Genomic DNA, 57,258 nt, shown 5'->3' with positions numbered 1-57,258 from the left:
CCACACCGGCAGCTACCTCGACGCGGGCGAGCCGATCGCGACGGCCTCCCGACGCACCGTGGAGCGGGCGGCCTCGAAGATCGCCGAGCGGCTCGGCCGTCCCGGGACCACGGTGCTGGATCTCGGGTCCGGCTACGGTGGCGCGACCCGCTACCTGGTCGAGCGGTTCGGGTGCCGGGTGGTCGCGCTCAACATCAGCGAGTCGCAGAACGAGCGCCACCGGGCGGCCAATGCGCAGCAGGGGCTCGACCGGTCGATCGAGGTCGTCACCGGCTCCTTCCAGGACATCCCCTTCCCCGACGGCCACTTCGACGTCGTCTGGTCGCAGGAGGCCTTCTGCCACAGCCCCGACCGCGACCGGCTGCTCGGCGAGGTGGCCCGGGTGCTGCGGCCCGGGGGAGAAGTGGTCTTCACCGATGTGATGGCCGCCGACGGCGTCGCACCCGAGTCGCTGCGGTCGGTGATCGCGCGCCTGGAGGTCACCGGCCTGGCCACGCCCGGGTACTACCTGAAGCAGTTCGCCGAAGCCGGGCCGATCCGGGTCGACTTCGACGACCACAGCGAGCAACTGCTCACCCACTACGTCCGGTTGGTGGAGGAGACCAGGCGAAGCGCCGACCAGCTGCGCGAACTCGTCGGACCGGCCTACCTGGAGGGCCTGCTGGAGAACCTGCCGCTGTGGGTGGCGGCCTGCCGGCAGGGCCGGCTGAGCTGGGGGATCTTCCACGGCCGCGACGACCGGTGAAGGGCGGGACCGGCCGTCGGCGGCCGGTCACCAGCGCGGGTCTCCGTCGAGCCCTTCTATCGGTCTGAAAATCGGACTATCGTTAGTTGACGAGAGCTATCGAAGTACTCCGGACAGCGGCCACGGCCGACCCCTCTCCAGGAGGCAGCGATGACGGTCGGAGCGGCGCACGGTGGCAGGACCGGGCGCACGGGACCCTCCCGGTGGACCGCGGGCCCTGACCACCCCCATTACAAGTGGGTCGCACTCTCCAACACGACCCTCGGCACGCTGATCGCCACCGTCAACGCCTCGATCGTCCTCATCTCGCTGCCCGCGATCTTCAACGGCATCGGCCTGGACCCGCTGAAGCCCGGCAACGTCAGCTACCTGCTGTGGATGCTGATGGGCTACATGCTGATCACCGCCGTCCTGGTCGTCACCCTCGGCCGGCTGGGCGACATCCGCGGGCGGGTACGGATCTACAACGCGGGCTTCCTGATCTTCACGCTCACCTCGGTGGCCCTCGCGCTCGACCCGCTGCACGGCGGTGCCGGCGCGCTGTGGCTGATCGGCTGGCGGGTGGTGCAGGCCGTGGGAGGCTCGATGCTGATGGCCAACTCCGCGGCGATCATCACCGACGCCTTCCCGGCCGAGAGGCGCGGCATGGCGCTGGGGGTGAACGTCGTCGCGGGCATCGCCGGTTCGTTCATCGGCCTGGTCCTGGGCGGGTTGCTCGCCCAGGTCGCCTGGCGGTCGATCTTCTGGGTCAACGTGCCGATCGGCCTGCTCGGCACCGTCTGGGCGTACCGCTCGCTGCACGACACCGGGGTGCGGCGCCCGGCCCGGATCGACTGGTGGGGCAACGCCACCTTCGCCGTCGGCCTCACCGCGCTGCTGGCCGCGATCACCTACGGCATTCAGCCGTACGGCGGTCACACCATGGGCTGGACCAACCCGTGGGTGCTGGCCGGGCTGGGCGGCGGAGTGGCCCTGCTGGCCGTCTTCTGCCTGGTCGAGTCACGGGTGGCCGAGCCGATGTTCCCGCTGCGGCTCTTCCGCGACCCGGTCTTCGCCGGCGGGAACGCGGCCACCCTGCTGGGCTCGATCGCCCGGGGCGGCCTGCAGTTCATGCTGATCATCTGGCTGCAGGGCATCTGGCTGCCGCTGCACGGCTACGACTATGCCGACACCCCGCTCTGGGCCGGCATCTACCTGACCCCGCTGACCTTCGGCTTCCTGGCCGCCGGGCCGATCTCGGGCTACCTCTCGGACCGTGCCGGTGCGCGGCTGTTCGCCTCCGGCGGGCTGCTGGTGATGGCGGCCTCCTTCGGCGGGCTCCTCCTGCTGCCGACCGACTTCAGCTACCTGTGGTTCGCCCTCCTGGTGTTCGTCAACGGCCTGGGAGGCGGCCTGTTCGCTGCTCCGAACACCTCGCTGATCATGTCCAGCGTGCCCGCCGAGGCCCGCGGCGCCGCCTCGGGGATGCGCGCCACCTTCCAGAACGCCGGGATGGTGCTCTCGATCGGCGTCTTCTTCTCGCTGATGGTGGCGGGCCTGTCCGGCTCGCTGCCGCACACGCTCAGCGCCGGGCTCACCGCACAGGGCGTGCCCGCGGGCGACGCGCACGCCATCGCCGCGCTGCCGCCGGTCGGCACGCTCTTCGCGGCCTTCCTCGGGTACAACCCCGTCCAGCACCTGCTCGGCCCGCACGTGCTCGGTCAGCTGCCGGCGGCCAACGCGCAGACGCTGACCGGCCGGCAGTTCTTCCCGCAGCTGATCTCGGGGCCCTTCCACGACGGCCTGCTGGTGGTCTTCTGGCTGGCGATCGCGATGGCCCTGGTCGCGGCGGCCGCCTCGCTGATGCGGGAGCGGCGCAAGCCCGCGGGCACCGGGCCGCGCGCGGGCGCGCCGTCCGCGGGCACCGGTGCACCATGACCGGGGCCGGGGACGAAGGCGGAGCCGGGGCCGAAGGCGCGCTGTCCGAGGAGGCCGTCGTGCGGCTGCGCCTGGTCATCGCGCGGCTCAACCGGCAGATGTCCCAGGCCGCGAGCGGCAAGGACCTCACCTTCGCCCAGCTCTCGGCGCTGGCCCGGGTCGAGCAGCACGGACCGCTGCGCCTGGGCGAACTCGCGGCACGCGAACGGGTGGCCGTCCCGTCCATGGTCCGCACCATCGCCCCGCTGGCCGACGACGGACTGATCGCCAAGACCCCCGACCCGCTGGACGGCCGCTCCCACCTGCTCACGCTCACCCCGGCCGGCGAGGCGGCGCTGACCCGGATCCGGCAGGAGCGATCGGCCCTGCTGGCCCGTCGCAGCGGGCGGCTCACCCCGCGGCAGTGCCGGGAGCTGGAGGCGGCGCTCCCGCTGCTGGAACTGCTGCTCGACGACTCCGAGACCGGCCCACCGCACAGGTGACCGCCCGCGATGCTCCGTCAGGCGTCGCCCTGGGCCCGTCGCCAGTGCCGCGTCAGGCAGCCTTCGCGACGGGGTGAAGGTTGCCTGACGCGGCACTAGCATGAGAGCCGCCGAACGAACGGCAGGAACCGTGCCCGCTTCCCCCCGGGACGGGCCCGCCCCACAGGTGACCCGCCGCCGGCCGGCGGCGGGTGCACCCCGGAGGGAAGAGCGAACCGTGAGCACTGCTCCCGCCACTGGATCCTCGCGCTACCTGGTGCTGGCGGCGATGATCTTCGCCGTCGCGATGACCTTCATCGACCAGACCATCGTGTCGATCGCCGTCCCGAACATCCAGCACGAGTTGAAGCTGACGAGCACCGGGGTGCAGTGGGCGGTCAACTCCTACCTGCTCACCCTGGCGGCCTTCTTCGCCTTCGGCGGCCGGCTCGCCGACACCGTCGGTCACCGCAAGATGGTGGTGCTCGGGGTGCTGATCTTCGCGGGCGCCTCGGCCTGCTGCGGCTTCACCCCCACCGGGAGCCTGGCCGAGGCGTGGCTGGTCGCCTTCCGCGCCGTCCAGGGCTTCGGTGGCGCCATCATGTTCCCGGCGGCGCTGGCGATCGTGGTGCAGAACTTCGCGCTGCGCGAGCGCGGGCGGGCGCTGGCCCTGTTCTTCGGCATCGCGGGCGGGCTGACGGCGATCGGACCGGTGCTCGGCGGCTATCTGACCGAATGGACCTGGCGGGCCATCTTCTGGGTGAACCTGCCGGTGGCGGCGATCGCCCTGCTGCTGATCGCGATCTCCAAGCCGGTCACGGAGAGCCGGCCGGCGCCCATGGACTACCGGGGCCTGGCCCTGATCGCCAGCGGTGTCGCGCTGAGCGTCTTCGGGTTCCAGCAGTCGCAGGTCTGGGGCTGGTCGAACCCCGCGATCGGGCTCTGCATCGCGGCCGGTGTCCTGCTGCTGGTCGTCTTCGCGCTCGTCGAGAAGCGCACCGCCTCACCGCTGATCCAGGTGGACATCTTCCGCATCCGCGCGTTCTCCGTGCAGAACCTGGTGCTGGGCATCTCGATGCTGGTCTTCGTCCCGGTGTTCTTCTTCTCCAGTGAGTACGCGCAGATCGCGCTGGGCGACTCCTCCTCGAACGCCGGCATCTTCCTGCTCTACTTCTTCATCGGCTTCGTGATCGCCTCGCAGATCGGTGGCCGGATGCTGGACCGGGACGGCGCGAAGCGGCCGGTGGTGATCGGCTGCGTCCTGGCCGCGGTCGGGTTCTACCTGTGGGCGGGCGACGCCACCACGCTGCGCTTCAGCGCGCAGCAGTGGGACATCGTGCTGGCCGGCGCGGGCATGGGCTTCATGCTGACCCCGGCCAGCACGGACGCGGTCAACCGCGCCTCGCGGCTGTCCTACGGCGAGGCGACCGGCATCACCCAGACGGTCCGCAACTACGCCGCGAGTCTGGGACTGGCCGTGCTGGGCACCGTCCTGGTCACCGAACTGCGCTCGCGGCTGACCGACTCCCTGGTCGCCCAGGGCGTGCCGCACGCGCAGGCGGTCTCCACCGCCGCCCACCTCTCCCAGGTCCAGGCGCAGAGCGGCGGGAGCGGGAGCGGGGGTGCCGCGAACATCCCGCAGTTCTTCCGGGTCGACTTCGCCCATGCCACCCAGACGGTCTTCTACTGGATGGCGGTCATCATGGCCGTGGCCGCCGTGGTGGCGATCGTCGGCCTGCGTGCGGGCGTGCAGGCCGAGACCGCCGCCGAGCAGCAGGCGGACCTGTCGGCCGGGCGCGAGCCGGACAAATCCTAGGCCGGGGCAGGGCCCGGTCGACGACCCGATGGCCGGCAGCCGCGTGTCCGGATGTGTGGCTGTGATGGCCGGCTGGACATGGCAGGGCTCCGGCGGCCGGGGGAAGCTGGGAGTGTCGCCGAGGCGACGTGATGGGTTGGCGACTACCTGGGACGGGTGCCATGGATGCGTTGTCCGTCGGTCCGGTGAGCGTGCCGGACACCAAGCTCGCCCGTGAGGCGACCGAACTGGTGCGGGAGGCGACGAGTGATCTGATCTACCACCACTCGCGCCGGGTGTACTGCTTCGGAGCCCTGCAGGGCCACAACAGGGACCTGAGCTACGATCCCGAACTGCTGTACATCGCCGCGATGTTCCACGACCTCGGGCTCGGCGAGCGGTTCCGCACCGACGGGCGGCGGTTCGAGGTGGACGGCGCGGACGAGGCGCGCCGGTTCCTCCAGGGGCACGGGGTCCCCGAGGACAGCGTGCGCCGGGTGTGGACCGCGATCGCGCTGCACACCACGCCCGGGATCCCGCAGTTCATGGAGCCCGAGGTCGCGCTGGTGACTGCCGGCGTCGAGTACGACGTGCTGGGCATCGGCTACACGGACATCGGCGAGGCCGACCGCGCGGCCGTCACCGCGCTGCACCCGCGGCCGGGCTTCAAGGAGCAGATCCTCGCGGCCTTCACCGAAGGAGTGCGGCACAAGCCGGAGACCACCTTCGGCAACGTCAAGGCGGACGTGCTGGCGCACCGGGTGCCCGGCTTCGAGCGCGGCGACTTCGTGCGCACCATCCTCGACTCGCCGTGGCCGGAGTGAGCGGCGGGCGGGACGGCTTCACCCGATCGGCGGCCCGGCACCGGCCGGGCCGCCGGTGACCGGGGGCCGATGACTCAGGAGGCTGCCGCGCTCACGCCTCCCGGCCGCCGGGCAGCGGCAGTTGGCGCGGCACCTCGGCGGTCTCGTCGCCGGCCTTGCGGGCGTGCAGCACGCTGGCGTCCAGCGGCAGCGGCGACCGGTCCACCAGGGTGAGCCCCGCCTCGGCGAGCAGCCGGGCGTAGTGGTCGGTGCGGCGTTCGCGGCCTCCGACGTTGCACATCATGTGCAGGTCCCACGGGACGGCCAGTGAGGGCGAGTCGTCGGCGGGCAGCACGCGCTCGACGATGAGCAGGTCGGCGTGGGCCGGCATCGCACGGGCGAGGTGGCGCAGGATCTCGCGGCAGCGGTCGTCGTCCCAGTCGTGCAGCACCCGGGAGAGGAGGTACAGGTCGCCGCCCGCCGGTACGTCGGCGAAGTCGCCGACCAGGTACTCGCACCGCTCGCCGCAGCCGGCCGCCGCCAGGGAGCGGCGAGCGGCCTCGACCACGTGCGGGCGTTCGAGCAGCACACCGTTCAGACGCGGGTGCGCGGTCAGCAGGCGGGCGAGCAGTTCGCCGTTGCCGCCCGCGACGTCGACCACGGTCCCGGGAGCGGGCGCCGCGCTAGCGGCCGTGACCACCGGGTGGGTGGTCAGCGGCTCGAACATCCGCGAACTCGCGGCCATGGACTGGTCGAAGAGCGGGGCGAGTTCGGGGTCGCGGGCGAAGTGGTCGAAGTGGTTCTCGCCGAAGAGGTGGTCGAAGGCCGTCTCCCCGGTGCGCACGGTGTGCGCGAGGTGGGCGAAGGACCGGTAGAACGGCCCGCCGTACATCAGGGCCAGCGGGCGCATCGAACCGGCGGAGTCCGCGCGGAGCAGCGCGCCCAGCTCGGTGAGCCGGAAGCCGTCGTGGTCCGCGGTCACCGCCCCCAGCATGGTGAGGTAGCGCAGCAGGCGCGCCAGGCTCTCCGGGTCGGCGCCGACCTCCCGGGCCAGCGCCTCGGCGCCGGTCGCGGTGCGGGTGTCCAAGGCGTCGGGGACCCGCAGTTCGGCGAAGACGGCCAGCGCCTGGGTCGCCCACGCCCCGGTCAGCAGGCGAAGAAGCGTTTCGGCGGGCTGGGTCGCGCGGAACTCCGCCAGATGGGAGGCGAGGACGTCGCGGTGGTCGCCGTGCAGGTAGAGCTCGACCCGCCGGTACCCGGCCTTCGAGTCGGCGGGTGCGGTGAAGTAGAGCACCGTGCCGTCCTCGTGCCGGTTGTAGCCGCCGCCGTCGGGGCGCGCGCCGTGCCGCGCCAGGATCGCGCACAGGCCGCGGAGCACCAGCGGATCCGGCTGCTCGATGTCGAAGGCGAGGTGCGCCTCGTGCTGCCACCGGCGCTCCTGCTCGGCGATCGGGGTCAGCGGCGATCCCGGCGGCACGGTCAGCGTGAAGATCTCGACCGTGCGCTGCACCCCGTCCAGGCCGAGCACCGGGGGCCGCAGGATGTGGACGTCGAGCTCGGCGGCGTCGCGCCGGTGCCGGGCGGCCAGCCGCTCCCGGACGACGACGCTGGGCTGCGGTTGCACCGCCGGATCCAGTCCGCAGTCGGCCAGTCGGGTGCGCAGCTCCTGCGGGTCGGCGGGGAAGAGGAGCAGGGCCGCGTGCGAGAAGCGGCAGCGCTCCACCAGGGCCCGCAGCTCCGGGCCGTCGAGTCCGGGCAGCAGGAGCGGCAGCAGCGTGGCGGTGTCCTGCTCCCGGACGAAGTCCACGGCCGAAGTTAAGCGCGCCGCGTCACCGGGGATCGTCGTCGGCTCGCTCGGGATCGTCGTCACCATCGTGGGGGATCCTCAATTCATTGGCGGGGTAGCATAGTTCGCATGCGGTAGCTGGGTGGCAGGGCTCTCATGGGTCGACGGTTCCCACCTGCCGGTGGTTCAGCCGCCGACGGTTCTCACACGCCGACGTACTGTTCGGCGAACCAGTCCTGCTGGCTGCGCGAGGTGCGCAGGGAGGCGAGGCGGGAGCGCCGCAGGGAGTTGTCGAACGACGCCGCCTCGTGCGCCTCGGGTGCGGTGTGCAGCAGCCGGATCATCCAGTGCGAGAACTCCTGCGCGCGCCAGATGTGGGCCAGGCAGCGTGCCGAGTAGTGGGCGAGCCCTGCGCAGTCGCCGTGGCGGAGGGCGTCGATCAGGGCGTCGGCCAGGAGTTCGGCCTCCAGCACGGCGAGGTTCGCCCCCTTGGCGGCGGAGGGGCTGAGCAGGCTGGCGGCGTCCCCCGCGAGGAACAGCGCACCGTGGCACAGCGGTTCGAGGACGTCGGACTCCAGGTCGACGACGGTGCGCTGGATGATCGGGCCCTGGTGCAGCGGGCCGTAGTCCGCGCTGCGCAGGCGTATCGCCAGCTCGTCCCAGATCCGCTCCTCGGGCCACGCGTCGGCCGAACTCCCGCGCTCGCACTGCAGGTAGTAGCGCGTGACCTCGGAGGTGCGGGCCATGTGTCCGGCGAATCCGCGCTCGTGCACCGCATAGCCCACCGCGTCCAGGCTCGGCGGCGCCTCGGCGAGCAGGCCGAGCCAGGAGACCTGGTGGTCGCGGTGGTAGCGGCGGACCGCCCCGGGCGGCAGCGACCGCCGCGCGGCACCGTGCCGCCCGTCGCAGCCGGCCACGTACCTGGCCCGCCACGTCACCGGCCGGCCGTCGGCCGTGCGGGCCGTGACGGTGGGCCGTGTGCTGCCCGCGTCCTGCACGGCCAGCGCCTCGGTCCCGAAGCACACCCGTCCGCCGTCGGCCAGGTACCGGGTCAGCAGATCCGTCACCAGGTCCTGTTGCGGATAGACGGTGTGCGGCTCCTGGCGGCCGAGGCCGCCGTAGTCGAGCCGGAACCGGCCGTCCTCGGTGCGGAACTCGCAACTGGCGTGCTCCCGGCCGCGTAAGCGCAGCCCCTCGGCCAGCCCGTGCCGCTCCAGGACCCGCACCGTGTTCGCCGCCAGGAACCCCGCGCGCGCCCGCGCCGCGAGGTGCGCGCGGTCGGCCCGTTCCAGGACGACGCAGTCGACTCCGCCTGCCCGCAGCAGGTTTGCGAGCACCAGCCCGGCCGGTCCGGCACCCAGGATCACCACGTCGGCCGTGTGCTCGGCCGCTGCACTGCTTCGACTTTCTGTCATAGCAGTCGATCGTAAGCGCTGATAAATGCACGAAATGCCGAGATTCACCCGTATGGATGTGACATGGTCGGAATGGTCGGTCAGGATCGAACTGGGCTTCCCGGGACGGAGGTTAGCCCGGGCGGCTGCTGTTGATCTCAGCCGGGGCAGCTGGCAGGCTCACGTCCCATGATCGACCAGTCCGCACGCCGGCCAGGCAGACGTTCAGGACAGTGCGGCGTGCTGGGGCCGGGTGGCGACCACGAGGACGGTCGTGGTGCGGGAGGTGAGGGCCCGGGTGAACTCGCGTTCCAGGTCCTCGGTGGTGTCGATGTCGACGGCGTGGCAGCCGAAGCCGCGTGCCACGGAGGCGATGTCGATGCCGGGCAGGTCGAGGCCGGGCACCCCGGGGGTCTCCTCCAGCTCTGCGAAGGACTTGAGGATGGAGTACTCCTTGTTCCGCATGACCACGTAGACGATCGGCAGTTCGTGCTGGGCGGCGGTCCAGACGGCCTGGACGGAGTACTGGAACGAGCCGTCGCCGATGAGGCCGACGACGGGCCGGGAGACGCCGTTGGCCCGGTCGCCCAGAGCCACGCCCACCGCCGCCGGAGTGGCCCAGCCGATGCCGCCGCTCGCGGTGGCGAAGAAGGAGCCGGGCCTGGTGGTCGGCAGCCACTCCAGCTGCTGGGCCATCGTGGAGGTCGACTCGTTCACGATCACGGCGTCCGGCGGCCTGACCCTGCTGAGCGCGGCGTAGACCTCCGGCGGGGTGAGCGGCCGGCTCGGGGTCGGCGGCAGCGTCCGGGGCCGCGCCATCGGCTCGGGGGCGGTGCGCGCGGATCCGTCGGCGACCAGGTCCACGAGCCGGTCGATCGCGATCTTCGGGTCGCCCAGCAGGCTGTCGCCCATCCGCGCCGCCGCGGCGACCTCGGGGTCGGCGGTGATGTGCAGCAGCCGGGTGCCGGCCGGGAGGTACTCGCCGGGGACGTACGGGTAGTAGCGGAAGACCTCGGCACCGATCACGACGACCAGGTCGTGCTCGGCCAGCCGGTCGCCGACGGCCTTGATGGAGATGCCCAGGGGGCCGCGGAAGAGCGGGTGGTCCTCGGGGAAGGAGGCGCGGTCCAGCAGCGGGGCCCCGTAGACGGCGGCCCGCAGCCGCTCCGCCAGGGCCACCGCCGACTCCCAGCCGCCGCTGCGGTCCACCTCCGGTCCGAAGACCAGGGCGGGGCGGCGGCTGGCCGAGATCCGGTCGGCGAACAGCCGCAGGCGCTGCTCGTCGGGGGTGACCCGGTCGCTCACGGTGCGCAGCCGGGCGGGGCCGGCCAGCGGCTGGTTCCAGTCGTCGAGGGGGATCGACAGGTGGACCGGCCCCGCCGGCGGCTGCAGGGCCGTCGCGTAGGCCCGCATGAACGCGTCGGGTACGTCCTGGGCCCGTGCGGGCTCGTAGGACCACTTCACCCACGGCCTGGGCAGCGTGGTGGCCTCGCGGTTGCACAGGTAGGGATCGCCGATGACCATCTCGCGGTGCTGCTGACCGGAGGTGACGATCAGTGGGGTGTTGGCGTGGTAGGCGGTGACCAGGTTGCCCATCGCGTTGCCCAGGCCCGCCGAGGAGTGCACGTTGACCAGCGCCGGGCGGCCGGTGACCTGGGCGAAGGCGTCGGCCATCGCGACGACCGAGGCCTCCTGGAGGGCCAGCACATAGCGGAAGTCGGCGGGGAACTCCTGGAGGAAGGTCTGTTCCGTCGAACCGGGGTTGCCGAAGACGGTGGTCAGTCCGAGGGTGCGCAGCAGGTCGTAGGTCACGCTGCGGACGGTCGACTTCGAAGCCACTGGTTCCATCGCTTCTCCCATCGTGAGGTCGATGGCCCAAGGGTCCCGCGCGGTGCTCCCGGTCCGCCAGAGGGCCCGCCGTGGGCGGACGGGCGGGATCGGGCATGCGGGTGAAGTAAGGAAGAAATAAGTCATATAAGCGGATCAGATGGAAACGACTGAAGCTCCCGGCCCGGCGTCCGGCCCGGCTCCAGTTGAAGGAAGAAGACCCATGCCATGCCTCGCGCGCGTCCGCCGCTCAGCCGCCCGCCGGGCGCTCGTGACCACGCCGGGCGGGCGACTGGGGGCCGCGGCGCTGCCGACGCTGGTCTGCCTGTGCGCGGCCCTGCTGGCCCCGGCCCAGGAACCGGCCGGCGCCGCGCCACCGGCTCCGGACTGCGCGCGGCTCGCTTGCGTGGCGCTGACCTTCGACGACGGGCCGTCGGCCGCGACCGGCGCCCTGCTCGACGACCTCGCCGCCGCCCACACCAAGGCGACCTTCTTCCTGGTCGGCCAGGAGGCCGCCTACCGGCCCCAGTTGGTCAAGCGCGAGGTTGCCGAGGGCCACGCACTCGGCAACCACACCTACACGCACCCCTACCTCGGGGCGCTGACACCCGATCAGGTGCACGACCAACTGGCCGCCACTGAGAAGACGATCGCCGACATCACCGGCACCCGTCCCACCCTGGTGCGCCCGCCCTACGGCAACCAGAGCGCGCAGGTCGCGGCCTACGGCCACCCCCTGATGCTCTGGGACCTGGACAGCCTCGACTGGTACCACCACGATCCCGCCCAGGTGCTCAGCCGCGCCGAGGCCGGGGTGCGCGCCGGGTCGGTCGTGCTGATGCACGACACCGACAACCAGCGCGACACCCTGGCCGCCGTCCCGCAGCTCATCCGCAACCTGCGCCGGGCCGGCTACACCCCGGTCACCGTCCCGGAGCTCTTCGGATCGACCGAGCTCAAGCCCGGCATGTCCTACCGCAACCGGGACAGCGCGGCCCGCCCCGCCGCGCAGCCCCGCCCCTGGGCCGACCCGCTGCCCAGCGCCGCCCAGGACACCGACACCGCGATCGCCGGCAGCGTGCTGCTGCGCTACCACAGCGCCGCCGCCACCGGCCCGGCGGAACTCGCGCAGACGGTGGACGGCCTGCGGACCGGCGAGTGCCGCAACGTCGTGGCACCGCTGGACGCCCGGGCGGGCGCGCCCGCGTTCGCGCTGCGCGACGACACCGGGCACGGCATCCAGCTCTACGACCGGGCCGACTGCGCCCACCGGGTGGCCGAGAACACGCTGACCCCGGGCAGCGAGCAGGACGACGAGGTGCGCAGCTTCAAGGTCGGCTGATCCAAGGTCGGCTGACCGGTGCGGGGGCGGTCGTGAAGCGGCTGTCGGGCGGTCGTCGGACGGCTGTCGGGCGCTGTCAGAACAGGCGCATGGCAGCCACCGCCGCGGGCTCCTCCAGGTCGAGCAGCGTGCGCTTGCGGCCGATCCCGCCCGCGAAGCCGGTGAGCGAGCCGTTCGCCCCGACGACCCGGTGGCACGGGATGACGATGCTCACCGGGTTGTGCCCCACGGCCTGTCCCACGCGCTGCGCCATCAGCCTGTTCCCGAGCTGCTGGGCGATGGCGCCGTAGGTCGTCGTCGCGCCGTACGGGATCTGCGTGAGGATCTGCCACACCTGCTGCGAGAAGTCGTCACCGTGCGGGTGCACCGGGACCTCGAAGTCGCGCCGCTCACCGGCGAGATACTCCCGCATCTCGTCGGCGGCCCGGGCGATGACCGGGTCCTCGCGCTCGCCGACCCGCGCACCGATCCGGTCGGCGGCCGGCGGGTACCGGTGGCCCTCGAAGTAGATTCCGGTCAGGGCCGTTCCGTCCGAGACCATCAGGAGCTCGCCCAGACTCGTGCTCACCATGGCGTGCTGGTAGGCCACCACTGTCCCTCCTCTGTCCGGTCCCATTCTCCGCGAGTTCCAGGATGCCTCGTTCCACCGCGGAGGACTGGCGGAAATCGGACCTCGTCGGGACGTCCCAGCCGGTACTGCGTTGCTGTGCGGAGAAGGCAGGATTCGAACCTGCGTGGGCGTACACCCGACCGGACCTCGCGGTCCAGGTCCCCGATAAGCCGCTCCGGGCACCTCTCCCCGTGCCCCCTCGGCCGGCTCCCGCCGCCCCCTGGGCACACGACCACTGTGCCGTGACCCGCTGACCGCGCGCTGACCCAGGGCTGACGCGGGTGCGCAGTTCCCCGGTCGCCCGTGCCGGGGCCGCCGGCCATGGGGGTGCCGACGGCCCCGGCTGCCCTTCTTACAGGCGCCGCCAGAGGGCCGGGACGGCGGAGGGTTCCCAGCCCGTGGCGGAGGTGTGCGCCTGCAGGCACTGGTAGGTCGCGCCGCCGTAGGTCACCAGGTCGCCCGGGCGGTAGGCGGTGTCCGCTGCCCAGGGCCGGTCGGCGGGGGCCGCAGGGCTGGCGGGGGTGCCGGGATCAGCGGGGCGTGCAGGGCGTGCGGGGTCGGTGCTCATGGTCGGTCGGTGCTCCCTGGACTCGGGGACGGGCGGGGTGGCACAGGGAGTGGCTGGGGCATGACAAGCAAGGTAGGCGGGCACCGCCGCCCCGGCGATGGACCGGACTCGGAGAAGAGGGTGATTTCACGGTCACTCGTGCACCGCGCGCGCCGCTCTGCGGAACGCCCCCGGGCTCATCCCGCTCTCGCGCCGGAAGAATCTGCTGAAGTACGAGGGGTCGCCGAAGCCGATCCGCTCGGCGATCTGACGTATCGTCAAATCACTTCCGAGCAGCAGCCGTTTCGCCTCCAGCGTCTGCTGAGCGCGGACCAGCCGGCCGGGCGTTCGGCCGGTGCTCTGCCTCACCGCCTCGTGCAGGTGCCCCGCCGAGACGCCCAACTCCCGGGCCAGCGCCCCGACCGACCCTCCCCGGGCCCCGGGCTGCGCGATCAGCCGGGTGAAGCGTGCCGTCAACTCCACCGCCCAGTCGGCTGGTGTGCCGCCCGGGGTATGGGCGCCCGGCAGCCGCTGCGCGTGGAGCAGCAGGATGTGCAGATAGCAGGAGAGCGCGCCCACGAAGCCGGGCTCGGCGCGCTGGTACTCCTCGTCCATCGCGGCCAGCAGCGCCTCGAAGCCGTCCTGGCGGTCGCGGCACAGCTGGAGCCGGCGCCGGTCGGCGAGGGCGCGCAGCGCCGCGCCGTCCTGCGGGTGGGTGAGCAGGAAGTCCTCGTTGAAGATCAGCACCCAGCCGGCCACGTCCTCCGCCTCCCAGTGGTGCACCTGTCCGGGAGCGATCACGTACAGCTGCGGCGGGGTCAGCGGGATCCGTTCCAGATCGACGACGTGCGTCCCGCGGCCGGCGGCGACGAGCGCGATCTCGTAGAAGCTGTGCCGGTGCGGGGAGGTTGCGCGGGACAGTGGCCCGATGCTCTCGAACGAGCCGATCGCGAAGGGGAGCACGGAGGGCTCCGCGGCTTGCAACTCATGGAGCTCCATGGGGAGTCGGGGCTCTGCCGGGTTCTTGCGGCAGCGCGGCGCGGTTGGGGCGGGGGAGTGCGGTGGGGGTTGGTCGGCCATGATTCAGTGCTGCCCGGTGCGCGGGCGGACATGCCGGTGCGTCGGCCCGGGCACCGGGCACGGGCCGTGCGGCGGTCACCGGCTCCCGGTCAGGCTTCGCGGCGCCAGGTGGCTTCGAGCCGGGTCGTACCGTCCTCGCGGGTGACGGCCCGCCAGTGGGCCCGCAGGGCCGTCCGCTCGACGGGCGTGCGTCGCGGTGCGCCCACGGCCTGGAGCACGGAGCTGTCCAGCGGGCTGGCCGCCAGCCGGTCCAGCACCGAGGAGAAGGCGGCGCGCAGGGCGTGGCCGCGGCGGCCGATGTCGGGGACCACGGAGTGGAACGCAGCGGAGACGGACATGCGGCTCACCTCCAGAGGGGCCTGCGGACCTGCAGGTCGAGCCAGTCTGCAGCAGCCGCACGGCGGTTGGTCCGCGGTTGACGTGGTTCTGACGCGTTGCTGACGGGATGGGTACGCCCGGTGCGCGGACGCGGCGGTGGGCACCACGGGCACGGCGGCGGTCACCGGCTCCTCGATGATGGCCGAAAGCGGAGCGTGCCGACGGGGACACGGGGCGCATACTTTCCCTGAGCAGTGACTCACCTGACTGGGACAACTCCCCTGGAAGGATGCGCCATGCCCGAGTCCTCCGGTTCCACGACCCTGAGCCCGCTGGAGATCTTCGAACGCTTCCGGGCGAACGTCCTGGCCGGCGAGGTCGGCCTCACCGAGGACCTCCTCGCCGAGGATGTCGTCATCGAACTGCCCCTGTCCCCGCCCGAGAGCCCGCGGTACTTCAAGGACCGCGCGCAGTACACCGCCTTCACCACCGCCACCCGGGCCGCGCTGCCGGTGCGGTTCGACGAGTTCCGGACCATCGCCGTCCACCAGAGCGCCGATCCGGAAGTGATCGTCGCGGAATACGAGTTGAGCGGGACCCTGTCGACCACCGGCAAGAGCGAGACGGCCGCGTTCGTGGTCGTGCTGACGGCCCGCGACGGTCGGGTGGTGCAGTGGCGCGAGTACCAGGACGTCTCCGCCCTGGTTCGTGCGCTCGGCCCGCAGGAGGGCTGACCGCCACTCGGCCTGTCCGGCGCAGCATCACCAGCACGGCAGAGCGCCGGCCCGCGTCACGTCACGCGGGCCGGCGCTCTGCTGCGCGCGGAGCCCGTTCAACGCGCATAGACAGGGCCTACCGGCCTTGTGTCCCCTGCCGGTTGGCGCAGGTGGGTGCCGGGACCGCGCTGCCCGGGGCGGTGCGCTGACTGTCGGTCAGGGCGGCTTCTTGGGGATCACGTCCTTTGTCCCTTTTCTTCCCTGTGTCGGACTATCTGGGTGAAGCGACGCTATGGGAGGAACATCCTGATCATCCCGTTGGGGATGATTCGGTGGGGCACTCGGTGGGGTGTGGTGGCGCCTCAGGGTGCGTCTGCGAATGATCGGTGTGGATGGCGTGGTCGCCCGTGGTGATGGGGTGGGTTTTCCGGTGCTCCGGTTGGTGTTCGTGGGGATTATGGGGCTGATGGTGTGGGTGGGATTGATGGTGGACTGCCGATCGGAGTGGCGGCGGCACCCCCGCCGTTCGGCGGGTTGCGGCCCGTGGGGTGCAAGGTGTTACGGAGGGGGTTCCGGGCGGTCGGGGCGGCCAATTTGCAGAGATGATGAACCGTCAAGAAGCAGCCACACGGGCAGAGTTACCTGAACCTGCCGTCACCGCGGCGAAGCGAGTGGAATATTACGCTCCGGTAACCGCCGAGGTAGTCGAGCGGCCGGGTGGTGTGTGCCCGGACGGTTGCGCGGCCGGCTTGTGGTTCGGCGGCCGCACAGGGCGGTCCGGTGTGCTGGTTCGTGCGCCCGATGCCGTCGCGATGGTGTCGGAATATCGCCGCAATCGCCTCCGCGCACCCCTTTCCCTTTTCCCGGGACATGGAATGCGATATGCGTTCTCCCCTCGCACGGCGCCCAGTTGATGGTGTGTGAGGTGTGCAGGGGCTGTCGGGATCCGCTGGATGTTGATCTTGACGGCCCCTGATCGCTGTGCCAGAGTCGGCGACGTCGCGTCAGGGGGAGCTTCGCTGGTCCGCGAGACGCACACCCGCTGTCTGTTTCACCGCTTCCGTCTCTCTGAGTTTTTCGCAACTCGCTGTCACAGGCTTCTGGTTTACCTCTGCTTTATCTCCGCATTGCCTTCTGCTGCCCGCTTCCGCCTGCCCGCCTGCCGCCAGGCCGCTGTCCGCTGCCCGCGTCGGCGCGCTGTGCGCTGCTTGCCGGGAGGCCGTGCGTGCTGGGGCAGTGGGCTCTGCTGCACCTTCCCGTGTTTCCACCACTTCTCAAGGAGCCCGAGAACCGTCATGGGCAAGATCGCCGTACTCACCAACGACCTCCAGGCCGACGTCGTCCACAAGACCCCCGAGCGCACCGCGGCCATGGCCGAGGCGCAGCCGCGGTTCACCGCCTTCCTCGACGAGATGCGCCGTCGCGGCCACGCGATCTACCACCTGCAGCTGGTGAACCTGGCCGACGACCCCAACGTCGAGCGCGACCTCGACGGCACCCTGCCGCTGCAGCGCGGCTCGCAGGGCGCGGCGATCCTCGCCGACTTCCTCGCCGACGAGGACCAGGTCGTCGAGAAGAACAAGGACAGCGGCTTCTACGAGACCGAGCTGCACGACCGCCTGCAGGCGGCCGGCATCGACACCGTCCTGGTCACCGGGCTGCAGACGCAGATCTGCGTGCAGACCACCGCCGCCGACGCCTTCTTCCGCGGCTACAACGTCTGGGTCCCCTCGGACTGCGTGGTCTCCGGCAACGCCGAGGACCGCGACCGCGCCCTGGAGTGGCTCGGCGGCTACTGCGCCACGGTGGCCGACTCCAAGGAGATCTTCGACGTCCTCGACACCGAGGGCGAGCTGCCCCGCAAGGTCGTCAAGATCCTTCCCTGAGGCGCCCCGTGCCTGCCCGGGGCCTGTCCGACAAGCCCCGGCCGAGGCACCCGCACCCCAGCCGTTGCCCCACCCGACGCCCTCGAAGGAACAGCAGATGACAAGCCAGGTGACCGACCTCGGCGAGGTCGTTCTCGACCACGGCAGTGGAGCGCAGCTCAGCCACGAGCTGATCTCCCTGATCGTCGACACGCTCGGCGACGTGTACATCGGTGAGATGGAGGACAGCGCCATGCTGCCCATCTCGTCCGGGCAGATCGCGATGACCACCGACTCGTTCGTCGTGGACCCGCCGTTCTTCGGCAACGGCGACATCGGCAAGATCGCCGTCTGCGGCACCGTCAACGACCTCGCCGTGGTCGGTGCCCGGCCGCTCTACCTGACGCTCGGGATGATCCTGGAGACCGGGCTGCCGATCGCCCGGCTCGTCCAGGTGCTCACCTCGATCCGCGAGACGGCGCGCGAGGCCGGCGTGCAGATCGTCTGCGGCGACACCAAGGTCGTCCGCAAGGGCGAGGCGGACCAGATCTACCTCAACACCGCGGGCGTGGGCGTCTTCGAGCGCACCCCGCTGCGGATGCGCGACGTGCGCCCCGGCGACCGGGTGATCCTCAGCGGTCCGATCGGCAACCACACCGTGCACCTGCTCTCGATCCGCGAGGGTCTGGGCTTCGAGCAGCGCGTGCTCAGCGACTGCGCGCCGCTGAACGGGATGCTCGACGAGCTGCTCGGCACGGTCGGCGAGGGGCGGGTGCACTCGGTGCGCGACGTCACCCGCGGCGGCCTGGCGGCCGTGCTGCACGAGTACGCGGCCTCCAGCGGGCGCACCATCCGGATCGACCAGGAGCTGCTGCCGATCCAGTTCGAGACCGTGATGGCCACCGACATGCTGGGCGTCAACCCGATCCACGCGGCGAACGAGGGCTGCGTCTGCCTGTTCGTCGCCCCCGAGGCCGAGCAGGAGGTGCTCGCGGCGCTGCGGGCGCACCGCTACGGCGCCGACGCCGTGGTGATCGGCGAGGTCACCGAGGAGGCCGAGCCCGTGGTGCTGATGCGCGGCGCCGACGGCCGGGAGTCGGTGGTCGAAGAGCTCCAGGGCGCCGAACTGCCCCGGCTCTGCTGAGGACGGGCGACGGACGATGAAGAACAGCGAACCGCCGCTGCGGCGGCTGATCCGGGTCACCGGCGTGGTGCAGGGGGTGGGCTTCCGCCCGTTCGTCTACAAGCTCGCGCTGACGCACGAGTTGGCGGGCTGGGTGCTCAACGACCCCGAGGGCGTGCTCACCGAGGTGAGCGGGCCGGCCCCGGCCGTGCACCGCTTCACCGCGGAGCTGCGCACCCAGGCGCCGCCGCAGGCCCGCGTCCACGAGGTGCGGGTGGAGCGGGAGGACGGCGCGGGCGGGTACGGCGCGGCGGACTTCGAGATCCGTGAGAGCACGCACGGGGGCCGCAAGGTCACCGTGGTGCCGGCCGACGCCCACGTCTGCGCCGACTGCCTGGCCGAGCTGCGCGACCCGGCCGACCGGCGGTACCGCTACCCCTTCATCAACTGCACCAACTGCGGCCCGCGGTACTCCATCGTGCGGGCCCTGCCCTACGACCGGGCGACCACCACGATGGCCGCGTTCACCATGTGCGGCCCGTGCGCGGCGGAGTACCGCGATCCGCTGGACCGGCGCTACCACGCGCAGCCCAACGCCTGCCCGCAGTGCGGGCCGCGGCTGCTGCTGGCCGGTCCGGCGGGCGAGGCGGCCGAGGGCGAGCAGGCGCTGGCGCTGGCCGCCGCCGCGCTCGCCGCCGGCCGGATCGTGGCGGTCAAGAGCGTCGGCGGCTTCCACCTGGCCGCCAACGCCCGTGACGCCGCGGCGGTGGCACTGCTGCGCGCGCGCAAGCGGCGTGACTCCAAGCCGTTCGCGGTGCTCGCCCGGGACCCGGAGACCGTCCGGCGGATCGCCGAAGTGCGCCCGCCCGAGGCCGAGTTGCTGGACTCGGCGGCCCGGCCGATCGTGCTGCTGCGCAAGCTGGCCGGTGCGCTGCCCGAGGAGATCGCGCCGCGCAACCCCAACCTCGGCGTGATGCTGCCCTCCGCTCCCCAGCACCACCTGCTGGTGGACCACGAGGGCCTGGAGACGCTGGTGATGACCAGCGGCAACATCTCCGGCTACCCGATCGTGCACCGCAACGAGGACGCGCTCGCACAGCTCTTCGAGGTCGCCGACCTCGTCCTGTACAACGACCGGGACATCGAGATCCGGGTCGACGACTCGCTGGTGCGCTACTCCGAGCACCCCGGACTCGCCGAGCCGGTGGTCTCCTTCCTGCGTCGGGCCCGCGGTTACGCGCCCTACCCGGTGGAGGTGGGGCGCGAGTTGGCGCCGCTGGTCGCGTATGGCGCCGAGCTGAAGACCACCGTCGCGCTCAGCGGCGGCAGCCGGGTCTACCTCAGCCAGCACATCGGCGACCTGAAGAACGACGAGACCTTCGAGTCGCACCGGGAGACGGTCCGGCACCTCGCCGCGCTGCACGAGCTGACGCCCCGTCATGCCGCCGTCGACCTGCACCCGCAGTTCCGGGCCACCCGGTTCGCGCTCAAGGAGCAGGGGCAGGCGTTCGAGACGGTGACGCAGGTCCAGCACCACCACGCGCACATGGCCTCCTGCATGGCCGAGCACCGGCTGGACGGCGAGACCATCGGCGTGCTCTTCGACGGCGCCGGCTACGGCGAGGACGGCACCACCTGGGGCGGGGAGGTGCTGCTCGGCGACTTCCTCGCGGTGCGGCGCCTGGCGCACCTGCGCACCGTGCCGCTGCTGGGCGGCGACCGGGCGGTCAAGGAGCCGATCCGGACCGGCTTCGCGCTCGCCCTGGACGCCTTCGGCGACGGCGAGGCGGCGCTGGCGGCCTTCCCGGTGCTGGGCGAACTGGACGAGCAGCAGCGCCACGTCTACGCCACCATGGCGCAGCGCGGCATCAACTCGCCGCTCGCCTCCAGCATGGGCCGGCTCTTCGACGGTGTCGCGGCGCTGCTCGCGGTCACCACCCGGGCGGAGTACGAGGCGCAGGGGCCGATCGAGCTGGAGGGCCTGCTGGGCCGCGACCTCGCGATGGCCGCGCCGGGCGAGCGGTACCGGTTCGGCGCGAGCGAGCGCGAGGGTGTCACCGAACTCGACCCGCGCCCGGTGGTGCGGGCGCTCGCCGCCGACCTGGCGGCCGGGGTGGCGCCTGCGGAGCTCAGCCGGCGCTTCCACTCCGCGGTGGTCGACCTGGTGGTCGCCCGGTGCCTGGCGGCCGGTTCGGCCACGCGCCAGGTGGTGCTCTCCGGCGGGGTGTTCCTGAACGAGTTCCTGCTGGTGAACTGCCTGGTCGAGCTGAGCCGGGCGGGCTTCGCCGCCTACTGCCAGCAGCAGGTGCCCACCAATGACGGCGGCATCGCGCTGGGCCAGATCATGGTGGCCGACGCCCGGCTCCGAGGCGGGCAGCAGTGAGCGCGGCGCCGGAGCACATCGTGGTGCTGCACCGCTGGCGCGACCAGTACGCCCGCTACGAGGACTACCTCGACCACGGCGCCGCGCACATCAGCTATGTCACCACCGAGCTGGCCCGCTCCTCGGTGCCGGCGCAGGCCGCCGCTGTGGCCGTGGTGGCGGCCACCGACCAGGTGGACGCGGTGCGGGCGGCGATGGCCGGGCTGGCCGGGCGGTTCGGGCCCGTCGGCCGGCTGGTGGCGCTGAACGAGGGCGACCTGGACACGGCGGCGCTGCTGCGCACCGAGCTCGGCCTGCCCGGCCAGCAGAGCGCCGACCTGGAGCGGTTCCGGGACAAGCTCGCCATGGTGGTGGCCGCCGAGCGCGGCGGGGTGCCGGTGCCCGCCTACGCGGACGCGCCCGACGCCGGCGCCGTGCGGGCCTTCGCCGCCCGCAACGGCTGGCCGGTGGTGGTCAAGCCGCGGCGCGGCACCGCCAGCCGGGGCGTGTCCGTGCTGCACGGCGAGGGCGACGCGCACAGCGCGCCGGGCCTGGGCCAGGAGCCGTACCTGGTCCAGCGCTTCGTGGCCGACCCGGTCCTGCACATCGACGGCCTGTGGACCGGCGAGCGGCTGGGGCCCTGGCGGGCCTCGCGCTACGTCAACAGCTGCCGGGAGTTCACCGACGGGGCCTTCCTCGGCTCGGTGGAGCTGGACGGCCCCGAACTGCTCGCCGCCGTCGAGCAGTTCACCGCCGAGGTCGGTGCGGCACTGGGCGGCGGCGAGCCCTGGGTGTTCCACCTGGAGGCGTTCGCCGGCACCGACGGACGGGGCGCGCCGCGGCTCACCTTCCTGGAGGCCGGCGCCCGGGTCGGCGGTGGGGAGATCCCCTTCGTGTGGCGCGAGGTGCACGGGATCGACCTGATGGCCGCCGCCGTGGACATCCAGCTCGGCCGCACCCCGGCCGCACCGGTCGTGCCGGGCGGCCGCACCGCGGGCTGGCTGCTGCTGCCGCTGCCGGTGGCGCCGCCCTGCACGGTGGTGGAGGCCGCGGCGCCGGTGGGTGAGCCCGGCCCGTACGCGAGCCGGCTGCCGCAGCCGGGCACGACGATCCCCAAGGTCGGCGGCTATGAGCACGTGGCCGCCCGGTTCCGCTTCCGCGGCACCAGCAGCCGTGAGGTGGAGGACGCCATCGTCCGGGCCGCCGGCACGGTCCGGGTGCGCTGCCGGGCGGTCACCGGCTGACCGGCCGAGCGCCGCGGGCAGGCCCTCGGGGCCCGTCCGGCGGGGGACGCACGACGACGTGCCCGACCGGCCGTACGACCGGTCAGGGCCGTGGCACCAGCACGACGAACGACGAAACGAAGCGGAGGGCGCCAGATGCGTGACCGGGACCGACTGATAGTGGTGGGCAGCAGACTGCGGACCTACCGCGAGTACGCGATGGCTTCGCTGGCCGGCGCCTACGACCTCGCGCTGGTCTCCGCCGCCCCGCTGACCTGGGAGCGGGAGTACGTCGGCGACTACCGCGGCGCCGACACCACCGATCCGGTCGCACTGCGCGCCGCCGTCGAGGACCTGCTCGCCGCCGCCACCGCCGACGGCTTCCCGCGCACCGGGATCTACACCTGGGACGAGCTGTCGCTGGTCGCCACCGCCGAGGTGGCCGGGCAGCTGGGCCTGCCCCACATGTCGCCGGCCGCCGCGCGCGCCTGCCGGGACAAGTTCACCACCCGCACCCTGCTGGACGCGGCCGGCCTGCCCGGCGTCCGGCACCGCCTGGTGCACAGCGCCGCCGAGGCCGCCGCGGCGGCCGAGGAGATCGGCTTCCCGCTGGTCCTCAAGCCCCGCGCGCTGGCGGGCAGCCTGGGGGTGACCGTGGTCCGCGAGCCGGGCGACTTCGCGCCCGCCTACGCGCTGGCCGCGGCCAGCGTGATGGGCCCGCTGGACGCCTCCGGCGGGGTGCTCGTCGAGGAGTTCCTGGACGGCCCCGAGATCAGCGTCGACAGCCTCGTGGCGGACGGCCGGGCGCAGCCGCTCTTCGTGGCGCGCAAGCGGCTGGGCTTCGACCCGTTCTGCGAGGAGGTCGGTCACCTGGTCGGCCCCTGGCGCCACGAGCCGTGGGCGGGCGCGGTCGAGGAGCTGGTGGTCGGCGCCCACCGGGCGCTCGGCATCGAACAGGGCACCACCCACACCGAGCTGCGGCTCACCGCACGCGGCCCGCGCCTGATCGAGCTGAACGGGCGCCTGGGCGGCGACCTGATCCCGCGGGTCGGCACCCTCGCCACCGGGATCGACCTGGCGCTGCTGGGCGCGGCGCTCGCCTTCGGCGAGCGGCCCGAGCAGGCCGTGCCCGCCGAGCAGTGGGCCGAGATCCGCTTCCTCTACCCGCCGCACGACGGCACCCTCGCCTCGCTCGACCTCGGCGCCGCCGCCCAGCAGCCCGGCGTGGTCGAGGTGATCGCGCTGGCCGAGCCCGGCACCGAGCTGCTGCTGCCGCCCAGGGCGCTCACCCCACGCACCGCCGCCGTGCTCGCGCTGGCCGAGGACCCGTCGGGCTGCGCCGCGGCGCTGGACGCGGCCGAGGCCGAGGTCCGCCCGGTGCTCGGCGGCTCCCCGCTGGACGGGCTCGGCGCGCTGCTGGAGAACCCGGTCACCCGTCGCTACCTGGCCGCCGAGCGGGCGCCGGCCGACATGACCGTCCCCGGGGTGCGCAACGACTGGATCCGCTACGGCGCGGGCGGCGGCCAGTCGCTCAACCGGCCGGTGCTGCTGGACGCGGCCGACCGCCGGCGTCTGACGTCCGACCTCAACGGGCTGTTCGAGCTGCTCACCACGATCCCCGAGCGGCTGTTCGCCGGTGACAAGCGGGCCTTCGCCAAGGCGGTGGGCATGACGCCCACCCAGATCGACCTGGTGATGCGCGGGGCCGGCCGCACGCTGCCCGCGATGTCGCGCGCCGACATGTACCGCGAGCCGGCGGGCTTCAAGCTGATGGAGCTCAACACCGGCAGCTCGCTCGGTGGTTGGCAGATGGGCGAGTTCGCCCGCACGGTCCGCGAGAACGAGGCCTTCCGCACCTTCGCGGCGGCCGAGCGCCTGGTGCACCCGGACCCGATCGCCCGGATCGCCGAGGTGCTGCGCGAGCAGGCCGAGGCGGCCGGCTTCGCGCTGCCCGAGCGCCCGGTGCTGGCCCTGACCGAGTGGCCCGACGGCTACGCCAAGACCAAGCCCTGGCTGGACTTCGTGGTCCCGGACTGGCTGCGCAACGGCTTCGACACCGTCGTCTGCCACCTGGGCGAGTTCGAGTACCGCAACGGCGTGCCGCACATCCACGGCCGCAAGGTCGACGTGGTCTACCGGATCTTCCTGCCCGGCGAGATGGCCGACGAGCAGCGCAGCTACGATCTGGTCGACCCGCTGCTGGCGGCCGTCGAGCGCGGGGAGACCTTCCTGTTCGCGGGCCTGGACTGCGAGTTGTACGGCAACAAGGGCAGCCTGGCGATGCTCAGCGACGAGCGCAATCGCCCGGCCCTGTCGGCGGCCGAGCACGAGCTGGTGGACCGGATCCTGCCGTGGACCCGGTTCCTGCGCGAGGAGCGGGTCGAGCGGGCCGGCGAGCGGATCGACCTGCTGCCCTTCGCGCTGGCCAACAAGGACCGCCTCGCCCTCAAGCCCACCCTGCTGTACGGCGGCGTCGGCGTCATCCCCGGCTGGTCGGTGGGCCAGGAGGAGTGGGAGGCGCACCTGCGCGGGGCCGTCGACGGGCCCTACGTGGTGCAGGAGCGGGTGCTGCCGGTGGCCGAGCGGTTCGTGCGCGACGACGGGCGCGGCTTCGAGCAGATGGTGGTCGCCTACGGCGTCCTGATGGTCGGCTCGGACTACGCCGGGATGCTGGTGCGCGGCACCCCCGATCCGCAGGTCGGCATCGTCAGCATGTCCAACGGCGCGCAGATCGGCTGCTGCTTCCACGTCGAGGACCGCCCCGGGAGCCAGGCGTGAACCGTCCGCGTTTCGGCGGTCTGTGGCAGGACCGGGACTTCCTCAGGCTCTGGGCAGGGGAGAGCGTCTCGCTGCTCGGCGCCCAGGTCACCCAGCTGGCCCTGCCGCTGGCCGCGGTCTACCAGCTGCACGCCAGCTCCACCCAGCTCGGCCTGCTGAACGCCGCCAACTACGCGCCGTTCCTGGGCCTGACCCTGTTCATCGGGGTCTGGGCGGACCGCCGCCGGCGCCGCCCGCTGATGATCGGCGCCAACCTGGGCCGGGCGGTGCTGGTGGGCACCGTGCCGCTGTGCGCGGCGCTGGGCGCGCTGAACATCTGGTACCTGTACCTGGCCGCGCTCGCCATCGGCGTGCTCACCGTGGTGTTCGACGTCTCCTACCAGTCCTACCTGCCCTCGCTGATCGACCACGACCACCTGGTGGAGGGCAACAGCAAGCTCTCCGCGAGCAGTTCGGTCGCGCAGATCGGCGGCCCCGCGCTGGGCGGCCTGCTGATCAGCTGGATGAGCGCGCCGATCGCGCTGCTGGTCAACTGCGTCTCCTACCTGGTCTCGGTCGGCTCGCTCAGCACGATCCGCCGCGCCGAGCCGCTGCCCGAGCAGCCCGCCGAGCGCGTCTCCACCGCCCGCAGCATCGCCGAGGGCCTGCGGATGGTGCTGCGCAACGCCTCGATCCGGGCGATCGCGCTGGAGGCGGGCACCTACAACCTGTGCTGGATGTCGCTGCAGACCGTCTTCGTGCTGTACGCGGCCCGCCACCTCGGGATGAGCCCGGGGACCATCGGCCTGGTGCTCGGCGCGGGCGCGATCGGCTCGCTGCTCGGCGCGCTCGGTGCCGGGTGGCTCAAGGAGCGGCTCGGTCTGGGGCGGGCGGTGATGCTGGAGCTCGCGCTGTGCTGCTGCGCGCCGGTGCTGATCCCGCTGGCCCCGGGCCGGGGAGCGCTCTCCTACGCGCTCTACATCACGGCGTTCGCGCTGTGCGGCCTGGGCTCCACCATGTCGACCATCCACGTGGTGAGCCTGCGTCAGGTCATCACCCCGCCGCACCTGCTGGGCCGGGTCAACGCGGGCTGCCGCTTCATCGCCTGGGGGCCGCTGCCGCTCGGTGCGCTGATCGGCGGCTGGCTCGGTGACGAGGTCGGGCTGCGGCCCACGCTGTGGATCACCGCCGCCACCTTCGTGCTGGCGCTGCTCTGGGTGGCGTTCTCGCCGGTGCGGGGGCTCAAGGACTTCCCGACCGACCTGCCGCACCAGCGCACGAGCGCGTCCGGGTCCGCGTCCGCATCCGGGTCCGAGGACGTCGACGTTGAGGCCGCTGCCGCTGCCGCTGCGCCCAGCCCGTCCTGACCACGGCCTGTCCGGCGGACGCCCCTCGTGGCGTCCGCACCCCACCCAAGAGGAGAACAGCCTTGAGCCGCACCGCATCCGCTGCGCTCTACCAGCCCGCGGGCACCGCCGAGGGCCTGGAAAGCGTGCGCAGCCTGGTCAACACCGCGCTGGACATCCTGAGCGAGGTCGCCGCCGCGCGCAGCGGACCGGTCGCGCCCGGCGGCCCCGCCGCCGCGCGGGCCGCGGCCGCGGCGGCGCTCACCGCCCCGCTGCTGCCCGAGGAGCGCACGGCACCCGAGCAGGCGCTGGCCGAGCTGGTGCGGCCCTTCGCCCAGTGGTCGGTGGACATCACCCACCCGGCCGCCGTGGCCCGGATGCAGCCGCCGCCCACCGACGTGGCCGCCGCCGCCGAGCTGGTGGGCGCCGTCCTCAACCAGTCCCTGCACGCCTGGGAGAGCGGACCGTTCGCCCTGGAGCTGGACCGCTGGGTGATCGCCCAGCTCGCCGAGCTGGTCGGCTACGACCCGGTGACGGCCGGCGGCACCCTCACCTCCGGCGGCAGCGTCTCCAACCTGATGGCCATGACCATGGCCCGTGACACCGTGCTGGCCGACAAGATCGGCCGGCACGCCTTCCAGGAGGGCCTGCTGCGCCTGGGCGTGCAGCCGGTCGTGCTGGCCCCGCAGGGCGTGCACTTCTCGATCGAGCGCGCGGTGCGCCTGCTGGGCATCGGCGAGGAGAACATCCGCACCGTCCCGATCGACGCGCACGGCCGGATGATCCCCGCCGAGGCCGAGCGGATCCTGGCCGAACTGCCCGAGCACGAGGTCGCCGTGGCGCTGGTGGCCGTCGCCGGCTCCACCGACCTGGGCATCGTCGACCCGCTGCCGGAGCTGGCCGCCATCGCCCGCGCGCACGGCCTCTGGCTGCACGCGGACGCCGCCTACGGGGCCGGCGCGCTCTTCTCGCCGCGGCTGCGCCCGATGCTGCGGGGCATCGAGGAGGCCGACTCGGTCACCATGGACCTGCACAAGTTCGGCTGGACCCCGGCCTCCTCGGCCGCGCTGCTGGTGCGCCGGGCCGAGACCATGGTCTCGTTCGGCCTGCAGCCCACCACCTGCCTGAGCGCCGACGACGACACCTGCGCCGGCTACATCGGCTCGCAGAACACCTCGCTGCAGACCACCCGCCGGGTCGACGCGCTGAAGATCGCCGTCTCCATGCGCACCCTGGGCCGGGAGGCCGTGGCGCAGATGGTGGACACCTGCCACGACCTGGCCCGGCACGCCGCCGCCCGGATCAGCGCCGAGCCCCGCCTGGAGCTGGGCACCGAGCCGCCGCTGACCGCCGTGCTCTTCCGCTACCTGCCCGGCCACGGCCTGGACGCCGACGCGTTCAACGGCCTGCTGCGCCGCCGGGTGATGGAGGACGGCCGTGCGCTGCTCGCCCGCACCCACATCGCGCAGCCGGACGGCGGCAGCCGGGTCTTCCTCAAGCTGATGCTGCTCAACCCGCAGACCGGCACCGAGCAGCTGGACCAGCTGCTCGACGACCTGCTCGCGCTGGCCGCCGAGCTGGAGGCCACTCCCTGAGGCATGACCGGCCCTGGAGCCGCCTTTTCCACCGCACAACCACGCCCGGGAAGAGAGATTCGGTGAGATCCGAGGTGTACCGCCCGTTTGCGCCGGCCGCCGGGCACGAGGCGGCGGACGACCCCGTCCGCGAGTCGATGCGGCGGCTGCCCGCCGCGTTCGCCCTGCCGCTGACCCTGCTGACGGGCCGTCCGCTCGCCGACCAGCCCCGCACCGCGTACACCCCGACCAGGCACCTGGTCAACGCCTCGGTGTCGGTCACCGCGGGCCTGGCCGCCGGCGCGCTCGCGCTGGCGGCCGGGCGCTGGTGGCTGCTGCTGGTGCCGGTGGGCTGGGCGATGACCCTGCACGGCGCCCGCAACCTGCGCATGATGGTCTACCACCAGTGCGCCCACCTCAACATGTGGGGCCACAAGCGCCGCGACGTGCTGCTCGGCCGCACGATCGCCGCGCTGCTGGTGATCCAGGACTTCGGCCGCTACAGCACCGAGCACGTCTCCGACCACCATGCCGTGCACCACATGACGCTGCGCGATCCCACCGTGCAGGCGTTCCTGGTCAGCCTAGGACTGCGCCCGGGGATGAGCCGGCGCGAGATGTGGCGCCGCACGCTGCTCAAGACCGTCTCCCCGGTCTTCCACGCGCGCTTCCTGACCGCCAGGATCCGCTCCTACTTCCACTCCGCCGAGCCGGCCTGGCGCACCGGCACCGCCCTCGGGTGGGTCGCGGTGGCGGGGCTGGCGACCCTGCTGCACCTGTGGGTCCTCCTGCTGGTCGCCTGGGTCGTCCCGATGACCGTGCTCTACCAGGTCAGCAACACCTTCCGGCTCTGCGTCAAGCACACCTTCCCCGCCCCCGACGAGCCGGTGCGCCGCGGCCGGGACTACTTCGCCGCCCTGACCAACGCGATCTTCATCGGCGAGGCGGCCCCGCCGCCCGGCCTGCCGCCGGTGCGCCGGGCGGCGGCCTGGGCCCGGTGGGGCGGCCGGATGCTGCTGGTGCACTTCCCCGCCCGCTACCTGGTGCTCACCGGCGACACCGTGGTGCACGACTTCCACCACCGCGCCCCGATGAGCCGGGACTGGGCCAACTACCTGTTCGCCCGCGAGGACGACCACCGGCGCGGGCACCCCGGGTGGCCGGCCTACCACCACGTCTGGGGCCTGGTGGCCGCCATCGACCTGGTCTTCGACTCGCTGCGCCACGCCGACCCCGAGGAGTACCACCCCGACCGCCTGGCCGAGGTCAACCACCGCGAACTGTTCGCCGCCTTCGAGGACTGACCGCCGCCTTGGCGGACCGAGCGCCGCCGCACCCGGACCGTTCCCACCGAAAGGGCACTCCTGATGAACACCGCTGACGGGTCGATGGACCGCCTGGTCATCCTGGGCGTGGCCGAGAGCGACGCGCACGCCGTGGCCAACCAGCTGATCGCCATGCAGTTGCGGGCCCACGGCTTCACCGTGGTCAACCTCGGCGTGTGCACCCCGCTGGCCGACTTCGCCGACGCCCACGACCGCCACCCCGAGGCCGAGGCCGTGCTGATCGGCACCCTCAACGGCCACGCCCACCAGGACCTGCGCACCCTGCCCGGGCTGCGCGCCGCCGGGCGGCTGCGCTGCCCGGTCGTCGTCGGCGGCAACCTGTCGGTCGGCAGCCGCAAGGCCGACACCGACCGGCAGCGCCTGCTCGACCTGGGCGTGGACCACCTGCTGGACGACGCGAGCGGCCTGATCCTGCTGCTCGACATGGTGCACGCCGCCCGGGCGGCCGAGTTGCAGCATGGCTGACCTGCACGGCCTGCACCTCGACGACCAGGTCGCCGCCGAACTGCCCGACTGGGCCGAAACGGTGGCGCACCTGCGCACCCGGCGCCCGGTGGTGGAGGTGCTGCGCGCCGCCCGGGCGGCCGGGCGCCCGGTGGTGCAGCCGCGCTGCGGCGTCGGCGGCCACCAGCAGATGCTGGACCTGCTGCGCGCCCTGGAGCCGGCCGGACCGGGCGTGCTGTCGGTCACCATCGACTCGCACACCCGGCTGCGGCACTTCGACACCGCCGCCGAGACGCTCGCCCGCGACCCCGGCGACCTCAACGGCTACCCGCTGGTGGCGCACGGCTGGCAGCGCGGGCGCGAACTGGCCGACGCGGTGGGCGTCCCGCTGGAGGTCCGGCACGGCTCGCCGGACGGGCGCGAGCTGTTCGCCGTCGCCCTCGCCGCCGGCCTCACCTCCTACGAGGGCGGCGGGATCGGCTACAACCTGCCCTACTCCAAGAACGTCCCGCTCGGCCACTCGCTGCGCGCCTGGCAGCAGGTCGACGCGCTGTGCGGGGTGCTCGCCGAGGCGGGCGTGGTGATCGACCGCGAGCTCTTCGGCACCCTGACCGCGGTGCTGGTGCCACCCTCGGTCAGCCTGGCCGTCACCGTGCTGGAGGCGGTGGCCGCGGCCCGCGAGGGCGTGCGCTGCCTGTCGATCGCCTACCCGCAGGGCGGCGAGACCCACCAGGACGTGGCCGCGCTGCGCGCCGTGCGCACACTGGCCGCCCGCTACCTGGACCCGGCCGTCGAGGTCTACCCGGTGCTGCACGAGTTCATGGGCGTCTTCCCGCGCACCCGCTCCTACGCCGAGCTGCTGATCGTGCAGGGCGGCCTGCTCGCCCGGCTCGGCGGCGCCGCCAAGGTGATCAACAAGACCCACCAGGAGGCCTACGGCATCCCCGAGGCCGAGGCGAACGCCGACGGCATCCGGGGCGCCGCGCTCGGCGCCGGCGAGCTGCTCGACTTCGTGCGGATCGACGAGGACCGGGTGGCCGAGGAGCAGCACTGGATCGAACGCGAGGTCGCCGAACTCGTCGACCCGGTGCTCGCCGAGGGCGAGTTGATCCCCGCGATCGAGGCCGCCTTCGCCGCCGGGCGCCTGGACATCCCCTTCAGCGCCAGCATCCACGCCCACGCGCAGGTCGTGCCGCGCCGCGACCGCTCCGGCGCCATCCGCTACGCCGACGCCGGCGCGCTGCCGTTCTCCACGGCCGTGCTGCGCCGGCACGCCGCGCTGCTGAGCGAGCCGCCCGGGACGCCCGAGCGCTCCCCGTTCGAGGCGGCCACCGCCGACATCCGCTACTTCCTCGACCACGAGGACCGTTTCCACACCCGTACACCGCACTACACGCGGTCCGAGAACCCGCAGAGGTTTTGATGACCACTCACGAGCCCGCCGTGCAGCTTCCCGCCCCCGACCCGGAGGAGGGCCGCCGGGTCTTCGCCGACGACCGCGCGCACCTGTTCCACAACTGGGCCGCCCAGGGCGCCGTCAACCCGATCCCGGTGGCGGGCGCCGCCGGGCGGCACTTCTGGGACTACGAGGGCAAGCGCTACCTCGACTTCTCCTCCCAGTTCATCAACCTCAACATCGGCCACGCGCACCCCAAGGTGGTCGCGGCGATCAAGGAGCAGGCCGACCGGATCTGCATGATCGCCTCCACCTTCGCCAACGACAAGCGCGGCGAGGCGGCCCGCCTGATCACCGAGCTGGCCCCCGGCGACCTCGGCCACGTCTTCTTCACCAACGGCGGCGCCGACGCCAACGAGCACGCCGTGCGGATGGCCCGGATGCACACCGGCCGCCCCAAGGTGCTCTCCGCCTACCGCTCGTACCACGGCGGCACCTCCACCGCGATCAGCCTCACCGGCGACCCGCGCCGCTGGCCCAACGAGCGCTCGGGCAGTGCCGCCGGCAACGTCGCGCACTTCTTCGGCCCCTACCTGTACCGTTCGCACTTCCACGCCACCACCGAGGCCGAGGAGAGCGCCCGCGCGCTGGCGCACCTGGCGCAGGTGATCGAGTTCGAGGGCCCCACGACGATCGCCGCGATCATGCTGGAGAGCGTCGTGGGCACCGCCGGCATCCTGGTCCCGCCGCCCGGCTACCTGGCCGGCGTGCGCGCGCTGTGCGACAAGTACGGCATCGTGATGATCGCCGACGAGGTGATGTCCGGCTTCGGGCGCACCGGCGCGTGGTTCGCCATCGACCACTGGGGTGTCACCCCCGACCTGATCACCTTCGCCAAGGGCGTCAACTCCGGCTACGTGCCGCTCGGTGGCGTGCTCGTCTCCGACGCGATCCACGAGACGTTCCGCGAGGTCGTCTACCCCGGCGGCCTGACCTACTCAGGCCACCCGCTGGCCTGTGCCGCCGCCGTCGCCGCCATCACGGCGATGAAGGAGGAGGGCATCGTCGAGAACGCCGCCCGGATCGGCGAGGACGTGCTCGGTCCCGGCCTGCGCGAGCTGGCCGAGCGCCACCCCAGCATCGGCGAGGTGCGCGGGCTCGGCGTCTTCTGGGCCGTCGAGCTGGTCCGCAACCGCGAGACCCGCGAGATGCTGGTGCCCTACGCCGCCGGGGCGGGCCAGACCGGCCCGGTCGACGAGGTCGTCGCCGCGTGCAAGGAGCGCGGCATGTGGCCGGTGTACAACTACAACCGGATCCACCTGGTGCCGCCGTGCACCATCACCGACGACGAGGCGCGCCAGGGGCTGGAGATCCTGGACGAGGCGCTGAACGCGGCCGACAAGCACGTGGAATAACGCCGGGTCAGCTGCCGTTTCCCACACGCTCAACCATCTTCCGATCCATCTTCCGATCCATCTTCTGAACTGTCCGACGAGAGGTCGACATGCGAGCAGTCGTCGTCGAGGAATTCGGCGGCCCCGAGGTCCTGGCCCTGGCCGAGCGCCCGGACCCGCAGCCCGGGCCGGGCGAGCTGGTGGTCCGGCTCACCGCCGCCGGGGTCAACTACAAGGACGTCTACGAGCGCGAGGGCCGCAGCCCGCTGAAGGCCCCGCTCGTGGCCGGCTGCGAGGGCGCCGGCACGGTGCTGTCGGTCGGCCCCGAGGTGACCGGCACCGCCCCCGGCGACCGGGTCGCCTGGTGGGCCGCGCCCGGCAGCTACGCCGAGCAGGTCGTGGTGCCCGCGCGCGCCGCCGTCCTGCTGCCCGCGGACATCAGCGAGGAGGCGGCCGCCGCCGTCCTGCTCCAGGGCCTGACGGCGCACTACCTGGTCACCAGCACCTTCCGTGCCGAGGCCGGCCAGAGCGCCCTGATCCCGGCGGCGGCCGGCGGCCTGGGCCAGCAGCTGGCCCGGGTGCTCTCGCGGCGCGGCGTGCACGTGATCGGCACCGTCTCCAGCGAGGCCAAGGCCGCCGCCGCCACCGCGGCGGGGGTGCGCGACGTGCTGGTGGTGCCGCCGGGCGGCTTCGAGGAGGCCGACAAGATCGCCTCCCAGGTGCGGGAGCTGACCGGTGGCCGGGGCGTGGACGTGGTCTACGACGGCGTGGGCCGCGACACCTTCCGCACCGGCCTGGCCGCGCTGCGCCCGCGCGGCACCTTCGTCCTGGTCGGCGCGGCCTCCGGCCCCGTGCCCCCGTTCGACCCGCAGCACCTGGGCTCCGGCGGCTCGCTCTTCCTGACCCGCCCGACGCTGGTCGACCACGCCACCGATCCCGCCGAACTCGCCGAGCGCGCCCACGAGGTGTTCGCCTGGCTGCGCGACGGAACCCTCTCGGCCGACGTCGCCCAGCGCTACCCCCTGGCCGAGGCCGCACGCGCCCACGCCGACCTGCAGAGCCGCCGCACCACGGGCAAGCTCCTCCTGCTGCCCTGACCCGCGCCGATCGAACGCCCTGGTGCCCGCAGCCCCTGGCTCCGGGCACCAGGGCGTTTCCACACGGCCTTGCGGCCGCCGGCTCCTCGGCACCCGGCAGGCCGGGCTCCTGCGAAGCGGGGGAGGCCTGCGGCGGATCCGAGCTCGTCCCACGATGTGGGCAGTCGAGTGATTCACCCGCGACTCGCCGGTGGATCGGCTATAGGCTGACCGGTGCAACTGGTTCGCCCTGTCCGCCAGGCAGGGTGTCGCAAGAGGGAACCCGGTGGGAATCCGGGACTGCCCCGCAGCGGTGAGTGGGAACGACCGCCGTCATACGCACTGGGTCCGGGAGTTCGGGCCTGGGAAGCGACGGCCAGTAGGTGTCCGCCCTTCAAGGGTGGGCGCGCCCGCGAGTCCGAAGACCTGCCCGTTGTGCGCACGCGACCGTTCGCGCGCGGAAATCCCGGTGACCTCGTGGGCGGGTCGGCGTGCACAACCAGGCGGGTCCGGCGCATTCTGGCGTCTGCGGCCCCGCCCGGTTCGGCACCTCTTCGCGTCCCGTGACATCGCCGGGAACCCTGAGACAGGCTCGCGAAGGAGAGTCCCTTGACCACGAAGTCCGCAGCCACGGCAACCCGCTCCACCGTCCACGGCTACCCCCGCCAGGGCCGTAACCGGGAGCTCAAGAAGGCGATCGAGGGCTACTGGAAGGGCACGGTCACCGCCGAAGCCCTGCTGGCCACCGCCGCCGACCTGCGCCGGGAGAACTGGCGGCAGCTCACCGAGGCCGGTATCGCCCAGGTGCCCACCGGTGATTTCTCGCTCTACGACCACGTGCTGGACACCACCGTCGCCGTCGGGGCGATCCCGGCCCGCCACCGCGCCGCCGTCGACGCCGACCCGCTGGACGGGTACTTCGCGATGGCCCGCGGCACCCAGGACGTCGCGCCGCTGGAGATGACCAAGTGGTTCGACACCAACTACCACTACCTGGTGCCCGAACTCGGCCCCGACACCACCTTCGCGGCGAACCCCGCCAAGGCCGTCGCCGAGTTGCGCGAGGCGCTGGCGCTCGGCCACGACGCCCGCCCGGTGCTGGTCGGCCCGGTCACCTACCTGCTGCTGGCCAAGCCGGCGCCCGGGGTGGCCGAGGACTTCCAGCCGATCACCCTGCTGGACCGGCTGCTGCCGGTCTACGCCGACCTGCTGGCGCAGCTGCGCGCCGCCGGTGCCGCGTGGGTGCAACTGGACGAGCCCGCGCTGGTGCAGGACCGCACCCCGGCCGAGCTGAACGCCGCCGCCCGCGCCTACCGTGACCTCGGTGCCCTGACCGACCGGCCGAAGCTGCTGGTCGCCAGCTACTTCGACCGCCTGGGCGAGGCGCTGCCGGTGCTCGCCAAGGCCCCGGTGGAGGGCCTGGCCCTGGACTTCACCGGGCCCGCCGCCGCCAACCTGGACGGCCTCGCCGCCGTCGGCGGGCTGCCCGGCAAGCGGCTGGTCGCCGGTGTGGTCGACGGCCGCAACATCTGGATCAACGACCTGGGGAAGTCGCTGGCCACCCTGGCGACCCTGCTCGGGCTGGCCGGTACCGTGGACGTCGCACCGTCCTGCTCGCTGCTGCACGTCCCGCTGGACGCCGCCGCCGAACGCGAGGTCGACCCGCAGATCCTGCGCTGGCTGGCCTTCGCCAAGCAGAAGGCCACCGAGGTGGCGCTGCTGGCCCGCGGTCTGCGCGAGGGCACCGGCTCGATCAGCGCCGAACTGTCCGCCAACCGCGCCGATCTGGCCTCGCGCGCCGCCTCGCCGATCACCCGGGACCCGGCCGTGCGCGCCCGCACCGCGGCCGTCACCGAGGCCGACGCCCGCCGGGCCCAGGCGTACCCGCAGCGGGCCGCCGCCCAGCGCGCCCGGCTCGGCCTGCCGCTGCTGCCGACCACCACCATCGGCTCGTTCCCGCAGACCACCGAGCTGCGGGTCGCCCGCGCCGACCTGACCGCGCGGCGGATCGACGAGGCCGCCTACCGCGAGCGCATCGAGGCCGAGGTGCGCGAGGTGATCGCCTACCAGGAGAAGGCGGGTCTGGACGTGCTGGTGCACGGCGAGCCCGAACGCAACGACATGGTGCAGTACTTCGCCGAGCAGCTCACCGGCTACCTGGCCACCCGGCACGGCTGGGTACAGTCCTACGGCACCCGCTACGTGCGCCCGCCGGTGCTGGCCGGCGACATCTCCCGCCCGCACCCGATGACCACCGACTGGTTCGGCTACGCGCAGAGCCTGACGGACCGTCCGGTCAAGGGCATGCTCACCGGCCCGGTCACCATGCTCGCCTGGTCCTTCGTCCGCGACGACCAGCCGCTCGCGGACACCGCGTTCCAGGTGGCACTCGCCCTGCGCGACGAGGTGCGCGACCTGGAGGCCGCCGGTGCGGCCGTGGTCCAGGTCGACGAGCCGGCGCTGCGCGAGACGCTGCCGCTGCGCGCCGCCGACCGCCCCGCCTACCTGGACTGGGCCACGGCCGCGTTCCGGCTCGCGACCTCCGGGGTGCGGGCCGACACCCAGATCCACACCCACATGTGCTACGCCGAGTTCGGCGCGATCATGACGGCCATCGACGAGCTGGACGCCGACGTCATCTCGCTGGAGGCGGCCCGCTCGCACATGGAGGTGGCCGGAGAGCTGGCCGGGGCCGGCTACCCGCGCGAGGTCGGCCCGGGCGTGTGGGACATCCACTCGCCTCGGGTGCCGAGCACCGAGGAGGCCGTCGAGCTGCTGCGCGCCGGGCTCGCGGCGATCCCCGCCGAGCGGCTCTGGGTCAACCCCGACTGCGGCCTGAAGACCCGCGGTTGGCCCGAGACCCGGGCCTCGCTGGAGAGCCTGGTCGGCGCCGCCCGCCGCCTGCGGGAGGAACTCGCCGGCTGAGGTGCCGGCGTGGGATGAGAGGGGTGGGCGCAGACCACCTGCTGCGCCCACCCCGGTGGCCGACGCCGGCCACGTGACCTTGCCCGCATTGTGCCCCGGGAGCATCGGCGGCCATTGACGGCCCCTTTCCCGGGCCTTTACCCTACGGTGAGTAGTGATGGCGTAAGGAAGCTGGTGGAACTCCAGCACGGTCGCGCCACTGTGAGCGAGGCGCCTGCGGGCGGCTCGTGAGTCAGATACGACGCCATCACGGTCTGCCCCATCGAAGAGCGGGACGCACGATCCCCTGAAGGAGGCTCAACTGTGAGCACCAGTCTGCCCGGGCCCACCGCCCTGCCCGTCCCGGTCGTCGTTCCTGCGGCCAGGGCCGCCGCCTGGCTCGTCGTCAGCGCGCTGATCGCGCTGGCCGTCTACTACTTCATCGGCGTCGACCAGGGCGCCTACTCCGTGTTCGGCACGGACATGCACATCCACGAGTTCGTGCACGACTCCCGCCACTTCCTCGGCTTCCCCTGCCACTGACCACCGGAAGCAGCGAACAACCCGACATGGAAAAAAGACTCGTCCTGCGCGGCGTCATCGCCGGCGCAGTGGCCGGCCTGCTCGCGTTCGTCTTCGCCCGGATCTTCGCCGAGCCGCAGATCCGGACGGCGATCGACTACGAGAGCGGGCGCGACGCCGCCCAAGGGGCCCTCGACAAGGCTGCCGGACTGCCCATGGACATGGGCGGCCCGGACATCTTCAGCCGCACCGTTCAGGCCAACATCGGCATCGGTGTCGGCATGATCCTCTTCGGTGCGGCGATGGGCGCGCTCTTCGCCGTCGCCTACGCCATCTGTCTGGGACGCACCGGCCGGCTCCGGCCGCGCCCGCTCGCGATGCTGGTGGCGCTGGGCGGATTCCTCGGCATCTACTTCGTGCCGTTCATCAAGTACCCGGCCAACCCGCCCTCGATCGGTCACCCCGACACCATCCGTGACCGCGGCAACCTCTACCTGGCGATGGTGGCCTGCTCGGTGCTCTTCCTGGTGCTCGCGGTCGTTCTCGGCAAGCGCCTCCAGGCCCGGTTCGGCAACTGGAACGCCACCCTGCTGGCGGCCGGCGCCTACGTCGTGGTGATCGGCACGATCATGGCCGTCCTCCCGTCGCTCGGCGAACTGGCCGACAATGTGCAGGAGTTCGGTCACCATGCGACCGAGACCCCGCTGCCGCTGACCGACCCGCAGGGCGCCATCGTCTACCCGGGCTTCCCGGCGGACACCCTCTTCGACTTCCGCTTCCTGTCCGTGGCCGCCCAGCTCCTGCTGTGGGCCACCCTCGGACTGGTCTTCGGACCGATGGCCGAGCGGCTGCTCGACCCCGAGGCGCGCAAGGCCGCTGCGGGTGCGGGTGCGGGTGCGGGTGCGGGTGATGGGGCCGGGACCGCGCCGGTCGTCGCCGCATGACCCGGCAGCTCCCCGGGGCCGCGATGCCGCAACGGCTCGCGGCCTTCGGGCCGTTCTTCGCCATCGACTGCCACGACGACGGACCGGTCCTGCCGCCGTGGCGGCCGATGGCCGAACTGCTCGACGATACAGCCGTGTTGCGGGAGCGCGTGGCCGGCGTCCGCACCTACCTGGCGGCGGCCGGCGGTCAGCCGCTGGAAGCGGTGGAGGAGCGGGTGGCCGCCTCGGTGACCCACCTCGGCCTGGCCGCCAGACTCGTCTCGCCGGCCTTCGCCGTCGCCGTCCTCGACGGGGCGGTGCTCCGGCACGGCCTGCGCGAGGCCCGCTGGCAGCCGGTGCCCGGCGGCATGTTCCCGCTCTCGTTGCCGCAGCAGGTCCTTGAACCCGTCGCCGACCGGGTCGAACTCGCCGACCGGTTGGGCGCGGACCTGCTCGACGGCCCGGTCCGGGAGTTGAGCGAGGCGCTCGGCGCCGGGTTCGGCGTCTCGGCGCGGATCCTGCACGGCAACGTGGCCTCCGCCGTCAACGGCGCCGCCGCGGCCATCGCCCGCTCGGCCCCTCAACTGGCGCCGGGCGCGCGCGAACTGGTCGCTCAGCTGCTCGCCCGTGCGCCCCTGCAGGGCGCGGGCACCGCGGCCGACGACGGCACCGGGTTCCGCCGCCGCAGCTGCTGCCTGATCTACCGGGCCGCCCCCGACCACGCGGGCGCCCTGTGCGGGGACTGCGTCCTCACCGCACCCCCGGGCCACCGGGGATAGCAAGAGAGTGCCTTGCCGAGACACGATATGACGATCCGTCGGACTGCGACGGCCCGCGAAGCCGTCCGGCGCAGAGTTTCCCGGGTCTTGACCTGTGTGGACTTGAGTCCGGTGGGAGCGGCTCACTAGCCTGGCAAGGTTGCAGCCGCCTGCTGTGACGGTGTGCCAGCAGCGAAGTCCGGTGTGAACCCGGCACTGTCCCGCAACGGTGATGTCCCCCTCGGGGGGCGAGTCCGGTCGCCTGCTGCCGTGCCACGGATTCCCGCCTCGACGGAAGGACGGCCCGCCCGGCCCGCCGTGGCCGACTCGGGTGTGCCGCCCTGTCCGCGAGCATCCCGAGGAGGATGCCTTGCCCGCTCCGGCAACCCGGTTCAGAACGATGCGCGACGCGCTGCAGCCCTCCGAGTGGGGACGCCTGAGCCTGATGGCCCTGGTGATCCTGGCCCTCAACGGCCTCGGCTGGGGCATCTTCGTGTTCGCGGTCCTGCCGCACCACTTCCACTACGACGGGCTCGGCATCGGGATGGGCGTCGCGTTCACCGCGTGGACGCTGGGTGCCCGCCATGCCTTCGACGCCGACCACATCTCCGCGATCGACAACGTCACCCGCAAGTTCATGGCGGAGGAGAAGCGCCCGCTGGGCACCGGCTTCTTCTTCGCGCTGGGCCACTCCACCATCATCTGCGTGGTGGGCATCGGCCTGACCATCGCCGCCAAGGCCGTCTTCGGCGCGGTGGTCGACCCGAACTCCAGCTACGAGACCGTCGGCGGCGTCATCGGCACGGTCACCTCGGCGAGCTTCCTCTACCTCATCGCGCTGCTCAACCTCGTCGTGCTGGCGGGCATCGCCAAGGTGTTCCGGGCCATGCGGCGCGGCACCTTCGACGAGGCCGAGCTCGAACGCCAGCTCCAGGCACGCGGGTTGATGTACCGCTTCTTCGGCCGCTTCATGCGCACGATCAAGCACACCTGGCAGATGTTCTTCGTCGGCCTGATCTTCGGCATCGGCTTCGACACCGCCACCGAGGTCGTGCTGCTCGCCGCGACGGCCTACGCCGCCACCTCCGGCCTGCCGTTCTACGCCGTCCTCGCGCTGCCGCTGCTCTTCGCCGGCGGCATGACGCTGTTCGACACCCTGGACGGCTGCTTCATGAACTTCGCCTACGGCTGGGCCTTCGCCAACCCCGTCCGCAAGGTCTACTACAACCTGGTCATCACCGGCCTGTCGATCGCCGCGGCCTTCCTGATCGGCACCATCGAGCTGCTCGGCGTGCTCACCTCCGAGCTGCACCTCAAGGGCGCCTTCTGGGACTTCATGGCGAACTTCGACATCAACAAGGCGGGCTTCGCGATCGCCGCACTGTTCGCGCTGACCTGGATCGTCGCGCTGGTCTACTGGCGCTACGGCAAGGTCGAGGCCCGTTGGAGCACCCCGGCCGGTACACCGTCAGTGGACGCCAAGGAACTGGCCTGACGGGCGCTCGCAGCAGTCAGGTGAGCGCAGGAAGCTCCACCCGCCCTCGCCCCGGGCGCATGGGCGCGTAGGGGAGTGGGGGAATGCCACAATGCCCGGAGTGGATAACCACTCCGGGCATTCAGCGCTGGTGGGCCTAACAGGACTTGAACCTGTGGCCTCTTCCTTATCAGGGAAGCGCTCTAACCGTCTGAGCTATAGGCCCGTGCCGCACGGAAACTTTAGCTGATCAGCTGCTGAACTCAAAAACCCGTTTCCTCGATGGTGGGGCCAGGGGCCAGGCCAATGCGCAGATCGCGCAGCGGATGTACCTCGCCGAAGGGGCCTGGCATACTTCGCCCCGCTGGGTACTGGCGAGTAGCAAACTCGGCAGGGCGGTGCTGCTCGCCACGAAGGGCGCTACAGTTCCTCCCACTCTGACCCCGACGTCGTTCCCCTCACAAAAGCTCGGAGCCCGAGATGCACCCCTTCCTCGACCACCGGGGGCCGCTGGCCTTCGCTCACCGGGGAGGTGTGATCGGCCATCCCGAGAACTCGCTCGCCGCGTTCTCGGCGGCCGTCGCCCTCGGCTACCGCTACCTGGAGACGGACGTCCACGCCACCGCCGACGGTGTGCTGGTGGCCTTCCACGACTCCCGCCTGGACCGGGTCACCGACCGGGCCGGCGCGGTGGGCGAACTGCCCTGGAGCACGGTCGGCGAGGCCCGGATAGGCGGCACCGAGCCCATCCCGCTGCTGGAGGACCTGCTCGGTGAGTTCCCCCGGGCCCGTTTCAACATCGACGTCAAGGCGGCCCCCGCCGTCGGGCCGCTGGTCGAGGTGATCCGCCGCACCAATGCGTGGGACCGGGTCTGCGTCGGCGGATTCTCCGACACCCGCCTCGCCGCCGTGCGTGCCGCCGCCGGACCCCGGCTGGCCACCTCGCTCGGCCCGCGCGAGGTGGCACGGCTGCGGCTGCGCTCACTGGCCGGACCGCTGCTCCCGGGGCGAGGGGCGTCGTGGGCGGGGGTGTGCGCGCAGGTTCCCGAGCGGCACCGGGGCGTGCGGGTGGTCGACCGGGCCTTCGTGCGCGCCGCCCACCGCGCCGGCCTGCAGGTTCACGTCTGGACCGTGGACGACGCCACACGGATCAGGGCTCTCCTGGACCTGGGCGTGGATGGCATCATGGCCGATCGCATCGACGTCCTGCGGGACGTGTTCACGGAGCGCGGCTGCTGGACCGACGGAAACACGCTGATGGGAACCTCATGAACACCGCGACCCACCTGCCTGACCACTCGTCGGCGGCCACCGACACCCGCGCCCTGCGCCGGACGCAGTTCGGCTGGTACATGAACGACTGGGCCAATGCCGCTTTCTCGGCCACGGTCCTGACGGTGTTTCTCGGGCCGTACCTCACCACGCTCGCCAAGAACGCCGCCGACGCGGGCGGCGACGTCCACCCGCTGGGCCTCTCGGTGCGTGCGGGGTCGTTCTTCCCCTACACCGTCTCCTTCTCCGTGCTGCTCTCGGTCGCGGTGATGCTGGTGATCGGCACGATCGCCGACCGCACCGGGCGTCACAAGGAGCTGATGTGCGGCTTCGCGTACGTCGGCGCGGTCGCCACCATGGGGATGTTCTTCCTCGGCGGGAGCCGCTACCTGCTCGGCGCCGGACTGCTGGTGATCGCCAACATCGCGTACGCGGTGTCGGTCGCGCTCTCCTACGCCTTCCTGCCGGGCCTGGCGGCCCCCGACGAGCGCGACGCGGTCTCCTCCAAGGGCTGGGCCTACGGCTACGCGGGCGGCGGACTGCTGCTGATCGCCAACCTGGCGCTGTTCGAGGGCCACGACGCGCTCGGTCTCTCCTCCGGCACCGCGGTGCGGATCTGCCTGGCCTCGGCCGGTCTGTGGTGGGCGCTGTTCACCCTCGTCCCGCTGACCCGGCTGCCCTCCCGCGCCGGCGTCGCCCCCGCCCGCACCGAGCCCGCCCGCAGCGACTCCGCCTCCACCGCGTCCGACGGCGAGCCCGCCGCCGGCAGCCTGCGCGAACTCGCCCGCACCCTGCGCGGCATGCGCCGCTACCCGCTCACCCTGCTCTTCCTGGGTGCCTTCCTCTGCTACAACGACGGTATCCAGACGGTGGTCTCCCAGGCCTCCCTCTACGGCAGCGAGCAGCTCGGCATGGGCCAGACCTCGCTGGTCATCGCCGTCCTGCTGGTTCAGATCGTGGCGATCGGCGGCGCGCTGTTGCTGGGCCGCATCGCCCGCCGGTACGGCGCCAAGCGGACCGTCCTCGGCTCCCTGGTCGGCTGGGTGGTCACCCTCGCTCTGGGGTACGTCATGCCCGCCCACCAGCCGGTCTGGTTCTACGCGCTGGCCTGCATGATCGGGCTGGTGCTCGGCGGCAGCCAGGCGCTCTCCCGCTCGCTCTTCTCGCACCTCATCCCGGCCGGCCGCGAGGCCGAGTACTTCAGCGTCTACAAGATCAGCGACCGCGGCACCAGTTGGATGGGACCGCTGGTTTTCGGCCTCGCCTACCAGGTCACCGGCAGCTACCGCTCGGCGATCATCTCGTTGCTGGTGTTCTTCGTGATCGGCTTCGCCGTGCTGGTGAAGGTTCCGGTCCGCCGCGCCATCGAGGCCGTCGGCAACCCGGTCCCCGAGCGCCTCTGACGAGTCCGACGAACCAGAACCGTCCGGACACCGGCCTCGCGGCGGTGTCCGGACGGTTCTGCTCCGTGTCGGCCGGAGCTTCGCTTCAGCCGTCCAGCAGGGCGCAGACGAAGTCCTCCTCGACGCCGCGCAGCTGCTCCAGCAGGTCGGGGTCGACCTTCTGGTTGACCTGCGAGGTGACGGAGACGGTGAGGCTGCGGCGGCCGTCCGGGGTGCCGGCGCCGAACTGGGTGTAGCCCGCGGTGTTGCCCGTGTGCCCGTAGACCACGCCGCAGCGGGTGGTGTACTCGAAGATCGCCAGCCCGGCGCGGTTGGCTCCCGGGCCGGCCGGCTCGGAGGCGCCCGCGACGAAGGCCCGTTGCTGCTGACGGGTCGCTTCGCTGATCAGCGGGCCGCCCGCGTACCCGGCCGCGAACGCGCTGAAGTCCTTCGGCGTGGACACCACGCCGCCCGACGCCCAGGCTCCCGACGCGCCGAACAGCGTGCTGACGTCCTGCGGCGGTTCGTTCCGCTGGACGGCGTAGCCGTGCAGGTAGGGCTCGGGCAGCTCATAGCCGGACGGGAGGCTGGTCCCGGTGAGCCCCAGCGGCTGGTAGACCTCAGTGGCCAGCAGGTCCTCGTAGCGCTGACCGGTCGCGGCCTCGGCCATCAGGGCGACGGCGATGTTGTCGGAGTTGGAGTAGTGGTAGCGGGAGCCGGGGGTGAACTCGAGGTCCTCGCCGGCGACGTAGTCGAGCAGGTGCCGGGAGTCGAACACGTGGTGCGGATCGGCGCGGATCTGCTCGACGAACGCGGGCGCGGCGCTGTAGTCCGGCAGCCCACTGGTGTGGTTGAGCAGCTGGCGCAGCGTCACCGCACCCCAGGCGGCCGGCAGCGAGGGCAGGCGGCCGGCGATGGTGTCGTCCAGGCCGAGCAGCCCGCAGTCGACCAGCCGGAGCGCCACCGCACCGCTGAACGCCTTCGCGGCACTGGCCAGGCGCATGTGGTCGGTGGACCGGGGCGCACGGTCGGTGCCGACCTCGGCCACCCCGGCCCGGTACACCCGGACACGGTCGCCGTCACGGAGCACCGCGATGGCACCGGGCGGGCCGTCGGGTCGGTCGACCAGCTCCTGCAGCCGCGCCCGCAGCGCCCCGTCGCCGTCCTCTCCGGCCGACCCCGGACCCGACCCTGCCGCCGCAGGGCTCGCGGCGGTCAGCACCAGCGAGGCGGTGAGCAGAGCGGTGACCGCCCGCCCGTGGCGACGGGGCACGGCGGAAAGCAGGGAGCGAACGGACACGGCAGGGCCTTTCGGAGCGTGACGCGGCGACGCGGACGGCCGCCGTTCTGGCCGCAAGGGATCACCCGTCGGGGCCCTGGGGAAACATCCGGACACCCACCGTGACCCGGCCAGCGGAGCGCCGGATCGGCGGGAGCTTCACGTCGACGCGGCCGAGGTGGGCGAGGAGACTGGCGGAAGGGAGACACGCCAGGGAGCAACCGGACGATGGGGTGATGATCATGCAGAAGGTACGGCTTGCCGTGCTGTCGACCGTAGCGGCCGGGGTGTTGGCGGCGGGTGTGGGTGCGGTGCCCGCGCAGGCCGCCACGCCGACGACGAGTGCCGCCACGACGATTGCCGCCGCGACGAGTACTGGCACGGCGAGTGCCGGCAGCACGGCGCCGGCCAACGCGGTGCTGCCGCTGAGCTCGGTCGCAGGGCTCTTCTCCGAGGTCACGCAACTGGTCAGTGTGGGCCCCGACCCGACCGCCGTCGGTCACCCGACGAGCACGGTGAGCCTGGTGTTCGCCGACCCGAGCGGCACCAAGCGGGTGACCCTCTCCATCGACCTGTACGCGAGTGCGGCGGACAGCGCGGCGGCCTTCCAGCAGTCCGCGCAGGCCAGCACCGCGGTCCCGGGCTTCACCCCGCTGCAGACGCCCGCGCTCGGCGACGCCAGCACGGCGGGCATCGTCACCATGGGCACCGAGACCCATGTCGGCATCGGTGTCCTGGACGGCCAGCTGATCGTGGGCGCGACCACCGCGGGCTTCAGCCTCACGCAGGCCAACACCGACCGGCTCGTCACGGTGGCGCAGCTCGAGTCGACCATTGCCAAGGCCGTGATGGGCGCCGCCGGGTCCTAGCGTGATGGGCGCCGCCGGGTCCTGGCGAGTGTCCGGGTGCACCCGGACGGTGCCGCACGGGCGGGCGACCAGGGCGTCAGGGTGGTGCGGACGTCAGGAGAGGATCTCGACGTACCCGTCGCTCCCGTGCACCCGGATCCGCTGCCCGTCGCGGATCAGCCGGGTGGCCTGCTCCACGCCCACCACGGCCGGCAGGCCGTACTCGCGGGCGATCACCGCGCCGTGGGTCATCAGGCCGCCCACCTCCGTCACCAGGCCCGCGACCGCGACGAACAGCGGCGACCAGCTGGGGTCCGTGAAGGTCGTGACCAGGATGTCGCCCGCTTCGAGATCGGCCTTCGCCAGGTCGAGGATGACGCGGGCCCTGCCCTCGACGGTCCCGGCGGAGACCGGCAGGCCGGTCAGCGCCCCGGCCGGCACGTCGTCGCGCCGGTAGGCCCCGGTGAGGGCCTCGCCGTCCGAGGTGAGCACCCGGGGCGGGGTGAGCGCGCGGTACGAACGGAACGCGTCCTTGCGCTGCTCGATGAGCCGGTCGTCCACCTGGTTCGAGCGCACGACCTCGTGGAACTCCTGGAACGTGAGGTAGAAGGCGTCCTCCTGCTCGGCGAGCACGCCCGCCCGCACGAGGCGCTCGGCCTGCGCCACCAGAGCCTGCTTGTAGAGGAAGTAGCGGCTGACGATGCCGTACTTCGGGTACTCCCGGTACCCGATGAAGGTCCTGACCCGGTCGATCATCCGCTTGGTCTCGTCGGCCTTCTGCTCGCCGTCCGGCAGGGCCCGCAGGCGTGACAGCACCTCCTGTTCCTTCTGCCGGGCCTTCTGCCGCCCTTGCTCGAAACGCCGCTCGGCGGCGCCCGGTTCGAAGTTCCTGACGTTGTCCAGGATCACGGGCACGAGCGTGCCGGGCCGCTCGCGCCAGCGCGGCCGCGTGATGTCGATCTCGCCGACGCAGCGCATGCCGTACCGGGCGAGGTAGGCCTCCAGGGCGTCGCGTGCTTCGCTCCCGCCCGGCAGTTTCGCCAGCTCGTCCAGGAAGCCGTCGTCCTCGACACCCTGCAGGAACGCCACCACCTGCGGGTGCGCGCGGATCACGTCCGCGACGTCGAGCAGCTCCAGTCCCATCTCCGAGGTGATGTTGCCGGGGGCGGAGAGCGTCAGCGTGTCAGCGGCGTTCTTCTCGCCCAGCCACTCCTGCAGCTTGTCGTTGAGCCACCAGGTGGCCTCCATCCCCGCCATGATCGCCTGGAGGTTCAGCGGATCACCCAGGACCCGCTTGTGCTCCTCGAAGGCCACCTCCAGCAGGAAGTCGAACAGCGCCGGTCCGGTCTTCGTCCGGATGTCGCGCTCCAGGGCGGCGATGGACGCCCGGCTGCGTTCGACCAGGTCGGTGACGATGGCCGGATCGGTCGCGATCGGGGCGGGCGCACCGCCGGCCGGCCGCCCACCGGGGGCCGGGTCCGGGAGGGAGGGGACGAAGCCGTCGTGGTCGAGGACGGTTTCCAGCGCGTCCCTGGTCAGCGGGTCGCTCCTGCCCATGACGTCCAGCAGGGCGGCGCGGCTCGCGGGCGAGGCCAGGCGCCGGGTGGCGTCGACCCACAGCCTCCCGCCGGCCTCGTGCATCGGCACCATGGCCGTCAGCTGCCACATGGAGAGCCCCAGCGGCCGCATGGCGTCGGTCATCATCTGCCCGTGACCGACGGAGATGTAGACGTGGTTCTCCTGGTCGCCGCTCTCAGGGACGGGGAAGAGCGTGGTGATCGGCCGGCTCTGGACGATCACGAAGTCGTCGTCGACCAGGCACCATTCGATGTCCTGCGGGCGGCCGAAGTGTGCCTCGATCCGCCGCCCGAGCCGCACGAGCCGCAGGACCTGATCATCCGTCAGGGCGGGCTGCTCCTGCCGCTGCGCGTCGATCGCGACCTCCTGCACACCACCGTTCGGCAGGGCATGGACGGCACGCTGCTTGGCGGCGATCGCCCTGGCGACGACTTCGTCGTTGCGCACCGTGAAGACATCCGGGTTCACCAGGCCGGAGACCAGGGCCTCGCCGAGGCCGAAGCCCGCGTCCACCGTGGCGACCTTCCGGTTGCCCGTGACCGGGTCGGCGGTGAACAGGATGCCGGCCGCCTGCGGGAGGACCATCCGCTGCACGACCACGGCCATCTGCACCGCACGGTGGTCGATGCCGTTGCGCTGGCGGTAGGTCACGGCCCGCTCGGTGAAGAGCGAGGCCCAGCAACGGCTGACGTGCCCGAGGATTGCCGTCGGCCCCACGACGTTCAGATAGGTGTCCTGCTGACCGGCGAAGGAGGCCGTCGGCAGGTCCTCGGCCGTCGCGCTCGATCGGACGGCGCAGGCGGCCTGCTCGCCGAGCCGGGCGAGCGCGCCGGTGACGGCCGCCGCGAGATCGCCCGGGACGGGGGCGGCCTCGATGGCCTGACGGATCCGCGCGCTGAGCGTGCGGACCGCCTCCCGGTCGTCCGGCGTCACGTGTGACAACCGATCGAGCAACTCGTCGATCGACGGCACCTGCGCCATGACCCGTCGGAAGGCGTCCGTCGTCACGCAGAAGCCGTCCGGCACCCGGACGCCCTCGATCCGCACCAGCCCGCCCAGGTTCGCGCCCTTGCCGCCGACGGTCGCGATCCGCGTCTCGTCGACCTCGTGAAGACCCACCACGTACTGCTCAGTCACTGTGACTCTCCTCCGAGGTATTTCCGCAGGTTGGGGGATGAGGCGACGATTCTGCGGCATGACCGGGGCCTTGCGGCAAGCCCCCCGGCGCGCTATAAGTTGAGAGTGGCAAGGAGAGACAGCGCTCCTTGCCTTTTCCCTTTCTCACGCGCCGGACGGCTCACGCGGCGGGTGCGCCCGCCTGGTGGGCGCCGGTCTCCCGGACGAGGAATCGGGCGAGTCGAGATCCTCGGCGGCGGTTGACGGTGCGTCGGTTCACCCGACTTCACCCGTTCGTGGAAGCCTCTGACCAGGCTGGTTCCCCTACGATGGGGGCCGCAACGGTCCGAGGGCAGGAGGCTGGTATCCATGACGGATCGCACCACCGAGGATGACCAGTCGAAGCCGAGCATCGCCCGCGTCTACGACTATCTGCTCGGCGGCAAGGACAACTACCCCGTCGACCGCCAGATCGCCGACATCTTCATCAAGGACCTGCCCGGCTCGCCGTCGATCGCGCGGGCCAACCGCCAGGCCCTGATCCGCGCCGTGGGCGCCATGGCCGACGAGGGCATCGCCCAGTTCGTCGACCTGGGCAGCGGCCTGCCCACCGCCGACAACGTGCACCAGGTCGCCCGGCGGCACAATCCCGAGGCACGCGTCGCCTACGTCGACCACGACCCGAGCGCGGTGGCCCGCAGCCGCGCCCTGTTGGCCGACGACGAGCGCACCACGGTGGTCCAGGCGGACCTGCGCGACACCGAAATGATCCACGACCACCCCGACGTGCAGGGCCTGATCGACTTCACCGAGCCGGTGGGCGTCATCTTCAGCGGCGTCCTGCACCACCTCAACGACGACGAGCGGCCCGCCGATCCCGTGCGCTGGTGGGCGGACCGGGTGTCCCCGGGCAGCCTGTTCTACATCTCCCACTTCCGCTCCGGCGACAACGGGGAGACCCGGGTCGTGGAGGAGAAACTGCAGAGCAGTCTCGGCCGTGGCCGCTGGCGCACCGACGAGGAGATCATCGGCCTGTTCGGCGACCTCGAACTGCTCGAACCGGGCCTGGTCAACTGCTCGCTGTGGCGCCCGGACCCCACCCCGGGCGCCGGCGCCGACAACGGCACCGGCGCTCGCGAGCTGACGGTGTGGGAGCAGCTGATCTCCTGCGCGCTGGCCCGCAAACCGTGAGCGGGTGCCCAGGATCGCCGGCATGGCACTGCGACCCGTCCAGGTGAACCTGTTGAGCCGTGATGGCCAGGCCGATTCCCACGCCGTGGCGTTCCGACTCGGCGCCGCTGGTCGGGCTCGCGGCGTAGGTGCGACGGAGCCCCGCCACTCCGGGGAAGCGTGACGGGACTCCGGGCGGTTTCGGTGCTTCAGTAGATCGGGTGCCCGTCGCTCAGGTATCGAGCGTGACCGTCGGCCAATGCCGCGAGGGCGGCGTCATAGCGGGGGTGCAAGCGAGGGCGGAGCAACGGGCGGGCGTCGGCCGGGTCCATCATCGCCAGCTCTGACAGCTCATCGTCGTGCGGCCTGAGTTCGGCTGACTGCTCGGCGGACAGCTCGCCGCCGTCAAGGATGAAAGCAAGCTGATCATCCCACGGGCCGTGGGGCGGAACCCACTCGACCACCAACAGCCGACCGGGCGTGAGCTGTAGTCCCAATTCTTCGCGCACCTCCCGTCGGCCCGCGTCCTCGGGGGATTCGTTGGCTTCGACCATGCCGCCCGGCAGGTCCCAGTCAGGCTTGTAACTGGGGTTGACGACCAGTACGCGGCCATTCCGATCACGGATGATCAGATCGACCGCGACTCGTTTGCGCGCTTGTTTGGCGTTGCCCTCGGCCAGGTAGGCGTTCCATGCTTCCGGGTCGTCAGGCGTGGGCGGTGTCCTCAAAGCCGGTTCCTCCCCTTTGCTGCGGCATGATGTCGGCGAGCAGCAGCGCCCGCATACGGCGTGCATCATCGAATCGTGCCAGATACTCATAAACGGGGCGGTAGGTGGCGTGCTGGCTGAGCTGGCCCCGGAGCCCGTCAAGTTGTTGCACCACCCGAACCGAGCCCATGGTAGGGCTGGTGGCGAGGAGTTCGACCCCGACCGCTACGGCAGCGTCCAGATCCCCTCGCCTCACGTGCAGCGAGGCGAGCGTGATTCGACTCAAGGCCAAGGAGCGGGCTCGGCCTTCCTCGCGGAGGCCGACGGCTTGCTCCGCGTACTCGAGTGCTGGGCCGAGCTTCCCAAGTCTCCGAAGACCAGGGCGGACTCGCTTGCAAGCGTTGCGTGGTCGAAGGGCGAGAGCCAGGGGTGTTCGTCGTCGGCGCCGAGGTCAAGGGACACCCCCGCCTGGTCGAGTGCAGCAGTCGCAGACGCGTACTGTCCTGTTGCCGCGAGCGCACGGGCGTGCATGGTGTGCAGCCGCGCCATGAGGCTCGGCAAGTGTGCTCCAGCGCGGGCAAGTTCGACCCCCGCTAGCGCCCAGTGAGCTGCCTCGCGGGGGTCGCCGGTCTGTAGCGCAAGGTGACTGCTGCTGGCTGCGACGTGCGCTGCTAGCGGTAGGTCTCCAGAGGTGCGGGCAAGCGGCAGCGCTTTCGAGAAGTGCGCCGCGGCAATGCTGTCCTGCCCGGAGTCGTGCGCCATCCAGCCGGCCATTTCGGTCAGCGCTGCGGCTGCCCCGAACACTGCGGGCCCGGACGCGCCGTCGACCAGCCGGGGAGCGATGCTGTCCGTCAGGTGCCGTACCACGGCACTGTAGAGCCGACCGCCCCTGGCCTGCCTGTCCGCGCTCCGGAAAGCGTCCATCGCCGAGAGATCGTCCGAATGCGCGAGCACTTCGCCGAGCGGTGCGCGGTACGGCTCGGCTGGTGCGGTCGGTTCCCACGGGCGCCGGGCAAGGCCCAGCAGCTCGCCAGGGATCTGAAAGGCACCGGCGATCTGCTCGAACATGGTCAACTTCTCGACCTTTGTCCGTCCGTTCATGTAGTCGTACAGCCGACCTTGGCCGATGCCTGCTGCCGCTGCGATCCGACGCGTGCTGACTCCGCGTGTGTTCATCAGCTTGAACAGTGCCCCCATGTCTCTCGCCCGGAGGATGGTCAGCAGGCGCTCATCTCCGAGCAGTCCGGCGACAACTTCGCGCGGGCCTGGTGGCTGTCGGTCCACTACATCGCTCCCCGTGGCTGCGTGCTCCGATCGTAGGCCCACCGGGAGTGTGCAGACTCCAACTTGGAGTCACCGCCTCGGAGTCCTTTGTCGGTGGCCTGGCGTCGTTGAATGTCGGTCGGTCAGAAAGGCCGCTACGAGGACGTGAGGTGCCCCTGTGGGTGATTCGCATCTCTCTCGGGATGATCGAGGCGAAGACGGCCGACCGGCTCGCCGAGATCATCCGTGCCGGGGCCGACGCCCTCGCTGCCGAGGACCGTGCCGCCCTTGCGGACGACAGAAGCCCCAACCCTGGACAGGTCGAGCCGGCCGGGGTGGGATGACAACTCGGCTACAAGGCTGAGCTGTTGAACCTGGCAGTACCACTGTGATCGGAGGAACAGCACTGATGACAACCGCACCGTGGGGTACTACCCGCATGGGCCCGTACGCCGAGTCCAGCCCGATCCCCGCCCTGACGCCCCTGATCGACCCCGAAACACAGATTGCTGTGATCGTGGACGAGCACGGCCGCACGGTCGAGCTGGGAGCGCACGGGACCAGCACCAACACCAGCACGCCCACCAACACGGGTGGCGGCGACGGGCAGGGCGGTGGGCAGAACACCCCCACCGACATGGACAGCATCCCGGCCAACGACCAGGACCAGGGCACGGGCTGACATGACACCGGATCGACACCGGGCCGTCCTGGTCCTGACCAGCACCTACGACGTGACAACCGACGTGGTGCTGCGCATCCTGGCTGACCGCCGAATCCCGGTCGTCCGGACAGACCCCGGTGCCGATCTTCCCGGAGGTGCCTCGCTGACCACCCACTACGCCACGGGTGAGCAGCGGGGCGCCCCCCGCACCCCGAGCCGGGTTCTCGACCTGGCCGACGTCAGATCGGTATGGGTCCGCAGACCCTCGCCCTATGCAGCGCCGCCGGGCATGGTCGAGCATGACGCCAAGTTCACCAGTGCACAGGCATTCTGGGGCTTCGGTGGCATCCTCGCCTCGCTGCCCGGTGCCCACTACGTGAACCACCCGTGGCGCATCCGCGATGCCGAGTACAAGCCGGCTCAGCTCGCTACGGCAGCCCGCAACGGGTTCCTGGTCCCGGAGACGGTCATCACGGCAGATCCGCACGAGGCGCGGCAGTTCTGCGCGCACCAGCCCTGTGGGGCGGTCTACAAGCCGTTGTGGGACAGTCGGTACCGCGATGCGGAAGGCACCGCGCACCAGGTATGGGTGCGAGGGGTCGACCCCATCGAGATCACCGAGGCTGTGTCCGTGTGCCCGCACCTGTTTCAGTCGAAGGTATCGAAGGAGTTCGACGCGCGGGTGACTGCCGTCGGCGACCGCTTGTTCGGGGTCCGGATCGACAGCCCCGATCTCGATTGGCGCCACAGACAAGACCTGATGACCTGCACGCCTGTCGCCGTGCCCGAACCGGTCGCGCGTTCGGTCGCCGCCTACCTCGGTGAATTCGATTTGGTGTATGGCGCGTTCGACTTCGCTGTGACCGCTTCGGGTGACTGGTACTTCCTTGAGTGCAACCCCAACGGCCAGTGGGCATGGCAGCCATCGGAGACCACTGACGCAATCGCCCATGCCCTTGCCGACCAGCTAGAGAAAGGCCCGGACGCATGACGACACCGGCCGAACTCCGCTCCGCCCTGGCGGACAGACTCGCCGAGGAGGACCCGGACACCGATCCGGCATGGATCGACGCCGCGAGGACGGTCCCGCGGGAGCTGTTCACCGGGGCCTACTTCCTGCCGGTCGAGGGGAGTAACCCGACCAGTTACCGGCCCGTCCGCGAGGCTGAGCCCGGTTGGTTGGAGGGGGTCTACACGAATCAGACCCTTGTTACCCAACTCGACGGCCGCACCCGGCCCGACGATGTGACCGAAGGCACCGCGATCGGAGCGCCGTCGTCATCGTCCACGCTGCCGTCACTGGTGTTGCGGATGTGGCACCAGCTGGACCCCGAGGCCGGGCACCGGGTGTTGGAGATCGGTACGGGAACCGGCTACTCGACCGCCCTCGGCGCGCGCCGCCTCGGGGACACCAACATCACCAGCATCGAGTACGACCCGGCCGTGGGCGGGTCCGCCGCTACTGCCATCAAGGCAGCCGGCCACGCGCCCCGCCTGATCATCGGTGACGGGCTGCTCGGCGACCCGAACGGCGGCGAGTACGACCGAATCATCGCCACGTGCTCGGTTCGGCACATCCCGCCCCCGTGGCTGCATCAGGTACGTCCCGGCGGCCGAATCCTGGTCACCCTCTCCGGCTGGTCCTTCGCGTTCGGTCTCGCGCTGCTCACTGTGACCGAACCCGGTCGTGCTACGGGCCGGTTCCTGCCCGGGTACACCAGTTTCATGATCGCCCGTCCGCACGACCGGCCGCCACGCCAGCCACTGTCGTTGCTGCCCGGGGACGAACGGCTGACCCGGATCAACCCGGAGATCATCAGCACGTGGACCGGCGGTTGGGTCGCCCAACTCGCGGCGCCGTCGGCCGAAAGGATGGGCGCGGGTGGGCAGCAGATCCTCTCGGACGTATCCACCGGTTCGCAGGCCCGGACCATCCCCAACCCGGACGGTGGATGGACCGTGATCCAGCGCGGCCCGCTCCGGTTGTGGGACCAGGTAGAACGGGCCGTCGAGGCCTGGCAGGAGGCGGGCGAGCCGCACCAGGACGGGTTCGGAATCACGGTCTCGGCGGCCCGACAACGGGTCTGGGTCGGCTCCGAGGACGGTCCGGGGTGGGACCTGCCGATCTGAGCGCGCGACAGGCTCACAACCGGAGTGCGGGCGTTTGCTCACCAGGTCGAATGAAGCGGCGAGGGTCAAGTGAACGATCGACGGCCCGGTTCTGGGGCGTGGCGCTGGACTGGACCCTGCACGAGGTGGCCGACGACGCCGCGGTGTTGCGGTCCGCCCAGGGCGTCGGCCCGTATCTGGAGTTCCTCCGCAGCCCCGACGCGAAGACCGTGCCGGACCGCGTCCACCTCGATCTGCTGCCATACCCCGGTGACGACAAGGCCGCGGAGGTGGCCCGGCTGCGGGCCCTCGGCGCCACCGACCTCGACCTCGGCCAGGGCGACGTGCCGTGGACGGTCCTCGCCGACCCTGAGGGCCACGAGTTCTGCGTCCTCGCCCGGGCCTGACGCGGAGGATGCGCGGTGGCCGCCCGCGTGCGAGGCTTCGCTCCACCAGTGCCCGGAGCGGCGCACGCCCGAATACCGCACAGGAGCAGAGCCCGCATGCCACCGTCGACACCGACCGACAGCCCCCGACCCGTGAGCGGCAGCTGGGGGCAGATCCACGCCGAGCGGGCCGCGCTGGCCGCCGACCTGGCGGGGCTGGCCGAGGAGCAGTGGGCCACCCCCTCCCTCTGCGACCGGTTCACCGTCCGCGAGGTGCTCGCGCACCTGACCGCGGGGGCGAGTCTCACCCCGGTGCGCTGGATGGTGGGTGTGATCCGCTGCCGCTTCGACTTCGACCGGCAGGTCGCCCTGCGGCTGGCCGAGCAGCTGGGCGCCACGCCGGCCGAGACGCTCGCGCGGTTTCGCCAGGTGGTCACCAGCACGACCAAGCCGCCCCTGCCGAGAGTGGCGATGCTCGGGGAGACCGTCGTGCACGCGGAGGACATCCGCCGCCCGCTCGGCATCGCGCGCGACTACCCGATCGACGCCCTGACCGCCCTGGCCGCCCACTACCAGGGCTCCGACCTGCCCGTCCTCTCCAAGAAGCGCGCCGCGGGCCTGCACCTGACGGCCACCGACGGTCCCTTCACCGCCGGTGACGGCCCACGGGTGTCCGGTCCCACCCTGGCCCTGGTCATGGCGATGGCCGGCCGGGCGCCCTACTGCGACCAGCTCGACGGCGAAGGCGCCGCCACCCTGCGCGAGCGCCAGGCGATGACCTGACCGTCCGACGAGCGATCTTGTGCTTCGCCGCAGCCTCGGCCAGCATGTGATCACGGTGGCGCGGCCATGGGGCGGAGCGCACACCGCGAGAGGGGTGGGCCGGGTGGCAGGCGCGCACGAGGGGGACTCCGACGTCGTCTGGTCGGAACAGGTCGGGCGAGAGCTCGTGGAGGTGCGAAGGACCGAAGGCCGGTGCGTGCTGCGGATCGGTGGCTGGTCCACCGTGCTGAACCCGGAGACCCGGGTGCACCACGAGAGCAAGATGATCACGAGGCGCATCACCGTCGGTGATCCGGGCCGACCTCCGTTCGTCTACCGCTACCGGCTCCCGTGGCGGGGCGTTCTGGCGCCGGCCCTGGAAGCCACCTACGACCGGTGGTCGGCCGAGGCCGATGACCCGGGGCTGCGGCTGGTCGACTACCTCGGCGGAACGGACGACTGGGTGCCGCGGACACCGTCGAAGCGCGAGAGGGCCCTGCTGAAGACGATGTCCACCGACGGATCCTGAGCGCGTCCGGAAGGGCCTGACGGTCGAACGGCCCCCGGCGTGCGTGGGGCTGTCGGGCGCTCTCGGTGCACTCTGCTTCGCTCCGGGTGGGGCGCGGGGTGAGGGAACGTTCACTCGTCATGACAGCGGGTAGTTAGTCACTCTCAGAGAGTAATGAAACCGTGTCGGTGCCGTGCGGACGTCGAGGAGCGGTGGTGTCGGACGATGGTCAGCTCGGCGCGCACGCCGAGGCGAGCGGGCGGCCGGGGCCCGGGAGGGTGCCGCCGCGGGTGCCGGGTCCGCGGCATGCCGCCGATGCCGTTCATGACGATCTGTCACCCGCGGTCGTGGTGCCCTGGCCGGACCGGATGCTGCCGCTGCTGCGCACGCCGACGGCCGACCGGCCGCTCGTGCCGGACCTCGCCGAGGCGGACCGGCCCGAGCCGGCCGAGGCGGCGGCCGTGCTGGACCTCGCGCTGTCGGTCGGTGAACTGCTGCTCGCCAGTGGGGAGGCCGCCGAGGACGTGGAGGCGGCGATGCTCGCCGTCGCGCGTTCCTACGGGCTGCGCCCGTGCGATCCCCAGGTGACTTTCACCCGGGTGAGGATCTCCTACCAGCCGGGCCCGGCCGACCCGCCGTTGACGGCCGAGGGCTCGGTGCGCCGCCCCGCCGGGGACTACGCGCGGCTGGCGGCTGTCTTCCGGCTGGTGACCGAGGTCGCGGCGGGCACCGTCGAGGTGGTGGACGCCCACCGACGGCTCGCGGTCCTGAGCCGTCATCACCACCGGTTCCCCGGCTGGCTGCTGGTGTTCTCCTCCGGGCTGCTGGCCGGTTCCGCGACGCTGCTGGTCGGCGGGCGGGTCGACGCGCGGGCGTGGCTGGTGTTCGCCCTTGCCTTCGTCACGGCGCTGGTGGGGGACCGGCTGGCGGCGCTGGTGGCGCGCCACGACCTCCCGGCGTTCTACCAGTTCGTCCTCGCCGCGACGCCGGCCGCGGCGATCGGGATCCTGCTGTCGTTCAACGGCCTGCAGCTGCGCGGTTCGGTGGTCATCACCGGCGGGCTCTACGCGCTGCTACCGGGCTGGCCGATGGTGGCGGCGGTCCAGGACGGTCTGGCCGGCTTCTACCTCACCGCTGCCGCCCGCCTGCTGGAGGCGGTCTTCCTGATGGCGGGCGTGGTGATCGGCGTGATGACCGTGCTCTACGTGGGCGTCAGCAACGGTGCGGCGCTGGCGGCCCGGGACGCCCCGGCCGGGGAGCCGTACCCGCCGGTGCAGCTGGCGGCGGCGATGGTGCTCACCCTGGCCTTCGCGGTGCTGCTGAACACCGAGCCGGGCACGCTGCCGCTGGTGCTGCTCAACAGTGCGGTCGGCTGGACGACGTACGGCGTGCTGGTCAACGCCGGCGGGGAGTCGATCGTGGCCACCGGGGTGGCCGCCGGAATCGTCGGGCTCTTCGGCCAGCTGATGGCCCGATACCGGGGCAACTCCGCGCTGCCGCACATCACCGCCGCGCTCGGGCCGCTGCTGCCCGGCTCGGCGCTCTACTTCGGGATGCTCGCCTTCGTCCGGGGCGAGTCGGAGGCCGGGCTGAGCCGGGTCGGGCGCGCGGTCGCGATGGCGATGGCCCTGGCGATCGGCATGAGCCTGGGCAGGGAGGTGGCCCGGCTGTTCCTCCCGGTGCGGGTGACCCCGGTGTTCGCCCGCAGGGGCGGCCGGCACCGCCGCTGACGCCCGTCAGCGGCGGTGCCGATGCGCCGCAGGTGGGCCCGAGCGGCCCGAGCGGTCAGAGCAGGTTGGACAGGAAGCGGCGCAGCCGGGGGCTGCGGGGCGCCTCGAAGAGCGACTCGGGCGCCCCGGACTCCACCACCGTTCCGGCGTCCATGAAGGCGACGCGGTCGGCGGCCTCGCGTGCGAACCCCATCTCGTGGGTGACGACGACCATGGTCATCCCGGCGCGGCCCAGGTCGGCCATCAGCGCCAGCACCTCCTTGACCAGCTCGGGGTCCAGGGCGGAGGTCGCCTCGTCGAAGAGCATCACCCGGGGTTCCATCACCAGCGCGCGGGCGATGGCCACCCGCTGCTGCTGGCCCCCGGAGAGCCGGCCCGGGCGCGCGCCGGCCTTGTGGCGCAGGCCGACCAGGTCGAGCTGGCGGAGGGCCGTCGCGTCCGCCTCCTCGCGGGACAGGCCGCGCAGCTTGCGCAGCGGCAGGGTCAGGTTCTGTCGCACGGTCATGTGCGGGAAGAGGTTGAACTGCTGGAACACCATGCCGACCTGACGGCGCAGCTGGTCCGGGTGGCGGTGCAGGACGCTCTCGCCGTCCAGCAGCACCTCGCCCCCGTCGGGCTCCACCAGCCGGTTGATCGCCCGCAGCAGGGTGGACTTG

General features: G+C 72.1%; 48 protein-coding genes, 1 tRNA gene, 2 pseudogenes and 3 riboswitches (2 of these 54 cut by a window edge). Of the genes and pseudogenes, 36 read left to right on the top strand and 15 right to left on the bottom strand.

From position 1 onward, the window contains the following. The 5 genes from OG294_RS02965 to OG294_RS02945 form a co-directional block, all read left to right on the top strand. Nucleotides 1-745: the 3' portion of an SAM-dependent methyltransferase gene (locus OG294_RS02965; protein ID WP_327064786.1), read on the top strand. 104 nt of this gene lie to the left of the window's left edge; only the last 745 of its 849 coding nucleotides appear in the window; its start codon lies off the left edge, out of view; its stop codon occupies nt 743-745. A 150-nt stretch (nt 746-895) separates the two neighbouring features. Then, nucleotides 896-2,662, top strand: coding sequence for an MFS transporter (locus OG294_RS02960; RefSeq protein ID WP_327064785.1), 1,767 nt, complete (start codon nt 896-898; stop codon nt 2,660-2,662). Then, complete coding sequence (locus OG294_RS02955; protein WP_327064784.1) at nt 2,659-3,144, top strand: MarR family winged helix-turn-helix transcriptional regulator; 486 nt, start codon at nt 2,659-2,661, stop codon at nt 3,142-3,144. The genes OG294_RS02960 and OG294_RS02955 overlap by 4 nt, the downstream gene beginning before the upstream one ends. Before the next feature lie 217 nt (nt 3,145-3,361). Next, nucleotides 3,362-4,939, top strand: coding sequence for an MFS transporter (locus tag OG294_RS02950; protein ID WP_327064783.1), 1,578 nt, complete (start codon nt 3,362-3,364; stop codon nt 4,937-4,939). Nucleotides 4,940-5,100: 161 nt separating this feature from the next. Next, nucleotides 5,101-5,742: an HD domain-containing protein gene (locus OG294_RS02945; RefSeq protein WP_327064782.1), complete on the top strand. Its 642-nt coding sequence runs from the start codon at nt 5,101-5,103 to the stop codon at nt 5,740-5,742. 91 nt (nt 5,743-5,833) lie between these two features. Here the strand turns inward: OG294_RS02945 and OG294_RS02940 are convergent, their stop codons facing one another. The 3 genes from OG294_RS02940 to mdlC form a co-directional block, all read right to left on the bottom strand. Further along, nucleotides 5,834-7,594: a methyltransferase gene (locus OG294_RS02940; protein ID WP_327064781.1), complete on the bottom strand. Its 1,761-nt coding sequence runs from the start codon at nt 7,592-7,594 to the stop codon at nt 5,834-5,836. 116 nt (nt 7,595-7,710) lie between these two features. After that, nucleotides 7,711-8,922, bottom strand: a complete 1,212-nt coding sequence (locus OG294_RS02935; RefSeq protein WP_327064780.1) for a 4-hydroxybenzoate 3-monooxygenase — start codon at nt 8,920-8,922, stop codon at nt 7,711-7,713. A 204-nt stretch (nt 8,923-9,126) separates the two neighbouring features. Then, nucleotides 9,127-10,749 carry a benzoylformate decarboxylase gene (mdlC, locus tag OG294_RS02930; protein WP_327064779.1) on the bottom strand — a complete coding sequence of 541 codons (1,623 nt, stop codon included), beginning with the start codon at nt 10,747-10,749 and terminating at the stop codon, nt 9,127-9,129. A 202-nt stretch (nt 10,750-10,951) separates the two neighbouring features. Here mdlC and OG294_RS02925 point away from each other — a divergent pair, with 202 nt between their 5' ends. Further along, a complete protein-coding gene (locus tag OG294_RS02925; protein WP_327064778.1) occupies nt 10,952-12,070 on the top strand; it encodes a polysaccharide deacetylase family protein in 1,119 nt (372 codons plus the stop codon). A 76-nt stretch (nt 12,071-12,146) separates the two neighbouring features. Here OG294_RS02925 and OG294_RS02920 read toward each other — a convergent pair whose 3' ends face one another. The 5 genes and pseudogenes from OG294_RS02920 to OG294_RS02900 all read right to left on the bottom strand — a co-directional run bounded on the left by OG294_RS02920 (nt 12,147) and on the right by OG294_RS02900 (nt 14,645). Beyond that, the gene (locus tag OG294_RS02920) at nt 12,147-12,659 is read right to left on the bottom strand and encodes a methylated-DNA--[protein]-cysteine S-methyltransferase (RefSeq protein WP_327064777.1); all 513 of its coding nucleotides are present in this window, start codon (nt 12,657-12,659) and stop codon (nt 12,147-12,149) included. 120 nt (nt 12,660-12,779) lie between these two features. Then, nucleotides 12,780-12,869, bottom strand: a pseudogene (locus tag OG294_RS02915). Nucleotides 12,870-13,032: 163 nt separating this feature from the next. Further along, complete coding sequence (locus OG294_RS41000) at nt 13,033-13,248, bottom strand: carbohydrate-binding protein (RefSeq protein ID WP_442789099.1); 216 nt, start codon at nt 13,246-13,248, stop codon at nt 13,033-13,035. Between the two features lie 132 nt (nt 13,249-13,380). After that, nucleotides 13,381-14,190, bottom strand: coding sequence for an AraC family transcriptional regulator (locus tag OG294_RS02905; RefSeq protein WP_327064776.1), 810 nt, complete (start codon nt 14,188-14,190; stop codon nt 13,381-13,383). Between the two features lie 206 nt (nt 14,191-14,396). Next, nucleotides 14,397-14,645 (bottom strand): hypothetical protein, encoded by a 249-nt coding sequence (locus tag OG294_RS02900; RefSeq protein ID WP_327064775.1) that lies wholly within the window; start codon nt 14,643-14,645, stop codon nt 14,397-14,399. Between the two features lie 276 nt (nt 14,646-14,921). Here OG294_RS02900 and OG294_RS02895 point away from each other — a divergent pair, with 276 nt between their 5' ends. From OG294_RS02895 to OG294_RS02810, 18 genes are all read left to right on the top strand, one after another. Further along, nucleotides 14,922-15,359 carry a nuclear transport factor 2 family protein gene (locus tag OG294_RS02895; protein WP_327064774.1) on the top strand — a complete coding sequence of 146 codons (438 nt, stop codon included), beginning with the start codon at nt 14,922-14,924 and terminating at the stop codon, nt 15,357-15,359. Between the two features lie 1,277 nt (nt 15,360-16,636). Beyond that, nucleotides 16,637-17,227, top strand: a complete 591-nt coding sequence (locus tag OG294_RS02890; protein WP_327064773.1) for a cysteine hydrolase family protein — start codon at nt 16,637-16,639, stop codon at nt 17,225-17,227. A gap of 97 nt (nt 17,228-17,324) precedes the next feature. Continuing rightward, nucleotides 17,325-18,350, top strand: a complete 1,026-nt coding sequence (gene hypE / locus OG294_RS02885) for a hydrogenase expression/formation protein HypE (RefSeq protein WP_327064772.1) — start codon at nt 17,325-17,327, stop codon at nt 18,348-18,350. 16 nt (nt 18,351-18,366) lie between these two features. Continuing rightward, nucleotides 18,367-20,712, top strand: coding sequence for a carbamoyltransferase HypF (gene hypF / locus OG294_RS02880; protein ID WP_327064771.1), 2,346 nt, complete (start codon nt 18,367-18,369; stop codon nt 20,710-20,712). Next, nucleotides 20,709-21,935, top strand: coding sequence for an ATP-grasp domain-containing protein (locus OG294_RS02875; RefSeq protein ID WP_327064770.1), 1,227 nt, complete (start codon nt 20,709-20,711; stop codon nt 21,933-21,935). Before hypF ends, OG294_RS02875 begins: the two co-directional genes overlap by 4 nt. A gap of 135 nt (nt 21,936-22,070) precedes the next feature. Further along, the gene (locus OG294_RS02870; protein WP_327064769.1) at nt 22,071-24,692 is read left to right on the top strand and encodes an ATP-grasp domain-containing protein; all 2,622 of its coding nucleotides are present in this window, start codon (nt 22,071-22,073) and stop codon (nt 24,690-24,692) included. Continuing rightward, nucleotides 24,689-26,038, top strand: coding sequence for an MFS transporter (locus OG294_RS02865; protein ID WP_327064768.1), 1,350 nt, complete (start codon nt 24,689-24,691; stop codon nt 26,036-26,038). The genes OG294_RS02870 and OG294_RS02865 overlap by 4 nt, the downstream gene beginning before the upstream one ends. A gap of 62 nt (nt 26,039-26,100) precedes the next feature. After that, a complete protein-coding gene (locus OG294_RS02860; protein ID WP_327064767.1) occupies nt 26,101-27,612 on the top strand; it encodes a pyridoxal phosphate-dependent decarboxylase family protein in 1,512 nt (503 codons plus the stop codon). Between the two features lie 62 nt (nt 27,613-27,674). Next, the gene (locus OG294_RS02855; RefSeq protein ID WP_327064766.1) at nt 27,675-28,895 is read left to right on the top strand and encodes a fatty acid desaturase; all 1,221 of its coding nucleotides are present in this window, start codon (nt 27,675-27,677) and stop codon (nt 28,893-28,895) included. Between the two features lie 63 nt (nt 28,896-28,958). Then, complete coding sequence (locus OG294_RS02850; RefSeq protein ID WP_327064765.1) at nt 28,959-29,402, top strand: cobalamin-dependent protein; 444 nt, start codon at nt 28,959-28,961, stop codon at nt 29,400-29,402. After that, complete coding sequence (locus tag OG294_RS02845) at nt 29,395-30,804, top strand: methylaspartate mutase (protein ID WP_327064764.1); 1,410 nt, start codon at nt 29,395-29,397, stop codon at nt 30,802-30,804. The genes OG294_RS02850 and OG294_RS02845 overlap by 8 nt, the downstream gene beginning before the upstream one ends. Then, complete coding sequence (locus OG294_RS02840; protein ID WP_327064763.1) at nt 30,804-32,192, top strand: aspartate aminotransferase family protein; 1,389 nt, start codon at nt 30,804-30,806, stop codon at nt 32,190-32,192. The genes OG294_RS02845 and OG294_RS02840 overlap by 1 nt, the downstream gene beginning before the upstream one ends. Before the next feature lie 89 nt (nt 32,193-32,281). Next, nucleotides 32,282-33,268 (top strand): quinone oxidoreductase family protein, encoded by a 987-nt coding sequence (locus tag OG294_RS02835; RefSeq protein ID WP_327064762.1) that lies wholly within the window; start codon nt 32,282-32,284, stop codon nt 33,266-33,268. Between the two features lie 203 nt (nt 33,269-33,471). After that, nucleotides 33,472-33,695: riboswitch (cobalamin riboswitch) on the top strand. Between the two features lie 161 nt (nt 33,696-33,856). Next, entirely contained in the window at nt 33,857-36,172 is a 2,316-nt protein-coding gene (metE, locus tag OG294_RS02830; protein WP_327064761.1) for a 5-methyltetrahydropteroyltriglutamate--homocysteine S-methyltransferase, read from the top strand. A 141-nt stretch (nt 36,173-36,313) separates the two neighbouring features. Further along, nucleotides 36,314-36,435, top strand: a riboswitch (cobalamin riboswitch). A 40-nt stretch (nt 36,436-36,475) separates the two neighbouring features. Beyond that, nucleotides 36,476-36,694 (top strand): CbtB domain-containing protein, encoded by a 219-nt coding sequence (locus OG294_RS02825; protein WP_442789098.1) that lies wholly within the window; start codon nt 36,476-36,478, stop codon nt 36,692-36,694. Between the two features lie 26 nt (nt 36,695-36,720). After that, nucleotides 36,721-37,617 carry a CbtA family protein gene (locus tag OG294_RS02820; RefSeq protein ID WP_327064760.1) on the top strand — a complete coding sequence of 299 codons (897 nt, stop codon included), beginning with the start codon at nt 36,721-36,723 and terminating at the stop codon, nt 37,615-37,617. Then, nucleotides 37,614-38,375: a (2Fe-2S)-binding protein gene (locus tag OG294_RS02815; protein ID WP_327064759.1), complete on the top strand. Its 762-nt coding sequence runs from the start codon at nt 37,614-37,616 to the stop codon at nt 38,373-38,375. Before OG294_RS02820 ends, OG294_RS02815 begins: the two co-directional genes overlap by 4 nt. A gap of 122 nt (nt 38,376-38,497) precedes the next feature. After that, a riboswitch (cobalamin riboswitch) is annotated at nt 38,498-38,638 on the top strand. 86 nt (nt 38,639-38,724) lie between these two features. Then, on the top strand, nt 38,725-39,849 hold the full coding sequence (locus OG294_RS02810; RefSeq protein ID WP_327064758.1) for a HoxN/HupN/NixA family nickel/cobalt transporter: 1,125 nt from the start codon (nt 38,725-38,727) through the stop codon (nt 39,847-39,849). Between the two features lie 128 nt (nt 39,850-39,977). Here the strand turns inward: OG294_RS02810 and OG294_RS02805 are convergent. Further along, nucleotides 39,978-40,054, bottom strand: a tRNA-Ile gene (locus OG294_RS02805). A gap of 254 nt (nt 40,055-40,308) precedes the next feature. Here OG294_RS02805 and OG294_RS02800 point away from each other — a divergent pair. Continuing rightward, the gene (locus OG294_RS02800; protein ID WP_327064757.1) at nt 40,309-41,100 is read left to right on the top strand and encodes a glycerophosphodiester phosphodiesterase; all 792 of its coding nucleotides are present in this window, start codon (nt 40,309-40,311) and stop codon (nt 41,098-41,100) included. Next, nucleotides 41,097-42,503, top strand: coding sequence for an MFS transporter (locus OG294_RS02795; RefSeq protein WP_327064756.1), 1,407 nt, complete (start codon nt 41,097-41,099; stop codon nt 42,501-42,503). The genes OG294_RS02800 and OG294_RS02795 overlap by 4 nt, the downstream gene beginning before the upstream one ends. 85 nt (nt 42,504-42,588) lie before the next feature. Here the strand turns inward: OG294_RS02795 and OG294_RS02790 are convergent, their stop codons facing one another. Next, nucleotides 42,589-43,755, bottom strand: a complete 1,167-nt coding sequence (locus OG294_RS02790; RefSeq protein ID WP_327064755.1) for a serine hydrolase domain-containing protein — start codon at nt 43,753-43,755, stop codon at nt 42,589-42,591. A gap of 242 nt (nt 43,756-43,997) precedes the next feature. Between OG294_RS02790 and OG294_RS02785 the strand changes: the two genes are divergently transcribed. Then, a complete protein-coding gene (locus OG294_RS02785; protein ID WP_327064754.1) occupies nt 43,998-44,630 on the top strand; it encodes a hypothetical protein in 633 nt (210 codons plus the stop codon). Between the two features lie 93 nt (nt 44,631-44,723). Here OG294_RS02785 and rph read toward each other — a convergent pair whose 3' ends face one another. After that, on the bottom strand, nt 44,724-47,324 hold the full coding sequence (rph, locus tag OG294_RS02780) for a rifamycin-inactivating phosphotransferase (protein WP_327064753.1): 2,601 nt from the start codon (nt 47,322-47,324) through the stop codon (nt 44,724-44,726). 348 nt (nt 47,325-47,672) lie between these two features. On the opposite strand from rph, the gene OG294_RS02775 reads away from it, so the two are divergent. Next, nucleotides 47,673-48,494 carry an SAM-dependent methyltransferase gene (locus OG294_RS02775; RefSeq protein WP_327064752.1) on the top strand — a complete coding sequence of 274 codons (822 nt, stop codon included), beginning with the start codon at nt 47,673-47,675 and terminating at the stop codon, nt 48,492-48,494. A gap of 188 nt (nt 48,495-48,682) precedes the next feature. On the opposite strand, the gene OG294_RS02770 is transcribed toward OG294_RS02775, so the two are convergent. From OG294_RS02770 to OG294_RS02760, 3 genes are read right to left on the bottom strand one after another with little or no spacing between them, the layout of a single operon-like run. Next, nucleotides 48,683-49,201: an NUDIX hydrolase gene (locus OG294_RS02770; protein WP_327064751.1), complete on the bottom strand. Its 519-nt coding sequence runs from the start codon at nt 49,199-49,201 to the stop codon at nt 48,683-48,685. Continuing rightward, entirely contained in the window at nt 49,179-49,466 is a 288-nt protein-coding gene (locus OG294_RS02765) for a hypothetical protein (protein ID WP_327064750.1), read from the bottom strand. The genes OG294_RS02770 and OG294_RS02765 overlap by 23 nt, the downstream gene beginning before the upstream one ends. Continuing rightward, nucleotides 49,463-50,464 (bottom strand): helix-turn-helix domain-containing protein, encoded by a 1,002-nt coding sequence (locus OG294_RS02760; RefSeq protein WP_327064749.1) that lies wholly within the window; start codon nt 50,462-50,464, stop codon nt 49,463-49,465. Before OG294_RS02760 ends, OG294_RS02765 begins: the two co-directional genes overlap by 4 nt. A gap of 161 nt (nt 50,465-50,625) precedes the next feature. Here OG294_RS02760 and OG294_RS02755 point away from each other — a divergent pair, with 161 nt between their 5' ends. From OG294_RS02755 to OG294_RS02720, 8 genes and pseudogenes are all read left to right on the top strand, one after another. Then, a complete protein-coding gene (locus tag OG294_RS02755) occupies nt 50,626-50,787 on the top strand; it encodes a hypothetical protein (RefSeq protein WP_327064748.1) in 162 nt (53 codons plus the stop codon). 65 nt (nt 50,788-50,852) lie between these two features. Then, on the top strand, nt 50,853-51,125 hold the full coding sequence (gene tgmA / locus OG294_RS02750; protein ID WP_327064747.1) for a putative ATP-grasp-modified RiPP: 273 nt from the start codon (nt 50,853-50,855) through the stop codon (nt 51,123-51,125). A gap of 1 nt (nt 51,126) precedes the next feature. Then, a complete protein-coding gene (gene tgmB, locus OG294_RS02745; RefSeq protein ID WP_327064746.1) occupies nt 51,127-52,098 on the top strand; it encodes an ATP-grasp ribosomal peptide maturase in 972 nt (323 codons plus the stop codon). Next, nucleotides 52,095-53,237, top strand: a complete 1,143-nt coding sequence (gene tgmC / locus OG294_RS02740; protein WP_327064745.1) for an ATP-grasp peptide maturase system methyltransferase — start codon at nt 52,095-52,097, stop codon at nt 53,235-53,237. The genes tgmB and tgmC overlap by 4 nt, the downstream gene beginning before the upstream one ends. Before the next feature lie 74 nt (nt 53,238-53,311). Next, a pseudogene (locus OG294_RS02735) lies at nt 53,312-53,623 on the top strand (VOC family protein); the annotation flags it as partial. A gap of 96 nt (nt 53,624-53,719) precedes the next feature. Next, nucleotides 53,720-54,385: a maleylpyruvate isomerase family mycothiol-dependent enzyme gene (locus OG294_RS02730; protein ID WP_442789097.1), complete on the top strand. Its 666-nt coding sequence runs from the start codon at nt 53,720-53,722 to the stop codon at nt 54,383-54,385. 103 nt (nt 54,386-54,488) lie between these two features. Continuing rightward, nucleotides 54,489-54,893 (top strand): hypothetical protein, encoded by a 405-nt coding sequence (locus tag OG294_RS02725; RefSeq protein WP_327064743.1) that lies wholly within the window; start codon nt 54,489-54,491, stop codon nt 54,891-54,893. Between the two features lie 194 nt (nt 54,894-55,087). Beyond that, nucleotides 55,088-56,602: a threonine/serine ThrE exporter family protein gene (locus tag OG294_RS02720; RefSeq protein ID WP_327064742.1), complete on the top strand. Its 1,515-nt coding sequence runs from the start codon at nt 55,088-55,090 to the stop codon at nt 56,600-56,602. Nucleotides 56,603-56,657: 55 nt separating this feature from the next. Here the strand turns inward: OG294_RS02720 and OG294_RS02715 are convergent, their stop codons facing one another. Further along, nucleotides 56,658-57,258, bottom strand: partial view of an amino acid ABC transporter ATP-binding protein gene (locus OG294_RS02715; RefSeq protein WP_327064741.1) — the 3' portion only. Its footprint extends 170 nt past the window's final position; 601 of the gene's 771 nt are visible here — the last part of the coding sequence; its start codon lies off the right edge, out of view; the stop codon is at nt 56,658-56,660.

Origin of the sequence: Kitasatospora sp. NBC_01302 (assembly GCF_035976515.1) — a bacterium.
Classification (GTDB): domain Bacteria; phylum Actinomycetota; class Actinomycetes; order Streptomycetales; family Streptomycetaceae; genus Kitasatospora.
This window is presented reverse-complemented; position numbering and strand designations above follow the sequence as displayed.

Excerpts from the sequence above, each read along its gene's own strand:
- OG294_RS02960 (WP_327064785.1), top strand. The coding sequence starts at position 896 with ATGACGGTCGGAGCGGCGCACGGTGGCAGGACCGGGCGCACGGGACCC.
- OG294_RS02955 (WP_327064784.1), top strand. The coding sequence starts at position 2,659 with ATGACCGGGGCCGGGGACGAAGGCGGAGCCGGGGCCGAAGGCGCGCTG.
- OG294_RS02945 (WP_327064782.1), top strand. The coding sequence starts at position 5,101 with ATGGATGCGTTGTCCGTCGGTCCGGTGAGCGTGCCGGACACCAAGCTC.
- OG294_RS02940 (WP_327064781.1), bottom strand. The coding sequence starts at position 7,594 with ATGGTGACGACGATCCCGAGCGAGCCGACGACGATCCCCGGTGACGCG.
- OG294_RS02935 (WP_327064780.1), bottom strand. The coding sequence starts at position 8,922 with ATGACAGAAAGTCGAAGCAGTGCAGCGGCCGAGCACACGGCCGACGTG.
- mdlC (WP_327064779.1), bottom strand. The coding sequence starts at position 10,749 with ATGGAACCAGTGGCTTCGAAGTCGACCGTCCGCAGCGTGACCTACGAC.
- OG294_RS02925 (WP_327064778.1), top strand. The coding sequence starts at position 10,952 with ATGCCATGCCTCGCGCGCGTCCGCCGCTCAGCCGCCCGCCGGGCGCTC.
- OG294_RS41000 (WP_442789099.1), bottom strand. The coding sequence starts at position 13,248 with ATGAGCACCGACCCCGCACGCCCTGCACGCCCCGCTGATCCCGGCACC.
- OG294_RS02900 (WP_327064775.1), bottom strand. The coding sequence starts at position 14,645 with ATGTCCGTCTCCGCTGCGTTCCACTCCGTGGTCCCCGACATCGGCCGC.
- OG294_RS02895 (WP_327064774.1), top strand. The coding sequence starts at position 14,922 with ATGCCCGAGTCCTCCGGTTCCACGACCCTGAGCCCGCTGGAGATCTTC.
- OG294_RS02890 (WP_327064773.1), top strand. The coding sequence starts at position 16,637 with ATGGGCAAGATCGCCGTACTCACCAACGACCTCCAGGCCGACGTCGTC.
- hypE (WP_327064772.1), top strand. The coding sequence starts at position 17,325 with ATGACAAGCCAGGTGACCGACCTCGGCGAGGTCGTTCTCGACCACGGC.
- hypF (WP_327064771.1), top strand. The coding sequence starts at position 18,367 with ATGAAGAACAGCGAACCGCCGCTGCGGCGGCTGATCCGGGTCACCGGC.
- OG294_RS02870 (WP_327064769.1), top strand. The coding sequence starts at position 22,071 with ATGCGTGACCGGGACCGACTGATAGTGGTGGGCAGCAGACTGCGGACC.
- OG294_RS02850 (WP_327064765.1), top strand. The coding sequence starts at position 28,959 with ATGAACACCGCTGACGGGTCGATGGACCGCCTGGTCATCCTGGGCGTG.
- OG294_RS02845 (WP_327064764.1), top strand. The coding sequence starts at position 29,395 with ATGGCTGACCTGCACGGCCTGCACCTCGACGACCAGGTCGCCGCCGAA.
- OG294_RS02840 (WP_327064763.1), top strand. The coding sequence starts at position 30,804 with ATGACCACTCACGAGCCCGCCGTGCAGCTTCCCGCCCCCGACCCGGAG.
- OG294_RS02835 (WP_327064762.1), top strand. The coding sequence starts at position 32,282 with ATGCGAGCAGTCGTCGTCGAGGAATTCGGCGGCCCCGAGGTCCTGGCC.
- OG294_RS02820 (WP_327064760.1), top strand. The coding sequence starts at position 36,721 with ATGGAAAAAAGACTCGTCCTGCGCGGCGTCATCGCCGGCGCAGTGGCC.
- OG294_RS02815 (WP_327064759.1), top strand. The coding sequence starts at position 37,614 with ATGACCCGGCAGCTCCCCGGGGCCGCGATGCCGCAACGGCTCGCGGCC.
- OG294_RS02800 (WP_327064757.1), top strand. The coding sequence starts at position 40,309 with ATGCACCCCTTCCTCGACCACCGGGGGCCGCTGGCCTTCGCTCACCGG.
- OG294_RS02795 (WP_327064756.1), top strand. The coding sequence starts at position 41,097 with ATGAACACCGCGACCCACCTGCCTGACCACTCGTCGGCGGCCACCGAC.
- OG294_RS02785 (WP_327064754.1), top strand. The coding sequence starts at position 43,998 with ATGATCATGCAGAAGGTACGGCTTGCCGTGCTGTCGACCGTAGCGGCC.
- OG294_RS02775 (WP_327064752.1), top strand. The coding sequence starts at position 47,673 with ATGACGGATCGCACCACCGAGGATGACCAGTCGAAGCCGAGCATCGCC.
- tgmA (WP_327064747.1), top strand. The coding sequence starts at position 50,853 with ATGACAACCGCACCGTGGGGTACTACCCGCATGGGCCCGTACGCCGAG.
- tgmB (WP_327064746.1), top strand. The coding sequence starts at position 51,127 with ATGACACCGGATCGACACCGGGCCGTCCTGGTCCTGACCAGCACCTAC.
- tgmC (WP_327064745.1), top strand. The coding sequence starts at position 52,095 with ATGACGACACCGGCCGAACTCCGCTCCGCCCTGGCGGACAGACTCGCC.
- OG294_RS02730 (WP_442789097.1), top strand. The coding sequence starts at position 53,720 with ATGCCACCGTCGACACCGACCGACAGCCCCCGACCCGTGAGCGGCAGC.